This is a genomic window from Lamprobacter modestohalophilus (assembly GCF_016583905.1).
Classification (GTDB): Bacteria; Pseudomonadota; Gammaproteobacteria; order Chromatiales; family Chromatiaceae; genus Lamprobacter; species Lamprobacter modestohalophilus.
Map to the genome: position 1 here is coordinate 57,159 of NZ_NRRY01000014.1, position 46,320 is coordinate 103,478.

At 60.2% G+C, this 46,320-nt stretch carries 45 protein-coding genes, 3 tRNA genes and 1 pseudogene (1 of these 49 cut by a window edge); 26 read left to right on the top strand and 23 right to left on the bottom strand.

Features of this window, described 5'->3' with window-relative positions; translation table 11 throughout:
• The 4 genes in view from yidC to rpmH are tightly spaced (at most 50 nt apart) and all read right to left on the bottom strand, a layout consistent with a single transcriptional unit that may run on beyond the window.
• Positions 1 to 848, bottom strand: the start of a protein-coding gene (gene yidC, locus CKO42_RS10405; protein ID WP_200243271.1) for a membrane protein insertase YidC. 874 nt of this gene lie to the left of the window's left edge; the window shows 848 of its 1,722 coding nt (coding positions 1–848); the start codon lies at positions 846 to 848; its stop codon lies off the left edge, out of view.
• A gap of 19 nt (positions 849 to 867) precedes the next feature.
• On the bottom strand, positions 868 to 1,143 hold the full coding sequence (gene yidD / locus CKO42_RS10410; protein ID WP_200243273.1) for a membrane protein insertion efficiency factor YidD: 276 nt from the start codon (positions 1,141 to 1,143) through the stop codon (positions 868 to 870).
• A complete protein-coding gene (rnpA, locus tag CKO42_RS10415; protein ID WP_200243275.1) occupies positions 1,140 to 1,514 on the bottom strand; it encodes a ribonuclease P protein component in 375 nt (124 codons plus the stop codon). The genes yidD and rnpA overlap by 4 nt, the downstream gene beginning before the upstream one ends.
• Before the next feature lie 50 nt (positions 1,515 to 1,564).
• A complete protein-coding gene (rpmH, locus tag CKO42_RS27275) occupies positions 1,565 to 1,699 on the bottom strand; it encodes a 50S ribosomal protein L34 (RefSeq protein ID WP_200243277.1) in 135 nt (44 codons plus the stop codon).
• Between the two features lie 386 nt (positions 1,700 to 2,085).
• Between rpmH and dnaA the strand changes: the two genes are divergently transcribed.
• The 4 genes from dnaA (at position 2,086) to gyrB (ending at position 8,783) form a co-directional block, all read left to right on the top strand.
• Complete coding sequence (dnaA, locus tag CKO42_RS10425; protein ID WP_200243289.1) at positions 2,086 to 3,426, top strand: chromosomal replication initiator protein DnaA; 1,341 nt, start codon at positions 2,086 to 2,088, stop codon at positions 3,424 to 3,426.
• Between the two features lie 192 nt (positions 3,427 to 3,618).
• Positions 3,619 to 4,740 carry a DNA polymerase III subunit beta gene (gene dnaN / locus CKO42_RS10430; protein WP_200243291.1) on the top strand — a complete coding sequence of 374 codons (1,122 nt, stop codon included), beginning with the start codon at positions 3,619 to 3,621 and terminating at the stop codon, positions 4,738 to 4,740.
• A gap of 103 nt (positions 4,741 to 4,843) precedes the next feature.
• On the top strand, positions 4,844 to 5,902 hold the full coding sequence (gene recF / locus CKO42_RS10435) for a DNA replication/repair protein RecF (RefSeq protein ID WP_200243302.1): 1,059 nt from the start codon (positions 4,844 to 4,846) through the stop codon (positions 5,900 to 5,902).
• 475 nt (positions 5,903 to 6,377) lie between these two features.
• Positions 6,378 to 8,783, top strand: a complete 2,406-nt coding sequence (gene gyrB / locus CKO42_RS10440; RefSeq protein WP_200243304.1) for a DNA topoisomerase (ATP-hydrolyzing) subunit B — start codon at positions 6,378 to 6,380, stop codon at positions 8,781 to 8,783.
• Here the strand turns inward: gyrB and CKO42_RS10445 are convergent.
• The 4 genes from CKO42_RS10445 to glyQ form a co-directional block, all read right to left on the bottom strand.
• A complete protein-coding gene (locus CKO42_RS10445; RefSeq protein ID WP_200243306.1) occupies positions 8,780 to 9,565 on the bottom strand; it encodes a lysophospholipid acyltransferase family protein in 786 nt (261 codons plus the stop codon). The two genes, gyrB and CKO42_RS10445, sit on opposite strands and share 4 nt — an antisense overlap.
• A 21-nt stretch (positions 9,566 to 9,586) precedes the next feature.
• Positions 9,587 to 10,144, bottom strand: coding sequence for a D-glycero-beta-D-manno-heptose 1,7-bisphosphate 7-phosphatase (gene gmhB / locus CKO42_RS10450; RefSeq protein ID WP_200243308.1), 558 nt, complete (start codon positions 10,142 to 10,144; stop codon positions 9,587 to 9,589).
• 80 nt (positions 10,145 to 10,224) lie between these two features.
• Positions 10,225 to 12,318 (bottom strand): glycine--tRNA ligase subunit beta, encoded by a 2,094-nt coding sequence (gene glyS / locus CKO42_RS10455; RefSeq protein WP_200243309.1) that lies wholly within the window; start codon positions 12,316 to 12,318, stop codon positions 10,225 to 10,227.
• The gene (gene glyQ / locus CKO42_RS10460; protein ID WP_200243313.1) at positions 12,315 to 13,244 is read right to left on the bottom strand and encodes a glycine--tRNA ligase subunit alpha; all 930 of its coding nucleotides are present in this window, start codon (positions 13,242 to 13,244) and stop codon (positions 12,315 to 12,317) included. Before glyQ ends, glyS begins: the two co-directional genes overlap by 4 nt.
• 146 nt (positions 13,245 to 13,390) lie before the next feature.
• Between glyQ and CKO42_RS10465 the strand changes: the two genes are divergently transcribed.
• The 5 genes from CKO42_RS10465 (at position 13,391) to CKO42_RS10485 (ending at position 20,038) form a co-directional block, all read left to right on the top strand.
• Positions 13,391 to 14,536, top strand: coding sequence for a cation diffusion facilitator family transporter (locus CKO42_RS10465; protein WP_200243315.1), 1,146 nt, complete (start codon positions 13,391 to 13,393; stop codon positions 14,534 to 14,536).
• Between the two features lie 349 nt (positions 14,537 to 14,885).
• Positions 14,886 to 16,295: a glutamate--ammonia ligase gene (glnA, locus tag CKO42_RS10470; RefSeq protein WP_200243323.1), complete on the top strand. Its 1,410-nt coding sequence runs from the start codon at positions 14,886 to 14,888 to the stop codon at positions 16,293 to 16,295.
• Between the two features lie 585 nt (positions 16,296 to 16,880).
• Positions 16,881 to 17,963, top strand: coding sequence for a nitrogen regulation protein NR(II) (glnL, locus tag CKO42_RS10475; RefSeq protein WP_242479283.1), 1,083 nt, complete (start codon positions 16,881 to 16,883; stop codon positions 17,961 to 17,963).
• Entirely contained in the window at positions 17,956 to 19,404 is a 1,449-nt protein-coding gene (gene ntrC / locus CKO42_RS10480) for a nitrogen regulation protein NR(I) (protein ID WP_200243326.1), read from the top strand. Before glnL ends, ntrC begins: the two co-directional genes overlap by 8 nt.
• Positions 19,405 to 19,627: 223 nt before the next feature.
• A complete protein-coding gene (locus CKO42_RS10485) occupies positions 19,628 to 20,038 on the top strand; it encodes a hypothetical protein (protein WP_200243328.1) in 411 nt (136 codons plus the stop codon).
• An 89-nt stretch (positions 20,039 to 20,127) separates the two neighbouring features.
• On the opposite strand, the gene CKO42_RS10490 is transcribed toward CKO42_RS10485, so the two are convergent.
• The 3 genes from CKO42_RS10490 to CKO42_RS10500 form a co-directional block, all read right to left on the bottom strand.
• Positions 20,128 to 20,203: transfer RNA gene (locus CKO42_RS10490), tRNA-Phe, on the bottom strand.
• 211 nt (positions 20,204 to 20,414) lie between these two features.
• Positions 20,415 to 21,617 (bottom strand): exo-beta-N-acetylmuramidase NamZ family protein, encoded by a 1,203-nt coding sequence (locus tag CKO42_RS10495; protein ID WP_200243331.1) that lies wholly within the window; start codon positions 21,615 to 21,617, stop codon positions 20,415 to 20,417.
• A gap of 172 nt (positions 21,618 to 21,789) precedes the next feature.
• Positions 21,790 to 21,876 (bottom strand) — tRNA-Leu (locus CKO42_RS10500).
• 72 nt (positions 21,877 to 21,948) lie between these two features.
• On the opposite strand from CKO42_RS10500, the gene queA reads away from it, so the two are divergent.
• On the top strand, positions 21,949 to 23,058 hold the full coding sequence (gene queA, locus CKO42_RS10505) for a tRNA preQ1(34) S-adenosylmethionine ribosyltransferase-isomerase QueA (protein ID WP_200243333.1): 1,110 nt from the start codon (positions 21,949 to 21,951) through the stop codon (positions 23,056 to 23,058).
• 388 nt (positions 23,059 to 23,446) lie between these two features.
• Here the strand turns inward: queA and msrA are convergent, their stop codons facing one another.
• Positions 23,447 to 24,106 (bottom strand): peptide-methionine (S)-S-oxide reductase MsrA, encoded by a 660-nt coding sequence (gene msrA / locus CKO42_RS10510; RefSeq protein WP_200243335.1) that lies wholly within the window; start codon positions 24,104 to 24,106, stop codon positions 23,447 to 23,449.
• 347 nt (positions 24,107 to 24,453) lie between these two features.
• Between msrA and CKO42_RS10515 the strand changes: the two genes are divergently transcribed.
• The 7 genes from CKO42_RS10515 (at position 24,454) to CKO42_RS10545 (ending at position 30,932) form a co-directional block, all read left to right on the top strand.
• Positions 24,454 to 25,176, top strand: coding sequence for an HAD family hydrolase (locus CKO42_RS10515; protein ID WP_200243337.1), 723 nt, complete (start codon positions 24,454 to 24,456; stop codon positions 25,174 to 25,176).
• Positions 25,173 to 26,279, top strand: a complete 1,107-nt coding sequence (gene tgt, locus CKO42_RS10520) for a tRNA guanosine(34) transglycosylase Tgt (RefSeq protein WP_200243339.1) — start codon at positions 25,173 to 25,175, stop codon at positions 26,277 to 26,279. The genes CKO42_RS10515 and tgt overlap by 4 nt, the downstream gene beginning before the upstream one ends.
• Positions 26,280 to 26,337: 58 nt before the next feature.
• Positions 26,338 to 26,667 (top strand): preprotein translocase subunit YajC, encoded by a 330-nt coding sequence (yajC, locus tag CKO42_RS10525; RefSeq protein ID WP_200243341.1) that lies wholly within the window; start codon positions 26,338 to 26,340, stop codon positions 26,665 to 26,667.
• A gap of 322 nt (positions 26,668 to 26,989) precedes the next feature.
• Positions 26,990 to 28,843, top strand: coding sequence for a protein translocase subunit SecD (gene secD, locus CKO42_RS10530; protein ID WP_200243343.1), 1,854 nt, complete (start codon positions 26,990 to 26,992; stop codon positions 28,841 to 28,843).
• Between the two features lie 50 nt (positions 28,844 to 28,893).
• Positions 28,894 to 29,841, top strand: coding sequence for a protein translocase subunit SecF (gene secF / locus CKO42_RS10535; protein WP_200243344.1), 948 nt, complete (start codon positions 28,894 to 28,896; stop codon positions 29,839 to 29,841).
• Between the two features lie 50 nt (positions 29,842 to 29,891).
• The gene (locus tag CKO42_RS10540; RefSeq protein WP_200243346.1) at positions 29,892 to 30,509 is read left to right on the top strand and encodes a 2OG-Fe(II) oxygenase family protein; all 618 of its coding nucleotides are present in this window, start codon (positions 29,892 to 29,894) and stop codon (positions 30,507 to 30,509) included.
• A gap of 18 nt (positions 30,510 to 30,527) precedes the next feature.
• On the top strand, positions 30,528 to 30,932 hold the full coding sequence (locus tag CKO42_RS10545; protein ID WP_200243348.1) for a hypothetical protein: 405 nt from the start codon (positions 30,528 to 30,530) through the stop codon (positions 30,930 to 30,932).
• Positions 30,933 to 31,018: 86 nt separating this feature from the next.
• Here CKO42_RS10545 and mepA read toward each other — a convergent pair whose 3' ends face one another.
• The 4 genes from mepA to CKO42_RS10565 form a co-directional block, all read right to left on the bottom strand.
• Positions 31,019 to 31,891 (bottom strand): penicillin-insensitive murein endopeptidase, encoded by an 873-nt coding sequence (gene mepA / locus CKO42_RS10550; RefSeq protein ID WP_242479284.1) that lies wholly within the window; start codon positions 31,889 to 31,891, stop codon positions 31,019 to 31,021.
• A 271-nt stretch (positions 31,892 to 32,162) separates the two neighbouring features.
• Positions 32,163 to 32,837 (bottom strand): hypothetical protein, encoded by a 675-nt coding sequence (locus CKO42_RS10555; RefSeq protein WP_338034897.1) that lies wholly within the window; start codon positions 32,835 to 32,837, stop codon positions 32,163 to 32,165.
• 237 nt (positions 32,838 to 33,074) lie between these two features.
• Entirely contained in the window at positions 33,075 to 34,862 is a 1,788-nt protein-coding gene (locus CKO42_RS10560) for an SLC13 family permease (RefSeq protein WP_200243350.1), read from the bottom strand.
• An 18-nt stretch (positions 34,863 to 34,880) separates the two neighbouring features.
• Positions 34,881 to 35,570: a hypothetical protein gene (locus tag CKO42_RS10565; protein WP_200243352.1), complete on the bottom strand. Its 690-nt coding sequence runs from the start codon at positions 35,568 to 35,570 to the stop codon at positions 34,881 to 34,883.
• A gap of 178 nt (positions 35,571 to 35,748) precedes the next feature.
• Here CKO42_RS10565 and CKO42_RS10570 point away from each other — a divergent pair, with 178 nt between their 5' ends.
• Positions 35,749 to 36,423: a Fe2+-dependent dioxygenase gene (locus tag CKO42_RS10570; RefSeq protein ID WP_200243355.1), complete on the top strand. Its 675-nt coding sequence runs from the start codon at positions 35,749 to 35,751 to the stop codon at positions 36,421 to 36,423.
• A gap of 90 nt (positions 36,424 to 36,513) precedes the next feature.
• Here the strand turns inward: CKO42_RS10570 and CKO42_RS10575 are convergent, their stop codons facing one another.
• The 3 genes from CKO42_RS10575 to CKO42_RS10585 all read right to left on the bottom strand — a co-directional run bounded on the left by CKO42_RS10575 (position 36,514) and on the right by CKO42_RS10585 (position 38,018).
• Positions 36,514 to 36,924, bottom strand: a complete 411-nt coding sequence (locus CKO42_RS10575; protein ID WP_200243362.1) for a SufE family protein — start codon at positions 36,922 to 36,924, stop codon at positions 36,514 to 36,516.
• Between the two features lie 23 nt (positions 36,925 to 36,947).
• Complete coding sequence (locus tag CKO42_RS10580) at positions 36,948 to 37,274, bottom strand: HesB/IscA family protein (RefSeq protein WP_200243365.1); 327 nt, start codon at positions 37,272 to 37,274, stop codon at positions 36,948 to 36,950.
• 87 nt (positions 37,275 to 37,361) lie between these two features.
• Positions 37,362 to 38,018, bottom strand: a complete 657-nt coding sequence (locus CKO42_RS10585) for an LON peptidase substrate-binding domain-containing protein (protein ID WP_200243372.1) — start codon at positions 38,016 to 38,018, stop codon at positions 37,362 to 37,364.
• A gap of 246 nt (positions 38,019 to 38,264) precedes the next feature.
• Between CKO42_RS10585 and CKO42_RS10590 the strand changes: the two genes are divergently transcribed.
• Positions 38,265 to 38,349, top strand: a tRNA-Leu gene (locus tag CKO42_RS10590).
• A 37-nt stretch (positions 38,350 to 38,386) separates the two neighbouring features.
• On the opposite strand, the gene CKO42_RS26925 is transcribed toward CKO42_RS10590, so the two are convergent.
• Positions 38,387 to 38,638, bottom strand: coding sequence for a hypothetical protein (locus tag CKO42_RS26925; RefSeq protein ID WP_207148705.1), 252 nt, complete (start codon positions 38,636 to 38,638; stop codon positions 38,387 to 38,389).
• A 342-nt stretch (positions 38,639 to 38,980) separates the two neighbouring features.
• On the opposite strand from CKO42_RS26925, the gene CKO42_RS10595 reads away from it, so the two are divergent.
• The 6 genes from CKO42_RS10595 (at position 38,981) to CKO42_RS10620 (ending at position 41,081) form a co-directional block, all read left to right on the top strand.
• Positions 38,981 to 39,247, top strand: coding sequence for a hypothetical protein (locus tag CKO42_RS10595; RefSeq protein WP_200243374.1), 267 nt, complete (start codon positions 38,981 to 38,983; stop codon positions 39,245 to 39,247).
• Positions 39,225 to 39,593, top strand: coding sequence for a toxin-antitoxin system TumE family protein (locus CKO42_RS10600; protein WP_200243376.1), 369 nt, complete (start codon positions 39,225 to 39,227; stop codon positions 39,591 to 39,593). The genes CKO42_RS10595 and CKO42_RS10600 overlap by 23 nt, the downstream gene beginning before the upstream one ends.
• An 88-nt stretch (positions 39,594 to 39,681) precedes the next feature.
• On the top strand, positions 39,682 to 39,843 hold the full coding sequence (locus tag CKO42_RS10605) for a hypothetical protein (RefSeq protein WP_200243378.1): 162 nt from the start codon (positions 39,682 to 39,684) through the stop codon (positions 39,841 to 39,843).
• On the top strand, positions 39,840 to 40,007 hold the full coding sequence (locus CKO42_RS10610; RefSeq protein ID WP_200243380.1) for a hypothetical protein: 168 nt from the start codon (positions 39,840 to 39,842) through the stop codon (positions 40,005 to 40,007). The genes CKO42_RS10605 and CKO42_RS10610 overlap by 4 nt, the downstream gene beginning before the upstream one ends.
• 344 nt (positions 40,008 to 40,351) lie before the next feature.
• A complete protein-coding gene (locus tag CKO42_RS10615) occupies positions 40,352 to 40,693 on the top strand; it encodes a hypothetical protein (protein WP_200243381.1) in 342 nt (113 codons plus the stop codon).
• Positions 40,694 to 40,754: 61 nt separating this feature from the next.
• The gene (locus tag CKO42_RS10620) at positions 40,755 to 41,081 is read left to right on the top strand and encodes a DMT family transporter (RefSeq protein WP_200243382.1); all 327 of its coding nucleotides are present in this window, start codon (positions 40,755 to 40,757) and stop codon (positions 41,079 to 41,081) included.
• A 30-nt stretch (positions 41,082 to 41,111) separates the two neighbouring features.
• Here the strand turns inward: CKO42_RS10620 and CKO42_RS10625 are convergent, their stop codons facing one another.
• Together CKO42_RS10625 and CKO42_RS10630 are read right to left on the bottom strand one after the other, a co-directional pair.
• Positions 41,112 to 44,168: a putative bifunctional diguanylate cyclase/phosphodiesterase gene (locus CKO42_RS10625; protein WP_200243383.1), complete on the bottom strand. Its 3,057-nt coding sequence runs from the start codon at positions 44,166 to 44,168 to the stop codon at positions 41,112 to 41,114.
• Complete coding sequence (locus tag CKO42_RS10630; RefSeq protein WP_338034898.1) at positions 44,165 to 45,382, bottom strand: ABC transporter substrate-binding protein; 1,218 nt, start codon at positions 45,380 to 45,382, stop codon at positions 44,165 to 44,167. Before CKO42_RS10630 ends, CKO42_RS10625 begins: the two co-directional genes overlap by 4 nt.
• A gap of 356 nt (positions 45,383 to 45,738) precedes the next feature.
• On the opposite strand from CKO42_RS10630, the gene CKO42_RS10635 reads away from it, so the two are divergent.
• Positions 45,739 to 46,053 carry a hypothetical protein gene (locus CKO42_RS10635; protein ID WP_242479286.1) on the top strand — a complete coding sequence of 105 codons (315 nt, stop codon included), beginning with the start codon at positions 45,739 to 45,741 and terminating at the stop codon, positions 46,051 to 46,053.
• Between the two features lie 73 nt (positions 46,054 to 46,126).
• Here the strand turns inward: CKO42_RS10635 and CKO42_RS10640 are convergent.
• A pseudogene (locus tag CKO42_RS10640) lies at positions 46,127 to 46,320 on the bottom strand (IS630 family transposase); the annotation flags it as partial.

Here is a 46,320-nt window from a genome sequence, read left to right on the forward strand (position 1 = left end):
ATGAAGTAATGCTGGATCATCGCCACCCAACCATCGGTGATGGTCAAATCCAGCGGCCGCTTCGACATGTCGGCGAAGGATTCCTTCTTATACTTGACCTCAGGGCCGTAGTAGACGCCACCGGTGTAGGTATGGATAAAGCTCGACTTGGCGGGATCGTAGAGCTCAGTGCGCTGCAGCTGCTCGTAGTCGCGTACCGCAATCGGCGCATCAGTACTGTTGATGATCTCTTGGCTGGCATGCACCAAGAAGCGGCTACGCTCGAAGCGATAGCGCTTCACCACTTGAATGCCAGCGTCGTTCTGCCAGAACAACTCGACCAACAGTTCGTTGTCACCTTCGGTCAAACTGTAGCGCTGCTGTGCTGGCGTGAACACCGCCTCATGGGTCGGTAGATCGTTATCCGGTCCACCAAGCAGCCCAGACTGGACAATAAAGAGGTTTGGGGTTGTCGCTTTCAGCAGCTGAAAGGGCTTGCTTGGGTCATCCGCGTTCTGCTTATAGTCCAACAGGTACAGCGCCTGAATGGTTCCGCCCTGTGGCGAGATCTCAGCGCGGAGCACATCCGTCTCGACAACGATGGGCCCTGCAGCAAGCGCGGATTCAGCCTCCTGGTCGGCGGCGAATGCTCCCGGTACTGCATTCACCGTTGGCGCGCCGACAGCGGGTGCATCCGGCGCATCGGCCGGCGAGCCTCCATTAGCCCGCTCAGCGGCGGAACTGCCCGCGAAGGTCTCCGTTTCAGTCGACGCAATGGGTGGCGTACTGTAGTCCTCGACCCAGGCCTGATAGATCAGAAACAGGACGAAGGCGAGAGCCAAGATCAAGATCAGGCGCATGTTTTCCATGAGGGGGAGTCGACTTGCGCTAGCGGTTAGTGGGTGTAGGAGGAGCAGACTGCGCGTCTTGCACGGCCGACTTGTTTGCAGGCGGAACCGGATCAACGCCTCCCGGATGCCAAGGGTGGCATCTGAGCAAGCGTCGAATCCCAAGCCAAACGCCGCGCATCACGCCGTGCTGCTCAACGGCCTCGATCGCATATTGCGAGCAAGTTGGGTAGAAGCGACAGTGATTGCCGATCAACGGACTCAAGAACAATTGATAGGCCCGAATCGAGCCGCGTACTAGTCGATTAACGATCATCGCCGCTGAAAGCGCTTCCAGTGCTTGGCGAGTGAAGCGTTCAGCGTCGCGTTGTCCGCATCGACAGCAGCACGGCGGCAGAGCACGACGAAGTCAGCGAACTCCAGCGAGCCTCGAGCATGACGGAAGCTTTCACGAATCACGCGCTTGATCCGATTGCGAGCAACTGCCCGCGGAGCACAGCGTTTGGCAATGGCGAGACCGAGCCGTGCAGTCTGAGCCATTTCACAACCAGGCGGCCTGCGGCCCAACACCGTGAAGTACAGATCACTTGAACGGCGCGGCTCAGCAAACACCCAGTCAAAATGACGTGACGTGCGCAATCGAACCGCATGCGGGAAACCAAGCCCTGAAGCTCGTCCACTGGGCACGGCAACAGTTGCATCGTCTGTGCTGTCTCGCGGTTGACAGGCCAACAAGACTAAGGGGTCAACCGCGCCCGGCCTTTCGCGCGCCGCGCCTGCAACACTTTGCGGCCATTACGGGTGGCATTGCGCGCTCGGAAGCCGTGCGTCCGCGCTCGCTTCAAACGACTGGGTTTAAAGGTCTGTTTCACGAAGAAGTCTCCACGGATGTGACCTGCAGCTGTACGCAGCTATAAGGTCGAACGATGATGGTCAGCCGTTTGCGTCGGCGCTCACCGATTGACAGACCAGGCAACGCTAAGCGCTGAGTCTGACCGATCGGTCCACCTTATATAAGGTTGAGGATGCCGGGGCTACTTGTGCCGCGAGCGCTAGGCAATCCAAGCGAACCCGCAGAGCATGACCGCCCATATTAGAACGAGGGTGGACTCGGGTCAACGTCTTCGCTGAGATCATTGCACAGTCTTGTTCGCGAGTCGGGCTGTGGATAAGTCGTCATCAGGGGTCTAGACTGGCGGATCGCAGTGGCTGCGATATCAGCTGCTCAACTAGAAACGTACTTACGAGGGGATCGGCGATGCCGAAGCTCTGGGACCAGTGTACGAGCCTGCTCAGGCAGGATCTCACTGACTCTGAATTCAATACCTGGATCATGCCGTTACAGGCCAGCGAGGAGGGCGAACGCCTAAGGCTCTTCGCACCCAACCGCTTCGTCAAAGACTGGGTCAAGCAGCATTACGAGACGCAGATTGCTTCGCTCTGCCGGGGTGTCAGCGAGGGCCGGGTCAAGCAAGTGAGCTTCGAGATCGGGGCCCTGCGTAAGCAGGAGAACGGTGCATCGGCTGTGCTGAGCAGCAACGAGGCGGCCGACAATCTCGTCCTGGAGCAACGGCGCGCGGAAGCCTGCCTGAACCGAGCATTTAACTTCGACACCTTTGTTGAGGGTAAGTCGAACCAGATCGCCCGTGCTGCGTCGATCCAGATCGGGCAAAACCCCGGCACCGCCTACAACCCGCTTTTCGTCTATGGCGGCGTCGGCTTAGGCAAGACCCATCTGATGCATGCCATCGGGAACGCCATCCTCGAGGCCAATCCCTCGTCTCGAGTGGTCTACGTACACTCCGAGCGATTCGTCTCGGACATGATTCGGGCGCTTCAGCACAACGAGATCGACAAGTTCAAGCGACTCTATCGTCGCGTCAATGTCCTCCTGATCGACGACGTTCAGTTCTTTGCTGGCAAGGACCGCTCGCAGGAGGAGTTTTTTCATACCTTCAACGCCCTGTTCGAGGCGCAGCAGCAGATCGTGCTGTCGAGCGATCGCTTTCCGAAGGAGGTCAGTGGGCTTGAGGAGCGGTTGCGCTCGCGCTTCGGCTGGGGGCTGACGGTGGCGATTGAGCCACCAGACCTTGAGACCCGAGTCGCGATCCTGAACAGCAAGGCCACATTCATCGGAGCCGACCTGCCGGAGGACGTTGCGTTTTTCGTCGCTAAACGCGTGCGCTCTAACATCCGTGAGCTTGAGGGCGCATTGCGTCGGCTGGCAGCCAACTCGCGATTCCTTGGGGTGCCGGTTACGGTCGAGTTCGCTAAAGATGCGTTACGCGACATGCTGGTCGCGCAAGACAAACAGGTCTCGATCGAGAATATTCAGAAGGCGGTAGCCTCCCACTACAAGATACGCGTCAGCGATCTACTGTCATCCAGCCGATCTCGCTCGGTCGCTCGCCCCAGGCAGGTCGCGATGACGTTGGCCAAAGAGCTCACCAAGCATAGCCTGCCCGAGATCGGCAAGGCCTTCGGTGGACGCGACCACAGCACGGTGATCCATGCAGCACGCAAGATCGCTGAGCTGCGCGCAGGCGACACCATGATCGAGGAAGACTACAAGATCCTGTTGAGAACCCTGCAGAACTAACTGTGGGTAAGCTGTGTGCTGGTTTTTGAGCCGAGTCTGTCCACAGGTCACTCACAGTTAGGCGAGGTTGCCTCGAACAGCTTTGAGGTCAGCCATACGTCTGTTTATAAAAGGCTTTTGACTCCTTGCAGGGTTATCCACTAAGCCTATTACTACAATATTCAAGATATTTAAAGATAAGAGTAATAACGCATGAAGATTTCGGTCGATCGGTCAGTGTTGCTTCCCGCGTTGTCGGTTGTGGGCGGTGTTGTTGAGCGTCGGCAAACCTTGCCGATCCTTGGCAATTTGTTGCTTAGTGCCGATGACGGACTGTTGCGATTGAAAGGGACGGATCTCGAGATCGAGATCACGAGCACGGCTGTGTGTGAGGTCGAGGAGGCAGGTACAGCGACACTCCCCGCGCGTAAGCTCACTGACATAGCGCGATCGCTTCCAGATGGTACGCAGGCACTGATCAAGGTACAGAGTGAACGCGGCACGGTGGTGTCTGGTCGCAGTCGGTTCACACTGAGCACCTTGCCAGCGGCTGATTTCCCAACCATGGAAGTCCCGGCTCCGGAGGTGATGGTCGAGGTCGATCGCGACGTGCTGCAACGACTGCTGGATAAGACGTCCTTCGCGATGGCGCAGCAGGATGTGCGCTACTACCTCAATGGTGTGCTACTCGAGCTGTCGTCGGATCGCGCGGTTGCCGTTGCCACTGATGGGCATCGGCTGGCAAAGGTTGTTGCGACGCTAGACGACGCCAATCCAGACGATTCAGGGTTGGCGACGGAGCCGCGGCAGGTCATTGTTCCGGCAAAGACGGTGCTTGAGCTCAAGCGTCTTCTTGGCTCGGCTCCAGACCGAGTGCGGGTTGAGTTATCTGAGCGGGCGCTCAAAGTTGACCTGGGTAAGACACAAGTCGTCTCGAAATTGGTCGAGGGTCAGTATCCAGACTACAACCGTGTCATCCCGGCAGATCTGGAGCGGGTTGCGAGCATCGATCGGGATCGTTTGAGGGCTGCCCTGCAGCGAACAGCCATCCTGTCGAATGAGAAGTATAAAGGCGTGCGCGTGACCTTCGAGACCGGGCGGCTGTTGCTTCAGACCCAGAACCCGGAGAAGGAGCAGGCGGAAGACGAGATTGAGATCGAGTACAACGGTGAGTCGGTCTCAGTCGGGTTCAACGTCGCTTATGTGCTTGATGTCCTCTCAGCGGTCGATGCGTCCACTGTCGAAGTACGCTTCAAGAATGCTGAGAACAGTGCCGTCTGGCAAGGGGTTGGGGCTGAGGATGAGGTGTTCGTCATCATGCCGATGCGGCTCTAGCCTCTGTGGTGACGGTTGCCTTATTGGTTGTTCTCCTTGCCTCGTTTTTGGATTGATCTGTGGGTGGCGAGGTGGGAGCGTGATGGTATGGTTAAGGTGATGGTTGTTTAACGCAACGTTAAAACGAATCCGGGTGCAGCGGTTTAGGAATCTGCGGGACGTCGACGTTGATTTTCGCTCGGGTGCTACCTGGATTGTTGGTGCTAATGCGGCTGGGAAGACGGCTCTACTCGAGTCGATCTACTGCTTGAGCCGAGGTCGGAGCTTTCGCGGACGCCGATTCGGAAGCTTGATCGAGCGGGGTGAGACTTCGGCGCGGATCGAGGGCTGGCTCGAGGCGTCGCTCGGAGATGCAAGAATCAGTTGGGCGAGTGCTCGCGGGGAGGTTACGCGAGATCCGGCCCAGGGTGCTGAGACCAAGTTGCCAGTCCGGCTGATCTGCGAGTGGACACATGCACTCGTTGAGGGTGAGCCATCATTGCGACGGCGTTTCATCGATTGGAATCTCATGCTGTGGGATCGGTCAGCAGGCGGCTTATTTTCTCGCTTTCGGCGAGTTGCGTCGCAACGTAACGCTTGGCTTCGGGCTGGTGCGCGGGGTCAGGCTGTTTGGGATGAACCTTATGCTGTCGCGCTCAGCGAGATCTCACGACTTCGGGCGAGGTTCTTTGAGGCATTCGCGGAAGGATTTCGTGCTCTGAATGCCGAGGAGGATTGGTTCAGGGAGATCGAGGCGTGCTGGGACGGCGTCATCGCAGGGCAAGACGAACTGGTGTCCAGGTTGGCAGAGATGCGCCCAGCGGATCAAGAGCGTGGCTTCACCTATCTAGGGATCTCGCGTGACGACTTTTCCCTGCGGCTCGATGGCAATAAGTGGGTTGGCTCCCGCGGCCAGTCGAAGGTCCTTGGGTGCGTCTTGCAACTTGCAGCTGAGCAGTTGGTGTCGGGCGAAAATGGGGTTGGTGCATTGTGGTTGGTTGACGATCTTGACGCCGAGCTGTCTCCAGAGTGGAGCCAGCGAGTGGTGGGGCTATTAAGAAGGAATGGTTCTCAAGTGTTCTATACCGCATTACCAGGCAAGGAGTTACTGGCCAGTTGTCGCACTGCGGATGATGCGGTGTTCCACGTGGAACATGGAGACCTGCTGCGTGCAACCGGCTGATTTGGCGCCGTTGTGGTGAAAGCCGCCACTGCAAACCCCCTACGGTTATCGGTCTGCTTCAAGCGCATGGCGAGCTCTGGACAAACTGATCTCCGGAAGGATGTTCCACGTGGAACATCCGTGGTGGAGTTGAAGCCCTCACTCATGTTGAACGCAATCTGACTAACTGCGGCGCCCGTGCATGTTCCACGTGGAACACTCGGCCATATACTGCCGACCGATTGCCCAGCCCAAAGCAGGCGTCAGCCATGTATAATCAATGGGTTCTAGCCTTTTGCCACAGTGGCGTCATCGCCAGCTGTCGCTAACCTAGGCTTGACGCCACCGATCGATGAGTCCAGCCGCAATTGTCGCAGGCGCGCTAGCGCCCTCACAGACTGCCCTTTTCTGAGACTTCCCGCCCGATGGCGTCGATTGCCTGCCTGCCTCATCTGGCTTGGCACGTCTTGTCTACCACTACAGATCTCCCCAGCGTATGAGCTACGATTCCTCAAGTATCAAGGTTCTTCGAGGCCTTGACGCTGTCCGCAAGCGGCCCGGAATGTACATCGGCGATACCGATGATGGGACAGGGCTCCACCACATGGTCTTCGAGGTCGTCGACAATGCGATCGACGAAGCGCTTGCTGGTCATTGCAACGAAATCCTGGTCACCGTGCACGCTGATGGCGCTGTCTCGGTCATCGACAACGGCCGCGGCATCCCTGTCGACATCCATCCCGAAGAGAATCGTTCCGCCGCCGAGGTCATCATGACCGTGCTCCATGCTGGCGGTAAGTTCGACGACAACTCTTACAAGGTATCCGGTGGTCTGCACGGGGTCGGCGTCTCGGTCGTCAATGCCCTCTCGGAGTATTTGCGCCTGCGTATCCGGCGCGACGGCATGGCCTATGAACAAGAGTTCGAGCTTGGCGTGCCCTCCTACCCGCTGCGTGAATGCGGCCCCTCCGATGCCACCGGGACCGAGGTCTATTTCAAGCCCTCGCCAACCATTTTCACCGATCTCGAGTTTCACTTCGAAATACTCGCCAAACGCTTGCGAGAGCTGTCCTTCCTGAACTCCGGGGTGCGCATTCGGCTGAAGGACGAGCGCACCGATCGCGAAAATGTCTTCGAGTATCAGGGCGGTATTCGCGCCTTCATCGAACATCTCAACCAGAACAAATCGCCGATCCATCCAAGCGTCTTCTATTTCACCGCCGAGCGCAGTGAGATCGTCACCGAGGTCGCCTTGCAGTGGAACGATGCCTACCAAGAAAACATCTTCTGCTACACCAATAACATCCCGCAGCGCGATGGTGGCACACACCTCGCCGGGTTTCGTGCGGGGCTCACCCGGACGCTCAATCAGTACATCGAACGGCAGCAGCTCGACAAAAATCAGAAGACTCGGCCCGTCGGTGACGATGCGCGTGAGGGATTAACCGCGGTTGTCTCCGTCAAGGTGCCTGACCCGAAGTTCTCTTCGCAAACCAAGGACAAGCTGGTTTCTTCGGATGTCAAGCCGGTGGTCGAGGCCTTGCTGAGCCAGTACTTGGATATGTTTCTCGAAGAGAACCCGTCCGAAGCAAAGATCATCGCCAATAAGATGCTGGATGCTGCGCGGGCGCGGGAGGCTGCGCGCAAGGCGCGTGACATGACGCGTCGCAAGGGCGTGCTCGACATTGCCGGCCTACCTGGAAAATTGGCGGACTGCCAGGAGAAGGACCCCTCGCGCTCCGAGCTCTTTATCGTCGAGGGTGACTCAGCCGGCGGCTCAGCGAAGCAGGGTCGAGACCGCGCCTTCCAAGCGATCCTGCCGCTGAAGGGCAAGATCCTCAACGTCGAAAAGGCCCGCTTTGACAAGATGCTGTCCTCGGCGGAGGTCGGAACCTTGATCACGGCGCTCGGCTGTGGCATCGGTCGCGAGGAATATAATCCGGACAAGCTCCGTTACCATCGCATCATCATCATGACCGATGCCGATGTCGATGGCGCCCATATCCGAACGCTCCTGCTGACCTTCTTCTATCGGCAGATGCCGGAGCTGATCGATCGCGGCTACGTTTACATCGCCCAGCCACCGCTGTACAAGGTCAAGCGCGGCAAGCAGGAAGACTATCTCCTCGACGATGCGGAAATGAGTGCATCGCTGCTTCGAACCGCGATCGATAACGCCGCGCTCTATGTTGAACCAGAGGCCCCGCCGATCAGCGATATCGGGTTTGAGGCCTTGATGAGCGACTATCAGGTCTTCCGCGCGATGCTCCTGAGAATGGCCACGCGTTACGATCTCAATTTCCTGACTGAACTCCTGAGCATGCCTCGCCTGTCCGTAGAGGTCCGCACGGATGCCGAACGCCTTGCTGCCTGGGCAGACCAGCTGGAGCAGTTGCTTCGAGCGCAAGCGGGTCCAGCCATCGACTATCGCATCAGGCTGATCCAATCAGACAGCGAAAAGCCGATCGGCCTCTCGATCATTCGCCTCGTGCATGGTATTCCAGAGACCCGAGAAGTGGCGCTCGACTTCTTCGATTCTGCAGACTACCGCCGCATCGCAACGCTTGCCGAGAAGCTCGAAGGTCTACTGAAGCCCGGAGCGCGCGTTGTGCGTGGTGAGCGTCACCGCGAAGTGAGAACGTTTGGGGAGGCCTTTGATTGGCTGCTTGCTGAAGGACGGCGCGGCTACCACATTCAGCGCTACAAGGGTCTTGGAGAGATGAACCCAGGTCAGTTATGGGAGACCACCATGGACCCCGATTGCCGTCGCCTGCTTCGCGTCACCATCGAAGATGCGGTGAGCGCGGATCAAATCTTCACCACCCTGATGGGTGAGCATGTCGAACCGCGGCGAGAATTCATCGAGCTGCATGCGCTCGATGCTGCCAATATCGACGTCTAATCAGACGCTGGCGGACAGTCAGCATTCTGGATCAGCGCTGTTGCAGCAGTGCTGATCCAGTCTTCAGCCAACGCATTGATGGCGCTTGCACTCAGCCCCTTGGTCGCGATCGGCGGTCCGATCACCACATCGATCATTCCGGGGCGCTTGCGCAATTGGTTGCGGCCCCAGAAACAGCCCGCGTTATGTGCGATTGGCACCACCGGCACGCCAGTGCGGGCCGCCAGCATGGCGCCACCGATCCCAAAACGCTTTAGCTTTCCTGGCGCAACGCGCGTGCCTTCTGGAAAGATCACGACCGAGTGACCGCGCGCTAGCCGCTCTGCTCCGACTGAAAGCAACTGTTTCATCGCCTGACGGCCTGCCGAGCGATCAATTGCAATCGGCCGAAAGAGCGCAAGCGCCCAGCCAAAAAACGGGATGAGTAACAGCTCGCGTTTCGTCACCCAGGTTTGTGGGGTCGGTAACAAGGGGCCGAGCGCAATGGTTTCCCAGGCGGACTGGTGATTGCTGAAAATGATCCGACCCTGGCCTTGGCCTTGGCCTTGGCCAGACTGCAGATGTTCCAACCCTGTTACGCGATAGCTAAGCCCGCACAGCATCCGCAGAGCCCAGAGCACAGCATGCTCCCATTGCAGAACCAGACGCTGCAGATGCTGTCTTGGTAGAACTGGAAACAGAATCAGCAGCAGCGTGCTGTAGATCACCGCGCTTAGCCAGAGAAAGGCCGCAAAACTGAGGGCTCGCGCAGTGTCCAGCGCGGAGGTTCGCCACCCAGACATGGACAAGCCAGCCATGGGCCACTAAGCGCGCTCGAGTAGCGCGCCCTCGAGCAGCGCATCAACAGCCGCGGCTAGATCATCGAACACCGGCACTTCAGCCAGCGGCGGCGGGAGCAGTCGCTCCGTTTTCTCGCCATTGCCGGTGCGCACCAGGATTGGCTGCGCCCCCACACCGAGTGCGGCCTCGAGATCCCGCCGCGAATCGCCGACCATCGGCGTGCCGCTGAGCGGAAAGCCGGTTCGACGGCGGATCTCACGCAAGAGTCCCGGCAACGGCTTGCGGCAGTCGCAGCCATTGCTGGGGCCGTGGTGACAAAAGGCGATGACCTCGACGCGGCCGCCGACGGCACTCAAGCGCGTGCGCAGCGCCTGATGGATGGCGTTGATGTCGTCCAAATCACAGAGTCCGCGCGCGACGGCCGACTGATTGGTGGCGACCGCAACGCTGATGCCAGCGTTGTTGAGTCGCGCGATCGCCTCCAGGCTCCCGGGGATGGGGTACCATTCGTCGGCGGACTTGATGTAGTCCTCTGAGTCGTAGTTGATCACCCCATCGCGATCCAAGATGACGAGTTTCATAGTGGCGCCTCTTTCGGCTCTTGGTGCGGCTCTTGGTGCGGATATTGCCCCGTAATCCGCAGTTCAGCCGGACGCTCGCATTATCCCTGCAGCAACGAGATATCAGCGACCCCATGGAATAACGTCTCGATACGCTTTAACAGCGCGAGTCGATTGGCTCGGATCTCGGGCTCGTCTGCCATCACCATCACCTGATCAAAGAAATCATCAAGCGCTTGGCGCAGACTCGAGAGTTCGGCAAGGGCGGCGTTGTAGTCGTGCTGATCTAACAAGCCTGTCACCTTGTCGCTCAGCGTATCGACAGCCATGGCAAGCGACTGCTCGGCAACGTCCTGCAACAATGCCTGCTCGACCTGCCGGCCAATCTCATCAGCCGACACCTTCCGCAGGATATTGCGCGTCCGCTTATTGGCGGCCGCGAGTGCGCTTGCCTCCGGGCGACCACGAAAATGTTGGACGGCTTGGATGCGGCGGTCGATATCCACCGGCTCGCTGAGGTCGAGCGCCAAGACCGAGGCGATGACGTCGGCATCGGCTGAACGATCGTCGCCAGCGTCAGCGTAGTAGCGCTTCAGGCGTTCGACACAATATCCCAAAACCTCGTCGACGCAGCCGGCAGCGTTCAGGCTGGCCGGAAAACCAGCCGCCGCCCGTTCGAACAGGACGCGAAGATCCAAAGCCAGTGGCGTCTCGATCAAGATGCGGAGCACGCCAATGGCGGCCCGACGCAACCCATAAGGATCTTTGACGCCGGTTGGACGCAGACCGATCGCGAAAATGCCAACCAAGGTGTCCGCACGGTCCGCGATCGCCACTGCGCGCGCAAGGTCTGTCTCCGGGAGATGATCGCCAGCGTGCTTAGGCCAATAATGCTGTTCAATCGCCGCTGCGACGATCGGGGCTTCGCCAGAGCGCTCCGCATAGTAGCGGCCCATCACGCCTTGCAAGCTGCCAAACTCACCAACCATCAGGGTCACGAGATCGGCCTTTGCCAGCCGCGCAGCATGACGCGTTTGACTGCTATCGCCGCCAATCACCTCGGCAATCCAGGCACTCAGCTCCGCGACACGCTCAGTCTTCTCGAGCAGGGTGCCGAGCTTGTGCTGAAAGACGATCCCCTGTAGCGCGCCCACGCGCTCGCCGAGCGGGGTCTTGAGATCCTGCTCCCAGAAAAACTTGGCATCAGCAAACCGCGGCCGAATCACCCGCTCGTTGCCGGCCCGAACCTGATCTGGATCGCGGCTTTGGATGTTGCTGACGGTGATGAAGAAGGGCAACAGGCTCCCAGAGCGATCAACCACCGGAAAATACTTCTGGTTGGCTTGCATGGTCTCGATCAAGACCTCTGATGGCACCTCCAGGAAGCCTGGATCGAAGCGTCCGAGCAAGGCCACCGGCCACTCACAGAGTGCCGTCACCTCATCGAGCACGGACTCATCGATCATCGCCGCCCCACCCGCTTCGGCCGCCAGTGATGCAACCTGCTCAAGGATGGCGCTGCGTCTTGCTGCCAGATCGGCTTCGACGTATGCACCCCGCAGCGCCGACAGATAGTCAGCGGCTGAGCTCAGCCTCACTGCATCAGGATGATGGAACCGATGCCCGCGGGTGAGACGATCGATCTCGATTCCAAGCACCTGTCCAGGGATGACGGAATCGCCCAGCAGCACGCAGACCCAGTGCACTGGACGCACGAACTCGACATGGCTATTGCCCCAGCGCATCCGTTTTGGGATCGGCAATGCTGCCAATGCCGCGTCGATCAGCTCCGGCAATAGGGCTGCGGCCGGTTTGCCAATGACCTGCTGCCGATAACATAGCCAAGCGCCCTTTTCGGTCTCTTCCTGCTCCAGTGAGTCGACAGCAACACCGCAAGACTGCGCAAATCCCAAAGCGGCCTTGGTCGGAGCGCCTTCGGCGTTGAATGCGGCTTTCAGCGCCGGGCCGCGCCGGGCGACTTGCTCATCCGGTTGCGCGAGTGCGACTTGGCTCAGGATCACCGCGAGTCGACGTGGGCTTGCAAACGCCTGTCCACTCCCGTGGGCAAGCCGGGCGTCGTCTAGGCCCTTCAGCAGGCCGTCGCAGAACGCCGTCGACAGTTTCGCCAGTGCGGCGGGAGGCAATTCCTCAGTACCAATTTCGACCAGAAGATCAGCGGTGTTGTGACTGCTCATGCGGCCTCCTCGGCGCTGGCCTTGGCGGCTGCCATCGGGAAGCCGAGCGACTCGCGACTGTGGTAATAGGCCTCAGCCACCGCTCGCGCAAGCGTCCGGACCCTAAGGATAAAGCGTTGACGCTCGGTGACTGAGATCGCACCGCGTGCATCGAGCAGATTGAAGGTATGGGAGGCCTTCAACACCTGCTCGTAGGCCGGCAGCGGCAGGCCAGCCTCAACCAAGACCTTGCTCTGCTGCTCACAGCCGTCGAACAACGCAAACAGCGACTGGATATCAGCGTGCTCGAAGTTGTAAGCGGACTGCTCGCGTTCGTTCTGCAGAAAGACGTCACCATAGGAGACAGGGCCAGTGGCAGAGTTTGTCCAGAGCAGATCGTAGACGCTTTCGACGCCCTGCAAATACATCGCGATGCGCTCGAGTCCGTAAGTGATCTCGCCGGTCACGGGCCGACATTCGAGCCCACCCACCTGCTGGAAATAGGTGAACTGTGTCACCTCCATGCCATTTAACCAGACCTCCCAGCCCAATCCCCAGGCGCCCAAGGTTGGCGACTCCCAGTTGTCTTCAACGAAACGGATATCGTGGATCAGCGGATCGATACCGAGCTCGCGTAGCGAGTCCAAATACAGCGCTTGGATCGCCTCCGGCGAGGGCTTCATGACCACCTGAAACTGATAATAGTGCTGCAGACGATTTGGGTTCTCGCCATAACGACCATCCGTCGGCCGTCGCGACGGCTGCACATAGGCAGCGTTCCATGGCTCTGGTCCAATCGCTCGCAAGAAGGTTCCAGGATGGAAGGTTCCTGCCCCCACCTCCATGTCGTAAGGCTGTAGGATCACGCAGCCTTGGCGGCTCCAATAGTGCTCGAGTTTAAAGATCAGCTCTTGGAAACTGATCCGATCGTCCGACAGATTGCTCAACGCGGACTCCGGCGTTTGCTAAAACCCTACAGTATAGCGATTTTGCTCCTTTTCCGACTACAGCAAACGCCAGGGCCATAACGCGCCGTCGCCGTTATAATCCGCGCCAATCGACGCCGCACTCGCAAATACGCACCGGGGCTTTCATGGACACCATCGCACGCCAGGCGCGCGCAAGGGCAATCAAGCGCACGAGCGTGGTTGGCGCAGTCATCAACCTGCTACTGTCAGCGATCAAGATCGCGGCAGGCTGGATGGGCCAATCTCACGCGCTGATCGCCGACGGGGTTCACTCCCTGTCCGACCTGTTGTCTGATGTCCTGGTCTGGTTTGCAGGCCACAAGGCGGCCAAAGGACCCGACGCCGAGCATCCCTACGGCCACGGGCGCTTTGAGACGGTCGCGACACTGGTTCTCGGATTCTTGCTGAGTGCCGTCGCAATCGGCATTGCTTGGGACGCCACCGAGCGCCTTTTCCAGCCTGAAGCGTTGTTGCGGCCTGAGCCCATCGCGCTCTACGCCGCAGGCCTATCGATCCTCGTCAAAGAGGCGCTCTATTGGTATACCCGCGCCTACGGACTCCGGGTGCGATCAGATCTGCTCATGGCCAACGCCTGGCACCACCGCTCGGATGCGATCTCCTCGATCGTGGTCTTGATCGGGGTCGCCGGAACGCTCGCCGGCCTGCCCTACCTCGATTCGGTGGCGTCGGTGATCGTTGCGGTGATGATCGCAAAGATCGCCTGGGATCTTGGCTCGGACGCGACGCGCGAACTGGTCGATACCGGACTGAGCCCCGAGCGGCTGCGCGAGATCAGTCAGATCATCCGCCGCAGCACCGGTGTTCGCGATGTCCACATGCTGCGCACTCGCACCCTGGGCGGTAACGCCTCGGCTGATGTCCACGTTCTGGTCGACCCTGATATCAGCGTCTCTGAAGGGCACGCCATCAGTGTGCTGGTCCAAGAACGGCTCATGGAAGCCATCGATCGGATGTCTGACGTCACGGTCCACATCGATCCTGAAGACGACGAGACCGCAGCGCCAACCAAAGGTTTGCCGCTGCGCACCGAAGTCATCGAGCGCCTCGACCAGTTCTGGGCACAGATTCCCGAGGCCTTGATGCGTAAGCGTGTCGTCCTCCACTACTTAGAGGGGGCCATCACCGTCGACATCTTTTTCCCTTTGCGAACCTATACTGACGAGCCGACTGCCCGTCAGCTTCGGGATCGACTTCGCGAGGCACTGCAAGCAGATGCTCGCTTCGCCGATGTCCGAATCTACTTCGGCTGATGGATTGACCCCTTGGGTTGCCCTCTAGTTGCCCTCTAGTTGCCCTCTAGTTGCCCTCTATTGGTGCGCTATCAGTCGATGCCTGTTTTATCTTGGTGCGTCATGCGGCTTGCTTCGCTAACAAGCTCCTGCTTGACCGCTCGAAGAGAGCGAACTGCACGCGATGGCACATAATCTGCTTATTGCCACTTGGGTAGCTGTTGCGCGATCCGCGTTTTGGACGACCAAGGCTTGTCCGAACTCACAGACCGATGATCGATCGCCTGCGATCCTGGATCGGGCGCTTCGCGTTGACCTAGCATCCGAACCCTATTCTTAATCCCAAGACCTACAGCGGGAGATTTCGCAGATGTCCGCCACTGACGTGTTGAAGACCATCAAAGACGAGGAAGTAAAGTTCGTGGACCTTCGGTTCACCGACACGCGCGGCAAGGAGCAACACGTCTCCCTGCCCGCTGGGGTGATCGATGAGGGCCTCTTCCAAGACGGAAAGATGTTCGATGGCTCCTCAATCGCCGGCTGGAAAGGCATCGAGGCGTCTGACATGGTCTTGATGCCAGAGGCTGAGACGGCGGTGATGGACCCATTCACCGACGAGAAGACGATGAACATCCGCTGCGATATCCTCGAGCCTGCGACCATGCAGGGCTATGAGCGTGATCCACGCTCGGTCGCCAAGCGCGCCGAGGCCTATCTCGCATCGACCGGAATCGCCGATACCGCGTTCTTCGGTCCCGAGCCTGAATTCTTTGTCTTCGATGATGTCCGTTGGGGCGTCACCATGGCCGGCTCGTTCTACAAGGTCGATTCCGAAGAGGCCGAGTGGAACTCCGAGCGCGTGTTCGAAGATGGCAACATGGGCCATCGTCCCAGCGTCAAGGGTGGCTACTTCCCAGTACCGCCGGTTGACTCTCTGAACGACCTCCGCGCGGCCATGTGCCTAGCGCTAGAAGAAATGGGCGTCCCGGTCGAGGTCCATCATCACGAGGTCGCCACCGCCGGACAATGCGAGATCGGCACCCGCTTCGGGCCTCTGGTTCGTCGTGCCGACATGAACCAGATCACCAAGTACGTGATCCAAAACGTCGCCCATGCCTATGGTAAGACGGCCACGTTCATGCCGAAGCCGCTGGTTGGCGACAACGGCACCGGCATGCACGTGCATCAGTCGCTCGCCAAAGACGGCGTCAATATCTTCGCCGGAGACAAGTACGCCGGTCTGTCCGATAACGCGCTGTACTACATCGGCGGCATCATCAAGCATGCGCGCGCTCTGAATGCCCTGACCAATGCCTCGACCAACTCCTACAAGCGGTTAGTCCCCGGATTCGAGGCGCCCGTGATGCTGGCCTACTCGTCCAAGAACCGCTCGGCATCGATCCGCATCCCACACGATGCCAATCCGAAGGGCCGCCGCATCGAGGTGCGCTTCCCGGACTCGACCGGTAACCCCTATCTGTCGTTTGCCGCCATGATGATGGCTGGTCTCGACGGCATCCAAAACAAGATCCACCCGGGCGATCCGATGGACAAGGACCTCTACGATCTGCCGCCGGAGGAAGAAAAGTCGATCCCGCAGGTCTGCTTCGCGCTCGACCAGGCACTCGAAGCGCTCGACAAGGACCGAGAGTTCCTGACCGCTGGTGGCGTGTTCACCGATGATGTGATTGATGGCTACATCAAGCTGAAGATGGGGGAAGTGACCCAGCTGCGGATGAGCACCCATCCAGTTGAATTCGACATGTACTACAGCCTCTGATCCTTGGCGACAGAGCAGGATACAGGGTAGCTCAGCAGAGCTACCTCTTGAGGGCAAGGATGCCCGCTCCAACGGACGCAACGCCGCCGCCCCCTGGCGACCAAGCACACTCTCAGGGTCAACCTCCTACCCTCTCCTTGCGCTCTGATTGACGGAGCCACAGCTTCGATAAGGGCCGTTACAGGCCACATGCCAACTCAGCGTTAGCATTGGCTGCCTGCCATGAGCCCAGCGCCCAGCGCCTTCTGTTTGCGTAGGACGCTCAGCCCAGTCCCATCCCACCGGCGTGACCAAACTCTGTTCGAGCCTGGTGCATTCAATTGCACACCGGCAGTGCGTTAGGCACTAGACTAGTGCGCTTGCTTGGCGATGCTCCGATAATCAGCGTCCACTAGGGCTTGGGCCCCATTCGTATCCGTCTTTTCAGCGCAAATAACGCCTTGCGCTGACTGATCTTTTTAGCGGTTGCCCAGCGCGTCCCTGCTAGCCTGGTGCCTTCGACCCGATCCTGCGCGCTTGGCCCTGATCTGGCGTGTTGTTTGCTTGTGGGTTAGGGATAGGAGCCAAGCGACCACACAACGACTGATGAACCAAACACCGAGCGGACTGAGCCGGCTTGGCACCATGATCCTCGACAACCTAAGCACGGCCGTGCTGCTGTTCGATCGCGACCTTCGCCTGCGGTATATCAATATCGCTGGTGAAAATCTTCTTGCGGTCAGCGCAAAAACGGTTCTAGGCGAGGCAGCAGGAAATCTCGTGCCCTGCCCCACCGACGCAGTGGAGGACCGCCTGCGGGAATCCCTTGATACGCGGCAGCCCTTCACTGAACGCGAGGTCGAGGTCAAGCGTCCAGATCGCCAGATCATTCGCGTCAACTGCACGGTCCTGCCGTTACATCCCTTCGACGAGCCCTACGAGCTCCTCATGGAGATGCAACAGATTGACCGTCAGCTCAGGATTGCGCGCGAAGAGTATCTAATCTCCCAGCATCATGCGACCCAAGCATTGCTGCGCGGTTTGGCCCACGAGATCAAGAATCCGCTCGGCGGACTGCGAGGCGCTGCTCAACTCTTGGAGCGCGAGCTGCCGAACCCGGGGCTCCGCGAGTACACCCGCATCATCATCGACGAGGCGGACCGGTTACAGACACTGCTGAATCGAATGCTGGGTCCCAATAACCTGCCGCACCTCAGCTCCCTGAATATTCATCATGTGATCGAGCATGTTCGTGGTCTGCTGAGTGCCGAGTTCCCCTCTGGACCTGAGATCGTACGCGACTATGACCCGAGCATCCCGAATTTCGACGCTGACCCCGATCGGCTCATCCAGGCCATTCTCAATATCGCACGGAATGCCGCACACGCGGCAGGTCAGCATGGCCAGGTCAGGCTGCGGACCAGAGTTATGCGGCAGTTCACCATTGGTAATGTGCGCCACCGGCTAGTCTTAGTGATCGAGATCGAAGACGACGGACCGGGTATCCCCGAAGAGCTGATGGATCGCATCTTTTTTCCGATGGTGTCTGGCCGTGCCGGCGGCACGGGACTTGGGCTTGCGATTGCGCAGGAGCTCGTGAATCAGCATCAAGGTTTGATCGAATGCGAAAGCCGCCCGGGCTGCACCAACTTCCTGGTCTATCTTCCGCTGGAGCCGATCCATGAATAGAGTGCCCCGGATTTGGGTGATCGACGACGACCGTTCGATTCGCTGGGTGCTCGAGCGCGCCTTACGCCAGGCTGAGATGGACGTGACCAGCTTCTCCAACGGCGTCGGCGTGATGGATGCGCTCGAACGCGAGACGCCCGACGTCATCCTATCCGACATCCGCATGCCGGGGATTGACGGTCTCGAGCTGCTCGAGCAGATCACAGCCCGCTACCCTCAGATTCCGGTCATCATCATGACCGCGCACTCTGACCTCAACAGCGCTGTCTCGGCCTTTCATGGTGGCGCCTTCGAGTACCTGCCAAAGCCATTCGACATCGATGAGGCGGTGGATCAGGTGCAGCGAGCCTGTCGCAAACACAATGACGCCACTGCTGAACCACCACCGCTGCTGCATAGTCCGGACATCATCGGCGAGGCACCGTCGATGCAGGAGGTGTTCCGTGCAATCGGCCGTCTCGCACGCTCCAACATCACGGTGTTGATCAATGGCGAGTCCGGGACGGGCAAGGAGCTGGTCGCACATGCGCTGCATCGGCACAGCCCACGGGCGAAGGCCCCATTCATCGCCCTGAACATGGCCGCGATCCCGCGCGATCTGATGGAATCCGAGCTATTTGGCCATGAGCGTGGCGCCTTCACCGGTGCCCAGACGCGCCGCGAAGGCCGCTTTGAGCAGGCCGATGGCGGTACCCTGTTCCTCGATGAGATCGGAGATATGCCCGCCGAGCTGCAGACACGGCTCCTGCGGGTACTCGCTGACGGCGAGTTCTATCGTGTCGGCGGCCTCACCCCCATCAAGGTCGATGTCCGCATCATCGCCGCCACCCATCAAAACCTTCGCGAGCTCGTTGCCAAGGGCAGTTTCCGCGAAGATCTGTTCCATCGCCTGAATGTCATCCGTATCCATTTGCCAGCATTGCGCGAGCGGAGTGAAGACATTGGCTTATTGATGCGCCATTTTCTCGCCCAAGCCGCCAAAGAGCTCGGCTGCGAGGCCAAGGTGCTGGCGAATGACGCGCTTGAACGGCTTGAGCGGCTCGAATGGCCCGGCAATGTGCGCCAGCTTGAGAACACCGCCCGCTGGCTCACGGTAATGGCCTCGACCAAGCAGATCCATGTGGGTGATCTACCGCCCGACTTAGAGGGCATCTCAGCAGCGGCGCATTCTGATGACCAGTGGGAAGGCACGCTGCGCGCCTGGACCCGGCGTCGCTTGCAGCAGGGTGATCACGACATCCTTGACTCCGCGATGCCGGCGTTCGAGCGCATTCTGATCGAATGTGCCCTTGAGCATACCGGTGGTCGGCGCCAAGAAGCAGCCAGGCTATTAGGCTGGGGGCGTAACACCCTAACACGTAAGATTAAGGACCTCGGCATGGAAGAAGACGGATCGGATGATCCCAGTGAGGATGACGAAGCCAACACCCCTGCCAGCTAGCTCACCGCACGTCCATGCGCGAATCCATCGCGCCGAGCCCCGAACTAGGGCGTAAACCGACCGCAGGCGACGCTAGCAATCGCCGCGAAGGCGCCCCACTTCGGTGCAATCGAGGCGGCCAAGCCGTCAACCGCCTAGCCTAACGCTCATGGTACGGCGCCACCCTGGAACATGAATCGCGTGAGATTCACGTTAAGACACCCTCAGCCACAGGACTTCACCAGTGGACAGTAGCAGTATCCGCCTCCCCGGCTCTCAGCTCGCTGAAATCAGTTTTGTCGATGGAACCCTAAGAGTTGCCTTCGCCCGCGCCTACATCATCAAGACCATGACCGGATCGACCGAGAAGACCCTCTGGTGGCAGGCCGGCGAACTGGTGCTCGAACATGCAGAGCTGCTCGCGCCGTTACCGGAGCCACAGCCTGGAGAAGGTCTCGTCTGCGATGGCGGCGACATCGATGAAAACGTCTACACCTATCGAGATATGATTCCAATACCGCTCGAGAGTCGTGGTCTTTGCCGCTGTGACCTTAAGCTCCATGGCACTGATGCGCGCATCACCGCTCAAGGCGAGACTGTTCGGCTCCTGATGCAGGCGACGCCGAAATATATCGAGCATATCCGGGAATCTTGACGATATGGGCCGCTTCAGGTCGAACGACACCAGGCCGAATTCAGCGAAAGCGGAACATTGTTAAGCGGGGAGCGGTTTTGCTTGAAAATTGGTGCCCAGGGACAGAATCGAACTGCCGACACGGGGATTTTCAGTCCCCTGCTCTACCAACTGAGCTACCTGGGCTTTAACCGTTTGCCATGCCAGGGAAGGCTTGGCGAAGCCCTTTATTAGACCGCTCTTGCGCCATCGCGTCAAGATGTGGACCGGCGCTTTTTGACTTGGAGGTGTCATCAAAACGGACGTCTCGACAAATCGGACGAAAATTGGATTGGCGTTCAGCCTTGCGCGCCTGCGACTGAGCGGAGATTGGTCTTGGGCATCGCCTGGAAGCGTTTCAGTAAGCCAGAAAAGGCGCGCGTTCTTCAAGCCAACGTTGCTCATCATTGGCGAGCAGTTCGTCGAGGTCGGCGGGCTCGGTGGTGGCATCGTCGACCCATTCACGCAGCCCTGTGCCGCCGCTCAAGAGGTCGATGGCGAGGCGTTCGGTCTCGTATTCGTAGGGGAAGTCGCGCCAGAGTGGGTAGTCTGGATACTCCAGACGCAGGGCCTTGAGAAAGAGTGCGATGAGTCGGTAGGGGCGGAAGCGCTGGTGGTCGTAGTGGACGCTGTCGGTGTGGATCTGGAGCCCGTGGCAGAGCTGTCCTTGGTGCTTGTGGAAGCAGGGCTCGAAGCCGCAGCAACGGATCAGGGCGCCTTGCATCCAGTCTGAGGCAAAGGTCTCCATGCGCTGCATCAGCCGGCAGATATCCAGTCCTGGCGCCCCGACCACCTCAAGGGGGTTCGTGGTTCCGCGTCCTTCGGAGAGGCTGGTGCCCTCGAGTAGTACGGTACCTGGGAAGCAGCGCGCCATGTTGAGGCTGGAGGCATTCGGGCTCGGATTGACCCAGGGCAGCTCGTCGCGCGGCCAGCCGTATCCGGGCGCGGCGTCTGGCTGGTAGCCGTCCATCGCGATCACCTCGCACTCAAGGTCGAGCCGCTTGTTGGCGATTAGCCAGCGTGCGAGCTCGCCGAAGCTGAGGCCGTGTCGCATCGGCAGTGGGGCAACGCCGACAAAACTGTGCCAGTCGTCCTCGAGCAGACTGCCCTCGACGGGCCGACCGGCGGGGTTTGGTCTGTCGAGCACCCAGACCGCCTTGCCGCGCTTGGCACAGGCCTCAAGCACATAGGCGAGGGTGGTGGCATAGGTATAAATGCGCGTGCCGATGTCCTGTAGATCGACCAGCAGGACATCGAAATGATCGAGCATGGCGTCGCTGGGGTAGCGCACCTGCCCGTAGAGGCTGAACACCGGAATCTGGTGGATCGGGTCGACATAATCGTCGGACTCGATCATGTTGTCCTGCTTGTCGCCACGCATGCCATGCTGAGGCCCAAAGGCGGCGGTGATCCGCAGACCGCTCAGCGACATCAGTGCATCCAGGCTGTGGCGCCCGACATGGTTGACCGAAGCGGGATGGCCGAGGAAGGCGATGCGCCGCCCCACAAGCGGTCGCCGCAAGTTGCCATCGGCGAGAAGTCGATCGATTCCTAGGCGCATGGGTGTCACGGACTCCTGCTCCGGTCACGCCACGGAGGTCAAAGCGTAGCCAGTCGCGGCATGATCGAGAGGCAGCCAAGGCGAAGGCCAATCTGTGCGCTACACAGCCGGGCATCGCTTTGTGCGCATTGGCCGCCCGAAAGATGAAACCATGGTTTCACCGTCTAGCATGTGGTACCGGGGACGAGACTCGAACTCGTAAGGTGTTACCACCGGTGGATTTTGAGTCCACTGCGTCTACCAATTCCGCCACCCCGGCAGCGAACCTATAATTATAGCGCTTCCTTGCCCAAAGAGAACAGTCACAGCAACAGGTTTGCCGATCAGTATGATGCGCCGCTCCGATTTCCACTTCGATCTGCCCGATGAGCTGATCGCTCAACGACCCCTTGCCGAGCGCAGCGCCAGCCGCTTACTCGCGCTCGATGGCGCAACCGGTCGGCAGACCGACCTACGCTTTCTTGATCTCCCAAGCCTGCTGCAGGCGGGCGATCTTCTCGTGTTCAACGACACCCGAGTCATCCCAGCGAGACTCTTCGCGCGTAAACCCACCGGCGGCCAGGTTGAGGTGCTGATCGAGCGCATGGTCGACGATCGCGAGGCCTTCGCCCACCTGCGCGCGAGTAAGACACCGCGGTTGGGTGCTGAGCTGCAGTTGGCTGATGGCGAACGGCTGCTGATCCTCGATCGCGAGGACGACCTGTTTCGGCTTCGCGCGCTCGATGCAGCGTTGCCAAAGCTGATGCAACGCCACGGTCACATGCCACTGCCGCCCTATATTCGGCGCGCCGATGATGCCGCTGATATCGAGCGTTATCAGACCGTCTATGCGGAGCGTGAAGGGGCCGTTGCGGCGCCGACCGCCGGCTTGCATTTCGACCAGCCGATGCTCGATCGACTGGCTCAGGCCGGCATCAAGACAGCGCATATCACCCTGCATGTCGGCGCAGGCACCTTTCAGCCGGTGCGCGAGGAGGATCTAGACCAGCATCGAATGCATGCCGAATGGCTCGAGGTCAACGAGAAGGCGGTGGCGCAGATCGAGGCAACCCGAGCCACTGGCAGTCGGATCATTGCCGTCGGGACCACGTCGGTTCGTAGCTTGGAAACCGCCGCCGCAGCAAGCGGATCGGACATCGCCGGGAGTGAAGATCAGCTCGCCGATGCGGCGTCGCCGGAGCAACTTGCATCGGTTACAGCCCCGCTAGGCCTGCGCCCTTATCGCGGTGAAAGCCGCTTGTTCATCCGCCCGCCCTATCGGTTCCGCGTGGTCGATGCGATGATCACCAACTTCCATCTTCCCGGCTCGACGCTCTTGATGCTGGTGTCGGCGTTTGCCGGCCATGAGGCGATCATGGCTGCCTACAGCCACGCTGTTTCTCAACGGTACCGCTTCTTTAGCTACGGGGATGCGATGTTTCTGACGCGCGTGAAGAGCTGACGTGCGGTAAAAGTGCGCGGGACGTTTTATCGCGCACAAAAAAAAGCGCGGCGATTGCCGCGCTCTAAAGATTACCACCAAAGGAGGATGGAGGAGTGCACCAGAGGACTGCGAACCTCCAGTGCATCGCTAGTTTCTTAAATACTAATCCTGCTGTCAAGCCCAACCGCTGCATCGCTACCACCTGAGCCTGAGTCTAGTCATGGTTTGAGTCAGAAACGGGAACCAGATCGCATTTTCGCAACATGTCTGCAACCTGTCGGCTTCTTGAGTCCCTTTGCGACTCCTCTGGGTACAGCCACTTCAACGCGCCCTGCCAGCGCAGCATCCAACCAGCGCTCGCCCTCCCTGTTTCAGGCCGGATCAACTCGGGGCGCGCGTGATATCCTCACCCGGCAACGCCGGCCTCCAACCCTGGAAAACGGACACCGCAGCCGCCATGCCCACAGTACCCGCCTGGGTTCTTCGCCAGATACTGCTGGTGGTAGTCCTCGGCGTAGTAGAAGCTTGGTGCCATTTGGATCTCGGTGGTGATGGTCACGCGCCTGCCGGCTTGGGTTAACGCTTGTTGATAGTGGCTCAGGCTTTGCTGCGCCGCCTCGAGCTGCGCCTGGTCGAATGGGTAGATTCCGGAGCGATACTGGGTGCCGACATCATTGCCCTGGCGCATCCCCTGGGTGGGGTCGTGCCCCTCCCAGAAGGTCCGAAGCAACTGCTGGAACGGGATCTGCGTCGGCTCGTAAACGACCAACACCACCTCGTTGTGGCCGGTGTAGCCGGAGCAAACCTCGTCGTAGGTCGGGTTCGGCGTCTTGCCGCCGGCGTAGCCGACGGCAGTGCTGTAGACCCCGGGTAGGCTCCAAAAGGCCTTTTCGGCACCCCAAAAGCAACCCATGCCGAAGAGCACCTGCTGCATAGTTTCGGGGAATGGTGGCTGCAGTGGATGACCTAACACCGCATGCCGGTTGTTGATGGGCATCGGCGTGTCACGGCCGCGTAGGGCCTCGCTTGCGGTTGGCAGCTCGGTCTTTTTGCGGAACATGAACATGATGACGGCCTCGCTCAGTAGGGTTCAAACGAAGATGCCGCGGCTGGCGCACGCGATCTCTGCCCGAGGTTTGGGCACGTCGGCTCAAGCCAAGCGTCTCCTTGGTTATCGTTCCGCCAACGCTCATGCAGACGGCGGATGCCGGCATTCCCAGTATCAGCAGACCTCTTGAGGTCCTGATTACACAAGCCGGGACATAAATCCAGCTCTTCCTCTCGCGGGGCAGTGATGCAAAATGGGCGAGTCGCCGCTCACCAAGAGCACGATCTTGGCTCGAAATCCTGAGCGCGTTTCGCCGCCAGACCCTCAACAGCGCCAGCCCCCACAACAGAATCCTGAACGCTCGCATGTCCGCTTGGCATCATCTTCGCTTGATCACCATCGACCTCGACGACACGGTTTGGCCCTGTGCGCCGGTCATCCAAGCCGCAGAAGCGGCGCACTATGCCTGGCTCGCCGCCCAAGCCCCGCGCCTGGTGGAGCAGCATGATCTTGATAGTCTGCGCGCTTGTCGCCGCGTCTTGATGCAAACACGCCCGGACATCGCTCATGACGTGACCGCGCTGCGGCACGCATCGCTGCTGAGCCTGCTGATCGAACTCGACTATTCCGAGCAGCAGGCCACTGAGTTGGCACAGGGTGCGCTGAGCGCCTTCCGTGAGGCACGCAACCAGGTCGAGCCCTATCCAGACGTCACTCCAGTCTTGACCCGGCTGCGCCGCCGCTGCCAGTTAGTTGCCGTCACGAATGGCAATGCGGAGATTCAGCATACCCCGCTTCGCGACACCTTCCACCACTGCCTCACCGCGGCCGATGCAGGTGCCGCTAAGCCGGACCCGGCGCTCTTCGAACTGGCGATGCGCTGGGCTGATGCCACGCCTGCCCAAACCCTCCACATCGGCGATGATCCCGCGCTCGATGTCGAGGCGGCGCGATCCATGGGGCTTGCTGCCATCTGGGTGAATCGGACCGGGCGTGCCTGGCCCCCTGAGCTTCAACCGCCGCTGTTGGAGGTGTCGGAACTGAGCGCGTTTGAGACCTGGCTTGGCCTCGGGGAGGCCGCACGATGAGCCTCCTGTTCGAGCAGTCGGCGAGCGATGGCCGAGCGCGTCGGGGCCGCCTCATCCTGCCACGCGGCAGTATCGAGACCCCCGCCTTCATGCCCGTTGGCACCTACGGCACGGTCAAGGGCATGACGCCGGAGGAGCTGCGTGCCATCGGCGCGGAGATCATCCTCGGCAACACCTTCCATCTGATGCTGCGACCCGGGACCGAGATTATTGAGCCGTTCGGCGGGCTGCATCGGTTCATGCACTGGGACGGTCCCATCCTGACGGACTCGGGGGGCTTCCAGGTCTTCAGCCTTGGCGAGCTGCGCAAGATCACCGAGCAAGGCGTGCATTTCCGCTCCCCGATCGACGGCAGCCCAGTCTTCCTTGGCCCTGAGGAATCAATGGCGGTGCAGCGGGCGCTAGGCGCCGACATCGTCATGATCTTCGACGAGTGCACCCCCTATCCGGCCAGCGATGAGCAAGTGCGTGCCTCGATGGAGCTTTCGCTGCGCTGGGCCAAGCGGTGCAAGCAGGCGCATGCCGGAAACCCGGCCGCGCTCTTCGGCATCGTCCAGGGCGGCATGTCGCCGGCCCTGCGCTCGGCCTCGCTCGCCGGCCTGCTCGAGATTGGCTTCGACGGCTACGCGGTTGGCGGACTCTCGGTCGGTGAGCCACGAGAAGATCGACTGCGGGTGCTTGACCATCTGTCGACCGAGCTGCCGGCTGAGCGTCCACGCTATCTGATGGGTGTCGGCAAGCCGACCGACATCGTCGAGGCCGTCGCGCGCGGTATCGATCTCTTCGATTGTGTGATGCCCACCCGCAACGCGCGTAATGGCCACCTGTTCGTGCGCGGTGGTGTTTTGCGAATTCGCAACGCGCGCTACAAAAATGACGAAAGTCCGATTGATCCGCGCTGCGGCTGCTACAGCTGCCAGCACTACAGCCGCGCCTATCTGCATCATCTGGACCGCTGCAACGAGATCCTGGGCGCTCGCCTGAACACCATCCACAATCTCGCCTTCTATCAAGACCTGATGCGCGCGCTGCGCGAGGCCATCGCCGCCGGTGAATTCGAGGCCTTCGCAGCCCAGTTCTCTGCGCATGAGGATATGCCATAATAGCGGGCTAGATCACTGCTGAATCGCGCGCGAAGCGCGGCCTATGAGGAACCCTCTGATGAGCTTTTTCATCTCTGACGCCCTGGCCCAGGCCGAAGGCGCTCCCGCTGGCGACCCGTTGCTCGGGCTGCTGTTCCCGATTGGTCTGATCATCATCTTGTATTTCCTGATGATTCGGCCACAGATCAAACGCCAAAAGGAGCACAAGCGCCTGGTCGAGGGGCTCGGCAAAGGCGATGAGGTCGTCACCATGGGTGGCGTCGCCGGGCGTATCACCGACCTCGGCGATAATTTTGCGCAGGTCGAAGTGTCAGACAACGTGATCGTTAAGGTCCGCCGCCAGGCGATCGAGGCGGTGCTGCCGAAGGGGTCTTTGAAAGATCTCTGAGCGAACTGTCGCGCTGAGGGGCGACGGCTCCTCAGTAACGCCGAGCGACGCCAGGTTACTCAGCGGATTCTGGCTGCCCTAAGTAGCTGCCTAGATTCTACTTCCCGATGATCGCTCGACATTGGTGCTCAAACCGGGAAGCAGTTGATGGACAGTTTCTAAGCCAGCCGCTTCAGGTAGCCAGGCCAGGCGCTGCTGATTAACTGAAGCCTGAAGCCTTATCGCACGTCGCCTTCTTCCAAAACCATGCGCTCGTTCACGGCTTAACCGCGCCCTGCTCGCGCTGTTCGCCGCACAATTCCGCCACTGAAAGACACACCCCATGAATCAGTATCCACTCTGGAAGAATTTGCTGATCCTGGCTGTCATCCTGTTCGGCCTGTTCTTAGCATTGCCAAACCTGTTTTCGCAGGACCCGGCAATCGAGATCAAGGCGGAAAAGGGTGAGGTCAGCGCTGCAACTCGGGCTGAGATCGCGGCGGCGATGGAGAACGCCGGCGTGCCGGTGAAGGCGATCGAAGAGCGCGAGGGCGGCCGAGCCCTCATCCGTTTCGAGAAGCCGAGCGACCAGCTCCGCGGCCAAGCAACCCTCGAGCGGACCCTTGGCGACAGCTATCAGCATGCGCTGACACAATCTCCAGATCTCCCCGGCTGGGTTGAGGCACTCGGGCTGCAGCCGATGTTCCTCGGCCTCGATCTCCGCGGTGGTATCCATGTCTTGATCGATGTCGATATGGATGCGGCGGTGACGCAGGCGCTCGAACGCTTCACCGGTGACATCCGCACCCTGTTGCGCAACGATCGCATCCGCTATCTGACGGTTGGGCACGAGGACGGCCGCATTGCGGTTCGCTTCCGCGAGGAATCCGTCCGCGATGAGGCAACCAAGCTGATCCGGCGCGAGTTTCAGGATCTGGAGGTGACGGCGGGTAGCGAAGGTGGCGATTATTATGTCTACGCCATCCTGCCACCGGCCAAGCAAGAAGAGATCAAAGGCTTCGCGCTCCAACAAAACATCACCACGCTGCGCAACCGCGTCAACGCGCTGGGCGTCGCCGAGCCGATCATCCAGCGCCAGGGTGAACGTCGGATCATCGTCCAGCTGCCGGGCGCTCAAGACCCAGCCCGCCTGAAGGACCTGCTGGGGGCGACAGCAACCCTCGAATATCGCTTAGTCGACACCGAGCACAACGTACAGGATGCGCTTGATGGCCGGGTGCCGGTCGGCGCCGCGCTCTATTACGAGCGTAACGGCCAGCCGATCCTGCTCAAACGTCGGGTCATCGTCACCGGCGACCAGATCACCAGCGCCGCGGCTGGCTTCGACCAGCAAAGCGGCTCGCCGATGGTCAGCGTCAGTCTCGACGGTCAGGGTGCTCGCCAGATGCGCCGCGTGACCACCGATAACGTCGGCAAGCCGATGGCCGTGGTGTTCATCGAATCCCGCACTGTCACGCGCATCGTCGATGGCGAGCCGGTGAAAGAACGGGTTCGCAGCGAGGAGGTGATCAGCGTAGCCAACATCCTCGAACCCTTCGGCCGCCGCTTCCAGACCACCGGCCTCGATAGTTCCGAAGAGGCGCACACCTTGGCGCTATTGCTGCGCGCTGGCGCACTGGCGGCACCGATCGAGATCGTCGAGGAGCGCACCATTGGCCCAAGCCTCGGCCAAGATAATATCGATCAAGGCTTCCGCTCGGTGCTGATCGGGCTATCCCTGGTTGTGGTCTTCATGGCCTTGTACTACCGGGTCTTTGGCCTGGTGGCCGATGTGGTGCTGGTAGTCAACCTGATCATGATCATCGCCGTGCTCTCGCTGCTGCAGGCAACGCTCACCATGCCCGGTATCGCTGGTATCGTCTTGACCGTGGGCATGGCCGTCGACGCCAATGTGCTGATCTTCGAGCGCATCCGCGAGGAGATCCGCAACGGCAGCACACCGCAGGCGAGCATCCACGCCGGTTATGACAAGGCGCTGTCCACCATCGTCGACGCCAATGTGACCACCTTGATCGCGGCCATCGTCCTGTTCAGCTTCGGCACCGGCCCGGTCAAAGGTTTCGCGGTCACCCTGTTCATCGGCATCCTGACCTCAATGTTCACCGCCATTCTCGGCTCTCGGGCGTTGATCAACCTGATCTACGGCGGCCGTCGCGTCAAGCGGCTCGCGATCTAACGGATCATCTAGCTGGTCATCTAACTGGTCATCTAACCAGGAGCACCCTTATGGCGCACGCCCAAATCCTCAAAGAGTCCAACATCGACTTTCTCGGCAAGCGACGCATTGCAGCGATCGTCTCCGGGGCGCTGATGGTCATCTGCCTGTTATCGATCCTGTTCCGCGGCTTCAACTTTGGTCTCGACTTCACGGGCGGGACCGTGATCGAGCTCGGCTATGAGCAGCCGGTCGAAGTCGCTGCTATCACGACGACGCTCGCCGATGAAGGCATCGTCGACGCAACCGTCCAATACTTCGGCTCGAACCGCGACATCCTGATCCGCATTGCCCCACAAGAGGGCGAAGAGGCCAGCGCTGAGCTGAGCGATCGCGTGTTCCGGCTGCTCAGTGCGACTGCCGAGACTGGGATCGAGCTGCGCCGGGTCGAGTTCGTCGGGCCACAAGTCGGCGAGGAGCTGCGCGAGCAGGGTGGTTTGGCAGTGCTGTTTGCGCTGATCGGTATCCTGGTCTATGTCGCGCTGCGATTTGAGTGGCGTTTGGCGGTGGGCGCGGTCGCCGCGTTGATGCACGATGTGCTGTTCACCATCGGCCTGTTCTCGATCTTCTACATCCCCTTCGATCTGACGGTGCTCGCGGCGGTGCTCGCCGTCATCGGCTACTCGCTCAACGACACCATCGTCATCTTCGACCGCATTCGTGAAAACTTCCGCAAGATGCGTAAGGGCACGGTGATCGAGATCAGTAATCGCTCGGTCAATCAGACCCTGTCGCGCACCATCATCACCTCCGGCACCACGCTGCTGGTGCTGCTGGCGCTCTACTTCCTCGGCGGAGCGGCCATCGCTGGCTTCTCATTGGCCTTGATCATCGGCGTCTTGGTGGGTACCTACTCGACCATCTATATCGCCACCGCCGCAGCCGTTTGGTTGGGCTTGAGCCGAGCCGATCTGATGCCGGTGGAGAAAGAAGGCAAGGTGGTGGATGACCGACCATGATGATTGATGCGAGCGCTGATAAGAGTGCTGATGCAAGTGCTGATACTCCGATGACAACCCCTGCGCCACTGGCCGTTGGCGCCGCGGCTCTGAACAGCCTGCGCGAGCTCAAGCCAGGTAGCTTCATCTTCGAGCGCCCAGCGGCGCTGCCGCCCGCCTTCTGCGACGAGGTCATTGCCCGCTTCGAGGCCAATCCAGCGCAGCAGTATGCCGGTCGCGTCGGCCAGTTGCGGGAAGAAGACGCCTCGGTGAAGAAGACCACCGATCTGGTGGTCAGCAATAAGGACGACTGGAAAGACGTCGATCGGATGTTCTTTCGCTCGCTCGGCGCCGCCATGCTCGAGCTGCGCGAGGCCTTTCCGTACTTCAAAGGACCCTTCAAAGACATCGGCTATCAGGTCCAGCGCTATCAGGCCGGCGAGTATTATCACTGGCATATCGATGGCGGCAGCCACGAGCTCAGCCAACGCCAGCTCGTGGCACTTTGGTATCTCAACGATGTGCCCGGTCCAGGCGGCGAGACCGACTTCCTGTTTCAACAGATCAGCGTGCGGCCAGAGCGCGGAAAGCTAGTGCTGTTTCCCCCGTTCTGGACCCATGAGCACCGGGCAGCGGAGTTGCAAGCGGGGCTCAAATACATTGCCACGACCTGGGTCGTCTTTGCCTGAGGTCTCAACCGCCGCACGATGTCGACCAACGCCCCGACCCCAGCGCCGCGCCTCCTCGCGATAATCGAACTCGGCGGCTACCCCAACTTCATCCCGCTCTATCGTCGGCTTGGCTTCGACACCGAGCTGGTCAGCTCGCAACGCAAGGCCCAAGCCGCTCTCAAGCGTCAGCTCCCGGACGTCATCGTTGCTGAGTACAACTTCCAATCGGATTTTCGTGATCGCACCAGCAACCTCGAGACCCTCATGGCGCGGCTGCAGCGTCACCCGCAGGTGCAAGTCATCGCCATCTATCAGCCCGACCACCGCCATAAGCTCGACACGCTGCTCGAGCGCTTTCCGCTGTTTGCGACGCTGCCGCTACCCGTCAGCGAGGCCGACATGGAGGCAGCGCTCCAGCGCGTGCTGACAGGCAATGCTTGATCACGCCTGTTGGCACATCGTCTGACGGGGGCGGTGCGCGATGGACGTTAGTCCTGGTGCTTTCTGTTTGTCTTGTGACCTTAGGGTCACTTCAACAGGCTCAGACAGGCGGCCGGCGGCTGTGGGCGCGGCTTCGCTTTGGCGGATGAACCGCCACTTGGCGACCGAGACTGCGGACTGAACCACCAGGCGAGTTCGGAGCCGCAGCCGCTTCCCCGAGCGATTGGCGCCTGCCCTTGGCAGCTCGGGCTATCTGTTGGGCATTTCAGCCGCACATGCATGTGTGCATCGTGCCCCCACCAGGGCCGCAGCTTACGCAGCCAGGGCGCATCAGGGTCGCTGCGGCAGAGCGCGCGCTTGATGCCTGGATTGACCAGGATACGGTCGACGTCTGGATGCTCGGCCGCGCGCTTGATCAAGAACGCCTGATCCGCTCCCCAGGCCTGACTGGGCTGAAGACCATGCTTGCCGAGCAGGCTCGGCGGATCACGGGCTTCAGGGGTGTCTTGCCAGGCTTGGCGAGGTGAATCAGCCAGGGTGAGCCAGATATCAACGTCCAGCCCGTTCTGATGGCTGACATGCGAGGATGACATCCGTCCACCCCGTGGCTGGGCGAGGTCACCGATCATGATCAGGCGACCACCGGTATGCTCCGAAACCGCTGCCCCCAGCGCTTCGATCAACCCGATCGTCTTGACGTGCCCGTAGTAGCGATTGCGATGGCGACGGATACTGACGAAGCCTTCGCCGTTTGGTGGCAGCGCTAGCGCACCGCGAAGACAGCCGTTTGAGGGTCCACCGATCGATTCGACGCGGCCAGTGGCGGTGGTCTTCACCTGAGACCAGGGCGTCTCAGCAGCCAGGCTGGTCTCGAGGACCAACATCGAAAGCAGACCCGCAAACACAGCGCCCATAATGCCGAGCCCGCGGCTAGGATCTGGCGCCCAGCGAACGAGCATCGCCCGCCGCCACGCGGGAAGCTGACGCGATTGCATTACACGAAGCCGACAAGATGGATAGGTCATCAGCGCGTTCCTGATCGATACGCCTTGCAATGGCGATAAACGATAAACAATCGATCAGTATAACGTCAGCCAGGGAATCAGGGCGCGGCGCCGGAACAACTCCTGCCGCGCCGCCGGTCACATCGCTCAGCTATGCTCCCGACGACGCTTCTTGACGGCAAACGAACAGCCTGCGCAATTCGGTACAAGCGTTTCCGGCAATCGCCTAAGCCGCTTCCGCTTCCTTACGCTTGGCGCCGATGCGTTTGGTGAGCAGAGCGCCCCGCATCGAGAGCAGCACAAAGGTGCTGGCGATAAAGCCAACCACCGCAACACCAATACTGATGGACAGCGTCTTGCTCTGCGCACCGTCAATGCCGAAGGTTTCGCCGATGTAGAGCAGCACGGCGTTATCGGCCGGTACGGCGAGCAGATAGGCGCAGAACACCAGGAACAGGCTGAAGAAGAACAGCTTGAAGTCGAGGTGAATCGCGGCAAGCAATGTTGTGAAGGCGATCAGGTAGATCACGATCGTGGTGTACTGCTGGGCATCGATCGCCCCACGTAACCCCTGATTATTCGCGACATACAACAGGGTGAACAGAGCCCCCCAATGGATGACTTGCTTAATCAGGTACCAGGCCCGGACCTCGTTCGAGAGATAAGACTGGCTCCAACCTGAGATCAAGGAGATCGCCGCGATGACCGCGACGAAGTATTCCCAATATTCGATGGTGCCCGCCATATCGTTCTGGCTCAGCCAAAACAGGACGACCGCGCTGACAAATAAGACGATCTGCGGCAACAGCGAAAGCAGCAGGGGAGATTGATAACGCTTGCGCTTGACCTTGGGTTTTGGCTTAGCAGGCGTTGCACTGGGAACGGCAGTAGCTTCAGGCACGACGAGTCCTCCAACTGGACCTGTGGTGAAGGGGACCGACGGTCACAACCGTCGAGGTACAGGGCAGACCTCAACACGACGTCGCGCTAATACCGACATCGCTAACGCGACGCGGGACCGCCGGAAGTGACAAGCTCCAGCTAAGTGTAAACCCTTTTCAGATTGTGTGTAGTCTGATTGACACGAAAAAATTGCAAAAAGTGTCAATATAAATAGACACGCGTGCGCTGAGGATGATCAAAACGGCCAGATCAGCGGCACCAGGGCGACCGTGATCGCACCGATCAGCGCCGTGAGTGGGATGCCGATTCGCATGAAATCGGCGAAGCGATAGCCGCCGACGTTGAACACCATCAGGTTGGTCTGATAGCCGATCGGCGTGGCGAAGCTCGCTGAGGCGCCCACCATCAAGGTCACCAGGAACGGGACGACACTCACCTCCATCAGCCGCGCACTATCGATCGCGACTGGGAACAGCAAGACCGCCGCCACATTGTTGGTTGCCAGCGCGGTGAGCAGTGCTGTCGCAACAAACAGCAGCCCAAGGGCGAGCCAGGGGACACCACCGGCAAGCTCGATCAGCGATCCCGCCAGCAGTGCCGCGGCGCCCGTCTTTTCCAGCGCGGCACCGATACCAAACGAGGTCGCGATCACGATCAGCACCTGCCAGTCGGGTGCACGCCGAGCGACTCGATCGGGTGTGCAGCGGGTCAGGATCATCGCCCCGGCAGCTAGCAGCGCAGCCTCCAGCATGCTGAGCAGCTCAAAGGCGACGACAGCAACCATCGCCGCCACGATACCAATCGCGATCGGCGCCCGATCATGGCTGAGCGGGTGCTCATCACCAAACTGGCTCACGACGAGAAAATCTTTGGAGTTGCGCTGCTGCAGCAAGAAATCTGGGCGCGTCTCGAGCAACAATGTGTCGCCGGCCTCGAGGATGATGTCGCCAATCTTCCGCTCCACCCGCTCGCCGTTACGCGACAGCGCCAGGATGACCGCATTGTAGTAGCCGCGGAAGTGGCCCTTGCGCACACTGGAGCCCACCAGCGGACACTTATTCGAGATGACAGCCTCGACGAAGCAGCGATCCTGGCGCGGCCCACCGAGCTTATAGACCTGCTTCGTGGCGGGTATCAGACCACGAATGCGGTGCAGTTCGACCACCGAATCGAGGATGCCAGCGAACACCAGTCGATCGCCCGCCGCGAGCAGCACCTGCGGCGAGACGGCCGGCATAATCTGCCCGTCGCGCTCGATCTCGGCGAGGAACAGGCCTGGCAGCTGGCGCAGTCCGGCAGCCTCGATACTCTTGCCGGCCAGCGGGCTATCCGCGTTGACCAACATCTCGGTGGTAAAGCGGCGGACGTCCTCAAAACGTTCGATGGCCGTCGCGCGTTTTGGTAACAACCAGCGCGCACTCAGAAGGATAAATGCCAGGGTCGCAAACACTAACGGCAGCCCGATCCAGGCAAGCTCAAACAGCGCGAAGCCAGGCCCCTCGACCTGACTGCTGTAAAGCCCATTCACGACCAGATTGGTGCTAGTGCCGATCAAGGTGCAGGTGCCGCCGACGATGCTGGCGAAACTGAGCGGGATCAGCAGTCCGGAGAGCGACAACCGATGTCGACGCGCCCAGTCGGCAACCGCCGGGATGAAGATCGCGACCACGGCTGTATTGTTGAGAAAGGCGCTGAGCCCGGCAGCCGGCAGCATCAGGCGTAACCGCGCATTGTTCTCGTCCTTTGGGCGGCCGAGCAGTGTCTGGCCGATCCAACCCACCGCCCCGGTCTCCTTGAGGCCAGACACCACCATATAGAGAACGGCGACGGTGAGCATGCCCGGGTTGGCAAAGCCGGCGAGGGCCTCGCTTGGCGTTAACACGCCACTCACCAGTAAAACAGTGAGCGCCCCCGACGTGATCACATCGGGGGCAATGCGGGTGCGGAGAAAAAGAACGAACGAGAGCACGACCAGCCCAAGGCTGAGCCATCCTTGCCAACCGAGGTCAATCATCCCGTCCATGCCAGCCGACGCCTGTGATCAGGGTTGTTGTAAGGCCTCGTAGCGCGCCTTGAAGGCTTGTTGGCGGAGCCGCTCGGCCTCAGCCTCGGTGGCAATGAGCGGGGAGTCTTGCCAGTTGCCGCTGGCGTGATCCATGACCGAAAACCGATACGCCTTGCCGACCTTAAAGACTTGGGTCACATCCTGCCCAGCCTGCGCCATCGCCTGCATCTTGTTCAGTCCGGATGGCAGATCAGAGTGCGCGGCTGCAGCAGCGGCTGCAGCAGCACCACCACCAGCCCCAGACGCAGCCCCAGTTTCGGTAGCGCCATTGCTCGCTGCGGGGCTTGCCGGCTTCTCATGCGGGGTCGTCTGCCTAGCGCCTGCATCATCTAGCCCTGGTGCTTCACTGAAGCGGAACTGGTTGTTCTGTATCTCACCCTGGAGATCCAATTCGACGCTCTCGACCTGTGGCAGCCTGCTGAGGATATAGCCGGCCATCAGCATGCCCAGCTTTTCGTTCTCTTTCTCGAGCGCGGTCAAGAGCTTGTCGGCGATGATCTGGCAGCGTTGCAGTCGATCTGGGGCCTCGACCCACTCGCGGCTCATCTGCCAGCCCTGGTCCATATCTCGGTCCAGCTGGTCAAAAAACTCGGCGCCGCGCTCGATCACAGGATCGGGCACATTCAGGGTGTAAACTTGCTCATCAATGATGGCATTGAGGATCATCCGGCCCTCCAACGTCTCTGCGTGATCGCGATCAGGCGACCGATTCTATACCGAACTCAGTGGCCATGTCGGCGCCGACCACCTTTATAGCGCGTCACCATCCGGCACGTCACCGTCCCCTGAACATCAAGCGACTGTTTCAGGGTTACCTTTCGACAACTGCTTGTAAGCCTGTCTTATGCTGCTCACTATTCCCGGCCTATTGAATCCCGCTCAGGTCCAGAAGGTCCAAGAGCTCCTCACTGACGCCGAGTTCGTCGACGGCAAGCTCAGCGCCGGCTTCGCCGCCTCGCGGGTGAAGAACAACGAGGAGATGCGCCAAGAACCGGAGCGCATGAAGTTATTGGTGCGTATCCTGATGGCCAGCCTCGGCCATAACGAGCGTTTCCGTTTCGGCGCCCTGCCGCATCGCGTCGCCGACCCGATCTTCGCCCGCTATCGCCCCGGCATGACCTATGGCGACCACGTCGATGATCCGATCATGGGCAGCTCTGGGCCGCGTTTTCGCAGCGATGTCTCGATGACGCTGTTCCTCAACGCACCCGACACCTACGATGGGGGCGACTTGGTGATGCGCACGCCGTTTGGCGACCGGCGCGTGAAACTGCCTGCCGGCGATGCGGTGATCTATCCATCCTCAAGCCTGCATCAGGTCGCCGAGGTCACGCGCGGAGAGCGACTTGTTGCGCTCACCTGGATTCAAAGCTACGTGCGCGATCCCGCTCAGCGGGAGCTGCTTTTCGAACTCAACCAGGCGCGCGAGGTGTTACTGAAAGAGGCGCCGACCGCAGACCACACGGCCTTGGTCGACCGCAGCTATTCCAACCTCGTGCGAATGTGGAGCGACCTTTAAACCTATAAACCGCAGATAGCACAGATGCACGCCAATTAAATATAAGAAAACCAAGGCTATAGCAGCTTTGGCGAGGCCATCTGAGGTTGCTCAGGCCGCACGCGCGGCCTGCGCCTTCATCTTGTTCACGATCGCATAGACGCCGACGTGTCGGTTCGGGCTCAGGTGCTCTTCCAGTTGCAGCCCTTCGAAGAGGGCGTCGACATCGAGGGCCTCGATCTCCGCCGCGGTCTTGCCTGAGAACAAACCAACCAACAAGGCCACCACGCCCTTGATGATCGCCGTATCGCAATCGCCATCGAAGCGGATCACGCCGGTCTCGGGCTTAGCAACCACGTGCACCGTACTCATGCACTCCATGACCCGGTTGGCATCGGTCTTGTCGGCCGGCTCCATCGCCGGCAATCGCTCGCCGATCTCAACCAGATACTCGTAGCGCTGGTCCCAGTCGCCAAGCAGGTCAAAGGTGTCGATGATGTCTTGGATCGATTCGTCGGCCATGAGCCTAGCTTCCCTGGTTGCGATCAGACGCTAAACGACTCGCCGCAGCCGCACTCGTCCTTGACATTCGGGTTACGAAACTCGAACCCCTCGTTGAGCAGGCTCGACTTGACGAAGTCGACCTCCATCCCTTCCAGCCGCGACAGGCTGGCCTCGTCGACGACGACCTTCACACCGTGACTTTCAAAGATATGGTCGCTGTCACCGCAGTCGTCAGCGTAGTCGACAACGTACGCGAAGCCCGTGCAACCGCTCTTCCGTGTGCCGATACGCAGCCCGACGCCGTGGCCGCGCTGTTGAAGCATTTTGTTGACATGGCTCGCGGCCGCGTCGGTTAAAGTCACTGCCATCTCTAGATTCCTCGTGTCGTAACAGACGATGCCCTGCTAGTGCCTTTCGTTGGAGCAAATTTCAAGGGCCGATCACCCTCCGACTGGCTAATGACGATGCTCGGTCCCAAGCCCGGAGGCGTGGGCCGACATATCCATCAGTCCCCGCATCAAGGTCGCCCGCTCCCCCAACGGAGCCGTCTCGAGCAACGCCTGCTTGTCCTCCGCGTCAAGCGGCAGGTGCGTGCAAAGGAGATTAACCAGGTCGGTGTCGGCCATGTTGCTCACATCATCCCAAGGGATCTCGACACTGCGCCGGTCGCAGAAAGCCCTCAGCGAGCCCATGAACCGATCCCGCTCATCGAGGCCTGCCTCATCATCTTCCAGGTCGAGCGTGAACGCCTGCCAATCCGGCTTGATCCGCCGAAAACCGTCCTGCATCGGCAGCTCTTGCACGACCTTGAACCGGCACAGCCCCGTCAGTACCACGATGATTCGACCATCGTTGGTCTCACTGTAAGAGGTGATGCGCCCAGCGCAGCCGACCCGATGGATCTCGAGCTGTTCATCCTCAGCCGGCCCGCGCGGCTGGACCATGCCGATGAGATGGTCGCTCGCCAGCGCCGCCTGCACCAGCGCGAGGTAGCGCGGCTCGAAGATGTTCAGCGGCAGCTGCACGCCTGGCAGCACCACCGCCCCGCTCAGCGGAAAGATTGGCAACACGTCTGGCAGGTCCGCAAGACGCTGAAGAAAGGGGCTGCGCATAGCGCGAATCTCCGTTGCTCGCTCAGTATCTAACCCAATCATCGGACATGGGGTCGATCGCGGTCGCGCTCAAAGCCAAATCCTCAGAACACGATCCCATAAGCCTGACCCCAGCGGTTCAAAAACCTTCGCAGACGCAACAAGCACCCGCTTCCGATGACACTCGCCGAAATGGCCTCAAAACGTCATAATACCCGCTGACCATCCAGCGCTGAGCCCCTGCGGCCAGCAGCGCACCTCCAAACCGCCCGGATGGTGAAATTGGTAGACACAAGGGACTTAAAATCCCTCGGCGCAAGCCGTGCCGGTTCGAGTCCGGCTCCGGGCACCACTTCAGGATCAGTCGTTTAGCGTCTGGTTTCCACTTCCTAAGCGAGCATCGATCGACAAGGTTGACTCGCAAATCCGCTGCAACTCAAGCCGGGTTCTCCAGCAACCAGATCTAAAACGCCATCAACGTCGCCCTTGCTGCTGTAGACCGCAGTCGTCAAGCCCGCGAGCTGCTGACCCATGGCCGCGATCTGAATACTGTTCCCGGCAACCTCCCGCTTTAGGTCCGCGATGTCGGCGCGAATCGCCCGCAAGTGTTCGAGTACCAGGCTGTCGATGTTTTCAGCCATAGGAGTATTCTACTGTTCTGCTAGTGGTGAGGATCGTAGCTGCGACAGGCATCGATCGTCGAGTGGTCCTGCTCGGGTTTGGTCCCAATTTGAGCCCACAATTCCCATCGGCCCGCCCATTTGTACCCTTTTCCGCACATCGAAACACCACATAAGATTCTGTATTTTAAAGTGTATTGGCGTGTGGTAAGCGCAAGCCGTGCCGGCTCGAGTCCGGCTCCGAGCACCATTTCTACCCCAAAACCTCGAAGGTTGTACGGCAATAGCTTTCTTTGCCCATCGGCCCCTAGGCGAGCTGCCCCTACATCCCTACTGAGTTGGCAACCGAAAGGAGAACGAGCCATGATCACCATTGATAAGCAGGACATCGGCCACCTGCTGTTGCTCGACCATCTGGCATCACTGCATTCAGCACAGGAGAAGCTGCGATTATTTGAACGCAAATATCAAACCTCCTTGGATGAGTTCTCAGCCGCACTCAAAAGTAGCGATCAGGAGGATTTCGAGGCGTGGGACGATTATATGGAGTGGAGGGCGTATCGACGAGTATCCGAGGATCTGAGCCAAAAGATCGAAGAGATCAGGCATGGACATTTTGAGGTCGCTTGAAACCCATTCGTGCGTCTCGGCCTACGAGGTTCAGGTCTATCGGCACTGGTCGGTTGGATTCTATTTCAAGCTCAAGGTCAATTTAATTGACGGCTCCGAGTTACACGCGAGGGAATATCTGGATGCAGACGAGCGGGATTATTCCTTCCACTGGCAGACAGCCGAGGGGCAACTCATCAGCCGATGGGATAATGCACCCCATCATCGGATGGTAGCCACTTATCCGCATCATCGGCACACGGAGGACGGCATCATCGAGAGCACCGGGATCACGCTCGACGCCGTGCTTGAGGTTATCCAGAGTCAGCTCTGTCTGACGCCAAAACCTCCGCACGGTCTTGGCTGACTGTCAGGTACAAGGCATGTGCGACGAAACGGAAGCCGACACCCGCACCCACCGCATCGGTCGAGTGCTGGCGGCGGCAGGCTGAGGTGTGATCCCCGGCGCCCAGATTATCCCGGAGCGCGAGCTGAGCCGGGTGCAGGAGTTCATGGACCGGATCGACCAGCACCAGAAGAGCCTCGTGTTCCGCGCGACCCAGGATCAGCCGGCGCTTGTGCGCGATCTGATCAATCAGCTGAAAACCGCATCTTGAAGGCTTATGAGATCGGCGGCGAGACTGAGCTGGAGACGCCAAAGCTGGGACAGTTGTTGGTTGCGCGCTATGGCAGCGTCGGTGAGGGCAAGGCCAAGCTGGGCGATTTGACGCAGGTGAAGGCCGGGTTCAAGCAGATGCAGGTGGCGTTGTATGCGGGGTGATCCGCTGTGGTCGGCACTAGAGTCTAGAGGTTTACCCATCGGACATGCCAGCATGACAACATGTCATCATAAAGCTGGCGATGCGGTTTCAAGGGACAGCCGTCGTCAGGCTCGCGACCTGCTGACCCTTGTCTGCGATCTGGACACGAATCCCGGCACCTCCCGCTTGAGATCGGCACTATCGACGCGGATCGCCCTTAAGTGTTCGAACTCCAAGTGTTTGAGCACCAAGCTGTCGATGTTTTCAGCCATAGGAGTATTCTCATTAGGAGTATTCTACGGTTCTGCTAGTGGTGACGATCGTCGCTGCGACGGGCGCTGATCGTCGAGACATTTAGAAACACATGGCTGAAACAACGGGTTCCCGATACTTCCGGCTGCAACGATTCCGCGCCCTGATGAAAAGGCACCTTGCCACATCAGGTCGATTCGACGGCAGATGCCTGACGGTTGATACTGCTGTCGGCGGATTTCTTGGCCTTGTTGGCGGCAAGCAGACGACGGCCATCCAGATCGATTCCGCAGCCGACAGTCTCTTTGAAAGTGATTGGGAAGACCTCTCAATCCGGGTGTTTCAACGCGAATTCTTCGCCCGGGCAAGATCACTCGCAGAAGCATACGAGCAGTTGACTCAGCAAGACGTCACGCTGATCTGTCACTTCGAGCTCGATCTGGGAGACGGTTGAACTGATACCGTCAAACGATACATTACCCCGCCCAACTGTAACCCTTCACTAGCAGGCACTCATGGCTTGGATCTACCTCATCATCGCCGGTGTCTTCGAATGGGGCTGGCCCGTTGGCCTCAAGCTCGGCCTCTCCGAGGGTGGCCTGCGCTGGGGCTGGCTTGTGTTCAGCCTGCTGACGATGATCGCCAGCGGCACGCTGTTGTTGCTCGCGCAGCGAACGATCCCGATGGGCACCGCCTATGCGGTCTGGACTGGCATTGGTGCCGTGGGCGCCTTCGTCATCGGGCTATTGCTGTTCAGCGAGCCGGCGACGCTGGCGCGGTTCTTTTTCGTCGGCCTGATCGTCGTCGGCATCATTGGCTTGAAGCTCGCATCGCCTCACTGAGGTTGCTGATCGATCGCGCTGGGCCTGCACTCAGAGCCCCCGGCGGATCTGCCGACGCGCTGCCGCCAACGCCCCAAGCAGTTGAGCTTGGGCCTGATGCAGCGGTTCGCGCATGGCGAGCGCGCTCTCCAGTTCCCCGGACTGCTTGAGGGCCACTGCCTCTGCAGCAACCCGATGCGCCTCGGCATGCGCGTCACTAATCCGCTTGGTCTCTGACTTGCCAGCAAAAGGTACGCGGTCGGCGGCGCCGGCCAACAGCCCGAATGGGCATTGATCCGAGCTCTGTGCGAACGGAGGCACCGCTCGTGGGTCAGCGTCTTCCAGATAGGCATCGACCTGCGCGACCCATCGGCGATGCTGGACGTCGGCTGCCAATAGCGGCAGATGATGCAGTGGCCAGACATCGGCCGACTCCGCCTGCCAACGAGGATCAGGGATGAAGCTTTGCACCCAACCGGGCAGTTCCTCCGCAGGCATCGGACGGGCAATACCGAAGCCCTGCACCTGATCACAGCCAGCGCGCAGCAGCACCAAGCATTGATCATCGGTCTCGACACCCTCAGCGATCACCTGTTTGCGGAAGGTCCGGCCGAGACCAATGATGGCCTCGACCAACGCAAGGTCATCGGCGTCCAGCAACATATCGCGCACGAAGCTCTGGTCGATCTTCAGCACATCGGCAGGCACGCCCTTGAGATAGGCGAGAGACGAAAAACCGGTGCCAAAGTCATCGAGGGCGAACCGCACACCATAGGCGCGACAGTCGGTGATCACCGAGGAGACAAAGCCGATGTCTTCCAACGCAGTGGACTCGAGAACCTCGAGCTCTAGGCAGGAAGGCGGAACCCGCTCATGGGTTGTGAGATGCTCACCAAGACGCTCCGCAAAACCCTCTGCCTGGAGATGGCTCGGCGAGATATTGACGCTGACCGAGAGCTCAAGCCCCGCCGCACGCCAGATCGCCAGCTGCCCTAAGGCCGTATCCAAGACCCAATCGCCGAGTTGGCCGACGAATTCGGTGCCTTCGACGACCGGCAGAAACTCGCCCGGCGAGACCAGACCACGACGCGGATGGAGCCAGCGGATCAGGGCCTCGGCAGCCACCACCTGGCCGCAGCGCAGGTCGACCTTGGGTTGATAGTAGAGGACGAATTCGCCGTCCGCGAGCGCGCGCTCGATCCGGGTGAGTGTGTTCTCACGATCGACCAGCGGCAAGGCCCGACCTGGCTCAAACAGATGGAACCGGTTGCGCCCAAGCTCCTTGGCCCGATACATGGCCTGGTCCGCTCGGCGCACCAACTCATCCGCCGTGGTGGACCCGCCGTTGTAGACGGCCGCCCCAATGCTAGCCGAAACCTGCAGCAACGGCCCGCCGCCGAGCGCAAAGGATTTCGTCAACCCCTCCAGCAGCCGTGCCAGGCTCATGCGGCAACCCTCAGCGTCCTGTACCTCATTCAGCACTAGGGCAAACTCGTCACCGCCGAGCCGTGCCACTGTATCCAAGCCCCGAACAATGCCCCGGAGCCGCCTGGCGACCTCGATCAACAGCCGATCGCCAGCCCGATGGCCGAGCGAATCGTTCACCACCTTGAAGTCGTCGAGGTCCAGATAGCAGACCGCCAGTAAGCCACCCGTGCGCTGCACTTGTGCCATCGCCTGTTCGAGTCGGTCGGCGAACAGCACCCGATTCGGTAACTGGGTCAAGGCATCGTGATGTGCCAGGTGCTCGAGACGGTGCTGCTGATCCTTGATCTGCGTGATGTTGTCGCCAAGCCACACATAATGGCTCGTAGAGCCCATATCATCCTTGACCTCTGAGGCCACCACCAGGGCCGGAAAAGGCTCGGCGTCCAGGTGGCGGATATAAGCCTCGCCGCGCCAGAAGCCACGGCTGGCAAGCGATCGAGCAATGCTGCGGTAGAAGGTCTTGCTATGATGATCGCAACGCAAGGGGCGCATACTGCGACCAATCGCCTCCTCACGCGGCCAACCGGTCATCTCGCTGAAGGTCGGGTTTAGGTCAACGATGCGGCCGCGGCGATCGGTAATGACGATGCCCTCGCGGGCGCTGCTGAAGACGCGTGCTGCCAGACGTAAGCGATTCAGACTTTGCTCGAGCTGCGCGCGACTCTCGCCAAGGCCGAGTGCAACCCGCTTGATGAAACCACCCAGCCGCCCGAGCTCATCATCTGGAAGTGGCCACGGCTGGTAGCCGTAGCGACCCTGCTCAATCTCCGCGATGGCGTAGGTCTGGGCCGCCAGGAAGTGGCGCACATAGCGCATTGCTTGCCAGCCGATGAGCAAGAGCAACGCCAGGTAGATCACCAGCAGCCCAGCGAGGCTGGCCAGCAAGCGCCGGTTGATTTGCTGATTGCGGCGATCGAGCTTCGCCAGCACTGCCGTGCCGAGATCGATCAGGCCATCCAGGGCATCGTCCAGAAACAACTGGCGCTCACGGATACCGAGGTCGTTCACATAGTTTGCCTCAGCCCAACCAAGGCGCTTTCGGAGTGCATCGCGCAAACCCTGATCCTCGACCCGCGCCAGCTCCGGCCGGATCTCATCCAGCACCGCCAAGTCACGCATGACGTAGAGCTGCGAGAGCTGCATGGCGATCCGCGCGGCCCGCTCTCGGTCAGCAGCGACGGCGCTAGCCAATGGACTCTCCAGAAGCCTCTCGGCGAACAACTGCTCCCGCGCATAGCGCTGATCATGACGATAGGCGGACACCGCCTGGGCAAAGGCAATGCGATGATGCCCCAGACTCGCGTGGAACCGAGCCAGTCCCTGGCCCAGTTCCGGCGGCAGATGCTCGGCAAACCCGGCGACTTGCTCTAAAGACTGTTCCAGCTCGAGCCACAGCGTCTCCTGGTCTTTGGCCGACTGGTCATCGACGGCCACCCGGTCCGGAGCCACCATTCTCAGGGTCGTCAGCTGCGCGACCAACTGCTGCACTGCCTGACTGTGGGCGACATTGCGCTCGACCGCCAGCGTGTGCCAAACGGCGGCGGCAATCACGCCCAAGGTTGTCGCCAATAGCAGCGCGAAGACCATCGCGACCTTGCGCGCTACAGACCAGTGGCTCATTCGCCCGAAGCCCGCTGGGGAGGGGCCGCAGAGGCCGCATAAACGCTGTCGAGCAGCGCCGTATCCGTCGCCTCTCTGCCGAGTGCTCCGCTCAACAGCCCCGGTGCCTGCATCCGCTCACACCATCGCAGCACGCCTTGATCCCAGTCGGCATCGCGCTCCATTGAGAAGCGCGTCGTTGACAGCGATCGACGTTCGATCGCAGGCGTGGTGCCGAGCCACGCGCTGACCGCATCCGCACTCAGTTCCGGCTCAGTGCGGATGAAATCGGTCGCGACTCGCATGAGGTCGACGAAAGGCGCAATGATCTCGCTATGCGCCAAGAGCGCCGCCGTGCGCGCGGCGATCGCACAGCAGGGGTAGCCGCGACCGGAAACGGCATCTGTCATGCCGCTCAGCAGGGTGATCAATCGCCCGCTACCATCGGCCTCGGCAAGCGCTAGGTAGGGCTGCATGCTGACAAAACCCTGCACTAGACCGTGCCGCAATGCCGGCACCAGATGCCGAGCACCGGACAGATTCAACAGCTGGATCTGGACATCTGAGGTGTCCAGGGAGTAGGCGAAACTGATGCCAGCGTCGGCAAGCCGCTGCTCAAACACCAGATTTTGCACGGACAATTCGGCCTTGAAGCCAATCCGAAGAGGCTCTTTCCGAGGCTGGCGGGCAAAGTCCAGAAACTCCGCCCAGGAGCGCACTGGCAGCGCGTTGGACATCACCAAGCCGGCACCATCAGTCATCACCGGGGCCAGCATGCGGATCGGCGCCCCCTGATCGATCTGTACCAGGATCGCGGGCACACCACCGAAGCTCAAATCCAGTTGGTCCTCGCCGAGTCTTCGTATCAATTCCCGGCCACCCGTGCTCGCATCGATGCTCAGTCTGGCCATGGTGCGCGCGCCTTCGACCAGGTCGTAACGCTTAGCAAACTCAAGCTCCCTCAGATGCACGCCGGTCTCTGTGTGGACGCGGTCCGGATAGGTCGCAGCCACGAATAGCGCCGCATGGTGATCGTGAGGGGCATGTCCTACCCGCAGCACTGGCGGCGGGGGCTGAGGGTCGTTACAGCCGGAGAGCAGTCCAAGAATCGCGAGGACTACGGCCCCGAATGAGCGCAAGAACCTGAGCGGAGGCGCGAACGATCGACGAGGTGGACTGGGGATCATAGGACGGAGCTTCCGCTTGTCAAAGCGTGAATCCAAGTTCAGGATCATATCCTGTTGAGAACGATAGGGCGCTGCCTGTGGACAAATTGTCGATGGATTTACCGGTGCTTTTTATCCACAACTCATCAACCGTTGGTTGGCATCTAGAGCACCTTGTTATGATTTTCTTAACCGCTTGAAAATATTTTGCTTTTAGTCGAAAAACTCGGTTATACACGACGATTATTATTACTACTTATTAAATATCCAACTCGCCAATAATAAGACCTGCCGATTTCTGCCCGATCGCACTGGTTCACCACGGTTTGCCAACGCCTCCAGCCAGCATGCCTTGGTGTCGTGGGTAGGGTTTGCTGCACCTGTGGGGGGCGCAGAGCAAGACGACGACGATCTGGGGGGATTGAATGACAAGAGCTCGCCTGATCGCGCTGACCGCGTTCGCCATGATCCCGCTATCCGCGAATTCCTGGCTCTGTCGTGCGGCGCTGCGCGATACTGAGATCGACCCGGCAAGCTTCACCAGCTTGCGCTTGATCTCTGGCGCACTCATGCTCTGGCTGCTGCTGTGGCGGACCGAGCGGCTGCGCATCGCTGGTGCGGGTGGCTGGCCATCGGCCATTGCGCTCTTTAGGCGGTTGCCGGAAAAGCGCGTACCGAATTGCGCAGGATGTTCGTTTGCCTTCGAGGAGCGTCGCCGGGAGCATAGCCGGGCTATGTGACCGGCGGCGCGACGAAGACGGTGAGCGAAAAGACTAGTGCTTTGCTGTGAAAATCCTGATACCGACCAGCCAATCAAGCCGCGAGTGGCTTCCCGGTATAGGTCCAGCGAAACGGCTTGGCCAGCTTGTCGTTGAAGAAATCAATGAAGTTGGCGAGTTTCTCATGAAGATCATCGACCGAGAGGAAGTTGCCGCGGCGGATCACTTTGCGCGCCAAGATGGAGAACCACATCTCGATTTGGTTCAGCCAAGAGGCATGCTTGGGCG

Excerpts from the sequence above, each read along its gene's own strand:
- glyS (WP_200243309.1), bottom strand. The coding sequence starts at position 12,318 with ATGAGCAGTCACAACACCGCTGATCTTCTGGTCGAAATTGGTACTGAG.
- gyrB (WP_200243304.1), top strand. The coding sequence starts at position 6,378 with ATGAGCTACGATTCCTCAAGTATCAAGGTTCTTCGAGGCCTTGACGCT.
- ntrC (WP_200243326.1), top strand. The coding sequence starts at position 17,956 with ATGAATAGAGTGCCCCGGATTTGGGTGATCGACGACGACCGTTCGATT.
- CKO42_RS10540 (WP_200243346.1), top strand. The coding sequence starts at position 29,892 with ATGACAACCCCTGCGCCACTGGCCGTTGGCGCCGCGGCTCTGAACAGC.
- CKO42_RS10615 (WP_200243381.1), top strand. The coding sequence starts at position 40,352 with ATGGCTGAAACAACGGGTTCCCGATACTTCCGGCTGCAACGATTCCGC.
- dnaN (WP_200243291.1), top strand. The coding sequence starts at position 3,619 with ATGAAGATTTCGGTCGATCGGTCAGTGTTGCTTCCCGCGTTGTCGGTT.
- CKO42_RS10595 (WP_200243374.1), top strand. The coding sequence starts at position 38,981 with ATGATCACCATTGATAAGCAGGACATCGGCCACCTGCTGTTGCTCGAC.
- yidD (WP_200243273.1), bottom strand. The coding sequence starts at position 1,143 with ATGATCGTTAATCGACTAGTACGCGGCTCGATTCGGGCCTATCAATTG.
- CKO42_RS10570 (WP_200243355.1), top strand. The coding sequence starts at position 35,749 with ATGCTGCTCACTATTCCCGGCCTATTGAATCCCGCTCAGGTCCAGAAG.
- CKO42_RS10600 (WP_200243376.1), top strand. The coding sequence starts at position 39,225 with ATGGACATTTTGAGGTCGCTTGAAACCCATTCGTGCGTCTCGGCCTAC.
- gmhB (WP_200243308.1), bottom strand. The coding sequence starts at position 10,144 with ATGAAACTCGTCATCTTGGATCGCGATGGGGTGATCAACTACGACTCA.
- CKO42_RS10465 (WP_200243315.1), top strand. The coding sequence starts at position 13,391 with ATGGACACCATCGCACGCCAGGCGCGCGCAAGGGCAATCAAGCGCACG.
- dnaA (WP_200243289.1), top strand. The coding sequence starts at position 2,086 with ATGCCGAAGCTCTGGGACCAGTGTACGAGCCTGCTCAGGCAGGATCTC.
- glnA (WP_200243323.1), top strand. The coding sequence starts at position 14,886 with ATGTCCGCCACTGACGTGTTGAAGACCATCAAAGACGAGGAAGTAAAG.
- secD (WP_200243343.1), top strand. The coding sequence starts at position 26,990 with ATGAATCAGTATCCACTCTGGAAGAATTTGCTGATCCTGGCTGTCATC.
- CKO42_RS10560 (WP_200243350.1), bottom strand. The coding sequence starts at position 34,862 with ATGGACGGGATGATTGACCTCGGTTGGCAAGGATGGCTCAGCCTTGGG.
- tgt (WP_200243339.1), top strand. The coding sequence starts at position 25,173 with ATGAGCCTCCTGTTCGAGCAGTCGGCGAGCGATGGCCGAGCGCGTCGG.
- yajC (WP_200243341.1), top strand. The coding sequence starts at position 26,338 with ATGAGCTTTTTCATCTCTGACGCCCTGGCCCAGGCCGAAGGCGCTCCC.
- msrA (WP_200243335.1), bottom strand. The coding sequence starts at position 24,106 with ATGTTCATGTTCCGCAAAAAGACCGAGCTGCCAACCGCAAGCGAGGCC.
- CKO42_RS10580 (WP_200243365.1), bottom strand. The coding sequence starts at position 37,274 with ATGGCAGTGACTTTAACCGACGCGGCCGCGAGCCATGTCAACAAAATG.
- CKO42_RS10565 (WP_200243352.1), bottom strand. The coding sequence starts at position 35,570 with ATGATCCTCAATGCCATCATTGATGAGCAAGTTTACACCCTGAATGTG.
- CKO42_RS10620 (WP_200243382.1), top strand. The coding sequence starts at position 40,755 with ATGGCTTGGATCTACCTCATCATCGCCGGTGTCTTCGAATGGGGCTGG.
- CKO42_RS10515 (WP_200243337.1), top strand. The coding sequence starts at position 24,454 with ATGTCCGCTTGGCATCATCTTCGCTTGATCACCATCGACCTCGACGAC.
- CKO42_RS10630 (WP_338034898.1), bottom strand. The coding sequence starts at position 45,382 with ATGATCCTGAACTTGGATTCACGCTTTGACAAGCGGAAGCTCCGTCCT.
- mepA (WP_242479284.1), bottom strand. The coding sequence starts at position 31,891 with ATGCTCGTTCGCTGGGCGCCAGATCCTAGCCGCGGGCTCGGCATTATG.
- queA (WP_200243333.1), top strand. The coding sequence starts at position 21,949 with ATGCGCCGCTCCGATTTCCACTTCGATCTGCCCGATGAGCTGATCGCT.
- CKO42_RS10545 (WP_200243348.1), top strand. The coding sequence starts at position 30,528 with ATGTCGACCAACGCCCCGACCCCAGCGCCGCGCCTCCTCGCGATAATC.
- CKO42_RS10625 (WP_200243383.1), bottom strand. The coding sequence starts at position 44,168 with ATGAGCCACTGGTCTGTAGCGCGCAAGGTCGCGATGGTCTTCGCGCTG.
- secF (WP_200243344.1), top strand. The coding sequence starts at position 28,894 with ATGGCGCACGCCCAAATCCTCAAAGAGTCCAACATCGACTTTCTCGGC.
- CKO42_RS10585 (WP_200243372.1), bottom strand. The coding sequence starts at position 38,018 with ATGCGCAGCCCCTTTCTTCAGCGTCTTGCGGACCTGCCAGACGTGTTG.
- CKO42_RS10635 (WP_242479286.1), top strand. The coding sequence starts at position 45,739 with ATGACAAGAGCTCGCCTGATCGCGCTGACCGCGTTCGCCATGATCCCG.
- CKO42_RS26925 (WP_207148705.1), bottom strand. The coding sequence starts at position 38,638 with ATGGCTGAAAACATCGACAGCCTGGTACTCGAACACTTGCGGGCGATT.
- CKO42_RS10575 (WP_200243362.1), bottom strand. The coding sequence starts at position 36,924 with ATGGCCGACGAATCGATCCAAGACATCATCGACACCTTTGACCTGCTT.
- glnL (WP_242479283.1), top strand. The coding sequence starts at position 16,881 with ATGAACCAAACACCGAGCGGACTGAGCCGGCTTGGCACCATGATCCTC.
- CKO42_RS10495 (WP_200243331.1), bottom strand. The coding sequence starts at position 21,617 with ATGCGCCTAGGAATCGATCGACTTCTCGCCGATGGCAACTTGCGGCGA.
- CKO42_RS10445 (WP_200243306.1), bottom strand. The coding sequence starts at position 9,565 with ATGTCTGGGTGGCGAACCTCCGCGCTGGACACTGCGCGAGCCCTCAGT.